At 67.7% G+C, this 55652-nt stretch carries 56 protein-coding genes and 1 tRNA gene (2 of these 57 cut by a window edge); 25 read left to right on the plus strand and 32 right to left on the minus strand.

What is annotated here, in order from left to right; genetic code table 11:
- Positions 1-454 carry the end of a metallopeptidase gene (locus tag AB0M14_RS34785; protein ID WP_365003381.1) on the plus strand. Its footprint begins 986 nt before the window's first position, so 454 of the gene's 1440 nt are visible here — the last part of the coding sequence; its start codon lies off the left edge, out of view; its stop codon occupies positions 452-454.
- 6 nt (positions 455-460) lie between these two features.
- Here the strand turns inward: AB0M14_RS34785 and AB0M14_RS34790 are convergent, their stop codons facing one another.
- The 6 genes from AB0M14_RS34790 to AB0M14_RS34815 form a co-directional block, all read right to left on the minus strand.
- Positions 461-925 (minus strand): hypothetical protein, encoded by a 465-nt coding sequence (locus AB0M14_RS34790; protein ID WP_365003384.1) that lies wholly within the window; start codon positions 923-925, stop codon positions 461-463.
- The gene (locus AB0M14_RS34795) at positions 918-1373 is read right to left on the minus strand and encodes a 6,7-dimethyl-8-ribityllumazine synthase (protein ID WP_365003386.1); all 456 of its coding nucleotides are present in this window, start codon (positions 1371-1373) and stop codon (positions 918-920) included. The genes AB0M14_RS34790 and AB0M14_RS34795 overlap by 8 nt, the downstream gene beginning before the upstream one ends.
- A 9-nt stretch (positions 1374-1382) precedes the next feature.
- Positions 1383-2228, minus strand: coding sequence for a lysophospholipase (locus AB0M14_RS34800; RefSeq protein ID WP_365003389.1), 846 nt, complete (start codon positions 2226-2228; stop codon positions 1383-1385).
- Between the two features lie 200 nt (positions 2229-2428).
- Positions 2429-3967: a M20/M25/M40 family metallo-hydrolase gene (locus AB0M14_RS34805; protein WP_365003392.1), complete on the minus strand. Its 1539-nt coding sequence runs from the start codon at positions 3965-3967 to the stop codon at positions 2429-2431.
- Positions 3968-4125: 158 nt separating this feature from the next.
- Positions 4126-5772: a CocE/NonD family hydrolase gene (locus AB0M14_RS34810; protein WP_365003871.1), complete on the minus strand. Its 1647-nt coding sequence runs from the start codon at positions 5770-5772 to the stop codon at positions 4126-4128.
- Between the two features lie 205 nt (positions 5773-5977).
- Positions 5978-6508, minus strand: a complete 531-nt coding sequence (locus tag AB0M14_RS34815; RefSeq protein ID WP_365003395.1) for a DUF6886 family protein — start codon at positions 6506-6508, stop codon at positions 5978-5980.
- A gap of 148 nt (positions 6509-6656) precedes the next feature.
- Here AB0M14_RS34815 and AB0M14_RS34820 point away from each other — a divergent pair, with 148 nt between their 5' ends.
- Both AB0M14_RS34820 and AB0M14_RS34825 read left to right on the plus strand, forming a co-directional pair.
- Positions 6657-7094 carry a hypothetical protein gene (locus AB0M14_RS34820; protein ID WP_365003397.1) on the plus strand — a complete coding sequence of 146 codons (438 nt, stop codon included), beginning with the start codon at positions 6657-6659 and terminating at the stop codon, positions 7092-7094.
- Positions 7095-7150: 56 nt separating this feature from the next.
- Complete coding sequence (locus tag AB0M14_RS34825; protein ID WP_365003399.1) at positions 7151-9931, plus strand: protein kinase; 2781 nt, start codon at positions 7151-7153, stop codon at positions 9929-9931.
- Positions 9932-9994: 63 nt separating this feature from the next.
- Here the strand turns inward: AB0M14_RS34825 and AB0M14_RS34830 are convergent, their stop codons facing one another.
- Together AB0M14_RS34830 and glnA are read right to left on the minus strand one after the other, a co-directional pair.
- Positions 9995-10873 (minus strand): tyrosine-protein phosphatase, encoded by an 879-nt coding sequence (locus AB0M14_RS34830; protein WP_365003402.1) that lies wholly within the window; start codon positions 10871-10873, stop codon positions 9995-9997.
- 699 nt (positions 10874-11572) lie between these two features.
- The gene (glnA, locus tag AB0M14_RS34835; protein ID WP_365003405.1) at positions 11573-13009 is read right to left on the minus strand and encodes a type I glutamate--ammonia ligase; all 1437 of its coding nucleotides are present in this window, start codon (positions 13007-13009) and stop codon (positions 11573-11575) included.
- 231 nt (positions 13010-13240) lie between these two features.
- Here glnA and AB0M14_RS34840 point away from each other — a divergent pair, with 231 nt between their 5' ends.
- Positions 13241-13771, plus strand: coding sequence for an RDD family protein (locus AB0M14_RS34840; protein ID WP_365003408.1), 531 nt, complete (start codon positions 13241-13243; stop codon positions 13769-13771).
- A 75-nt stretch (positions 13772-13846) separates the two neighbouring features.
- Here AB0M14_RS34840 and AB0M14_RS34845 read toward each other — a convergent pair whose 3' ends face one another.
- The 3 genes from AB0M14_RS34845 to AB0M14_RS34855 all read right to left on the minus strand — a co-directional run bounded on the left by AB0M14_RS34845 (position 13847) and on the right by AB0M14_RS34855 (position 18010).
- A complete protein-coding gene (locus AB0M14_RS34845) occupies positions 13847-14590 on the minus strand; it encodes a DUF4191 domain-containing protein (protein WP_365003411.1) in 744 nt (247 codons plus the stop codon).
- A 56-nt stretch (positions 14591-14646) separates the two neighbouring features.
- Entirely contained in the window at positions 14647-16848 is a 2202-nt protein-coding gene (locus AB0M14_RS34850; protein ID WP_365003413.1) for an elongation factor G-like protein EF-G2, read from the minus strand.
- Positions 16849-16942: 94 nt separating this feature from the next.
- The gene (locus AB0M14_RS34855) at positions 16943-18010 is read right to left on the minus strand and encodes an alpha/beta hydrolase (RefSeq protein WP_365003416.1); all 1068 of its coding nucleotides are present in this window, start codon (positions 18008-18010) and stop codon (positions 16943-16945) included.
- Positions 18011-18380: 370 nt separating this feature from the next.
- Between AB0M14_RS34855 and AB0M14_RS34860 the strand changes: the two genes are divergently transcribed.
- Positions 18381-18530 (plus strand): hypothetical protein, encoded by a 150-nt coding sequence (locus AB0M14_RS34860; protein WP_365003419.1) that lies wholly within the window; start codon positions 18381-18383, stop codon positions 18528-18530.
- Here AB0M14_RS34860 and AB0M14_RS34865 read toward each other — a convergent pair.
- On the minus strand, positions 18506-18880 hold the full coding sequence (locus tag AB0M14_RS34865; protein ID WP_365003422.1) for a hypothetical protein: 375 nt from the start codon (positions 18878-18880) through the stop codon (positions 18506-18508). The genes AB0M14_RS34860 and AB0M14_RS34865 overlap by 25 nt on opposite strands.
- 6 nt (positions 18881-18886) lie before the next feature.
- Here AB0M14_RS34865 and AB0M14_RS34870 point away from each other — a divergent pair, with 6 nt between their 5' ends.
- The 8 genes from AB0M14_RS34870 to AB0M14_RS34905 all read left to right on the plus strand — a co-directional run bounded on the left by AB0M14_RS34870 (position 18887) and on the right by AB0M14_RS34905 (position 24744).
- Positions 18887-19294 (plus strand): potassium channel family protein, encoded by a 408-nt coding sequence (locus AB0M14_RS34870; RefSeq protein WP_365003425.1) that lies wholly within the window; start codon positions 18887-18889, stop codon positions 19292-19294.
- A gap of 131 nt (positions 19295-19425) precedes the next feature.
- On the plus strand, positions 19426-19674 hold the full coding sequence (locus AB0M14_RS34875) for a hypothetical protein (RefSeq protein ID WP_365003427.1): 249 nt from the start codon (positions 19426-19428) through the stop codon (positions 19672-19674).
- A 153-nt stretch (positions 19675-19827) separates the two neighbouring features.
- Positions 19828-20373 (plus strand): RNA polymerase sigma factor, encoded by a 546-nt coding sequence (locus tag AB0M14_RS34880; RefSeq protein ID WP_365003430.1) that lies wholly within the window; start codon positions 19828-19830, stop codon positions 20371-20373.
- Entirely contained in the window at positions 20367-20642 is a 276-nt protein-coding gene (locus tag AB0M14_RS34885) for a hypothetical protein (protein ID WP_365003433.1), read from the plus strand. The genes AB0M14_RS34880 and AB0M14_RS34885 overlap by 7 nt, the downstream gene beginning before the upstream one ends.
- A 386-nt stretch (positions 20643-21028) precedes the next feature.
- Positions 21029-21979: a GlxA family transcriptional regulator gene (locus tag AB0M14_RS34890; RefSeq protein WP_365003436.1), complete on the plus strand. Its 951-nt coding sequence runs from the start codon at positions 21029-21031 to the stop codon at positions 21977-21979.
- A gap of 15 nt (positions 21980-21994) precedes the next feature.
- On the plus strand, positions 21995-22729 hold the full coding sequence (locus AB0M14_RS34895; RefSeq protein ID WP_365003439.1) for a DJ-1/PfpI family protein: 735 nt from the start codon (positions 21995-21997) through the stop codon (positions 22727-22729).
- 110 nt (positions 22730-22839) lie between these two features.
- A tRNA-Ser gene (locus AB0M14_RS34900) sits at positions 22840-22904 on the plus strand.
- 244 nt (positions 22905-23148) lie between these two features.
- Entirely contained in the window at positions 23149-24744 is a 1596-nt protein-coding gene (locus AB0M14_RS34905) for a TROVE domain-containing protein (protein WP_365003442.1), read from the plus strand.
- 49 nt (positions 24745-24793) lie between these two features.
- Here the strand turns inward: AB0M14_RS34905 and AB0M14_RS34910 are convergent, their stop codons facing one another.
- The 5 genes from AB0M14_RS34910 to AB0M14_RS34930 all read right to left on the minus strand — a co-directional run bounded on the left by AB0M14_RS34910 (position 24794) and on the right by AB0M14_RS34930 (position 28136).
- Positions 24794-25117, minus strand: coding sequence for a hypothetical protein (locus AB0M14_RS34910; protein ID WP_365003445.1), 324 nt, complete (start codon positions 25115-25117; stop codon positions 24794-24796).
- A 127-nt stretch (positions 25118-25244) separates the two neighbouring features.
- A complete protein-coding gene (locus AB0M14_RS34915; RefSeq protein WP_365003447.1) occupies positions 25245-25580 on the minus strand; it encodes a hypothetical protein in 336 nt (111 codons plus the stop codon).
- Between the two features lie 49 nt (positions 25581-25629).
- Positions 25630-26646, minus strand: a complete 1017-nt coding sequence (lipA, locus tag AB0M14_RS34920) for a lipoyl synthase (RefSeq protein WP_365003450.1) — start codon at positions 26644-26646, stop codon at positions 25630-25632.
- Between the two features lie 10 nt (positions 26647-26656).
- Complete coding sequence (lipB, locus tag AB0M14_RS34925; RefSeq protein ID WP_365003453.1) at positions 26657-27412, minus strand: lipoyl(octanoyl) transferase LipB; 756 nt, start codon at positions 27410-27412, stop codon at positions 26657-26659.
- Between the two features lie 190 nt (positions 27413-27602).
- Complete coding sequence (locus AB0M14_RS34930) at positions 27603-28136, minus strand: N-acetyltransferase family protein (protein WP_365003457.1); 534 nt, start codon at positions 28134-28136, stop codon at positions 27603-27605.
- Positions 28137-28325: 189 nt separating this feature from the next.
- On the opposite strand from AB0M14_RS34930, the gene AB0M14_RS34935 reads away from it, so the two are divergent.
- A complete protein-coding gene (locus tag AB0M14_RS34935) occupies positions 28326-28760 on the plus strand; it encodes a VOC family protein (RefSeq protein WP_365003460.1) in 435 nt (144 codons plus the stop codon).
- A 160-nt stretch (positions 28761-28920) separates the two neighbouring features.
- Here the strand turns inward: AB0M14_RS34935 and AB0M14_RS34940 are convergent, their stop codons facing one another.
- A complete protein-coding gene (locus AB0M14_RS34940) occupies positions 28921-29829 on the minus strand; it encodes a TIGR01777 family oxidoreductase (RefSeq protein WP_365003463.1) in 909 nt (302 codons plus the stop codon).
- Positions 29830-29836: 7 nt separating this feature from the next.
- Positions 29837-31594, minus strand: a complete 1758-nt coding sequence (gene sucB, locus AB0M14_RS34945) for a 2-oxoglutarate dehydrogenase, E2 component, dihydrolipoamide succinyltransferase (protein ID WP_365003466.1) — start codon at positions 31592-31594, stop codon at positions 29837-29839.
- A 260-nt stretch (positions 31595-31854) separates the two neighbouring features.
- On the opposite strand from sucB, the gene AB0M14_RS34950 reads away from it, so the two are divergent.
- Entirely contained in the window at positions 31855-32217 is a 363-nt protein-coding gene (locus AB0M14_RS34950) for an oxidoreductase (RefSeq protein ID WP_365003469.1), read from the plus strand.
- Between the two features lie 101 nt (positions 32218-32318).
- Here the strand turns inward: AB0M14_RS34950 and AB0M14_RS34955 are convergent, their stop codons facing one another.
- Together AB0M14_RS34955 and AB0M14_RS34960 are read right to left on the minus strand one after the other, a co-directional pair.
- The gene (locus tag AB0M14_RS34955; RefSeq protein WP_365003471.1) at positions 32319-33395 is read right to left on the minus strand and encodes a hypothetical protein; all 1077 of its coding nucleotides are present in this window, start codon (positions 33393-33395) and stop codon (positions 32319-32321) included.
- 145 nt (positions 33396-33540) lie between these two features.
- On the minus strand, positions 33541-34179 hold the full coding sequence (locus AB0M14_RS34960) for a peroxiredoxin-like family protein (RefSeq protein ID WP_365003473.1): 639 nt from the start codon (positions 34177-34179) through the stop codon (positions 33541-33543).
- 83 nt (positions 34180-34262) lie between these two features.
- Between AB0M14_RS34960 and AB0M14_RS34965 the strand changes: the two genes are divergently transcribed.
- Positions 34263-35189: an AraC family transcriptional regulator gene (locus tag AB0M14_RS34965; RefSeq protein WP_365003476.1), complete on the plus strand. Its 927-nt coding sequence runs from the start codon at positions 34263-34265 to the stop codon at positions 35187-35189.
- Between the two features lie 134 nt (positions 35190-35323).
- Here the strand turns inward: AB0M14_RS34965 and AB0M14_RS34970 are convergent, their stop codons facing one another.
- Positions 35324-36838 (minus strand): leucyl aminopeptidase, encoded by a 1515-nt coding sequence (locus AB0M14_RS34970; RefSeq protein ID WP_365003479.1) that lies wholly within the window; start codon positions 36836-36838, stop codon positions 35324-35326.
- Between the two features lie 157 nt (positions 36839-36995).
- Here AB0M14_RS34970 and gcvT point away from each other — a divergent pair, with 157 nt between their 5' ends.
- The 3 genes from gcvT to AB0M14_RS34985 all read left to right on the plus strand — a co-directional run bounded on the left by gcvT (position 36996) and on the right by AB0M14_RS34985 (position 40844).
- On the plus strand, positions 36996-38096 hold the full coding sequence (gene gcvT / locus AB0M14_RS34975) for a glycine cleavage system aminomethyltransferase GcvT (protein WP_365003482.1): 1101 nt from the start codon (positions 36996-36998) through the stop codon (positions 38094-38096).
- Positions 38097-38270: 174 nt separating this feature from the next.
- Positions 38271-39371: a branched-chain amino acid aminotransferase gene (locus tag AB0M14_RS34980; RefSeq protein ID WP_365003485.1), complete on the plus strand. Its 1101-nt coding sequence runs from the start codon at positions 38271-38273 to the stop codon at positions 39369-39371.
- Positions 39372-39707: 336 nt separating this feature from the next.
- The gene (locus AB0M14_RS34985; RefSeq protein ID WP_365003487.1) at positions 39708-40844 is read left to right on the plus strand and encodes a PQQ-binding-like beta-propeller repeat protein; all 1137 of its coding nucleotides are present in this window, start codon (positions 39708-39710) and stop codon (positions 40842-40844) included.
- Between the two features lie 2 nt (positions 40845-40846).
- On the opposite strand, the gene AB0M14_RS34990 is transcribed toward AB0M14_RS34985, so the two are convergent.
- The 5 genes from AB0M14_RS34990 to AB0M14_RS35010 form a co-directional block, all read right to left on the minus strand.
- Positions 40847-41560 carry an MBL fold metallo-hydrolase gene (locus AB0M14_RS34990; RefSeq protein WP_365003490.1) on the minus strand — a complete coding sequence of 238 codons (714 nt, stop codon included), beginning with the start codon at positions 41558-41560 and terminating at the stop codon, positions 40847-40849.
- 217 nt (positions 41561-41777) lie between these two features.
- Positions 41778-42527 (minus strand): adenosylcobinamide-GDP ribazoletransferase, encoded by a 750-nt coding sequence (locus tag AB0M14_RS34995; protein WP_365003492.1) that lies wholly within the window; start codon positions 42525-42527, stop codon positions 41778-41780.
- A gap of 169 nt (positions 42528-42696) precedes the next feature.
- Positions 42697-43788, minus strand: a complete 1092-nt coding sequence (gene cobT / locus AB0M14_RS35000) for a nicotinate-nucleotide--dimethylbenzimidazole phosphoribosyltransferase (RefSeq protein WP_365003494.1) — start codon at positions 43786-43788, stop codon at positions 42697-42699.
- Between the two features lie 70 nt (positions 43789-43858).
- Positions 43859-44407 (minus strand): bifunctional adenosylcobinamide kinase/adenosylcobinamide-phosphate guanylyltransferase, encoded by a 549-nt coding sequence (locus AB0M14_RS35005; RefSeq protein ID WP_365003497.1) that lies wholly within the window; start codon positions 44405-44407, stop codon positions 43859-43861.
- A gap of 177 nt (positions 44408-44584) precedes the next feature.
- Positions 44585-45559 carry a helix-turn-helix domain-containing protein gene (locus AB0M14_RS35010; RefSeq protein WP_365003500.1) on the minus strand — a complete coding sequence of 325 codons (975 nt, stop codon included), beginning with the start codon at positions 45557-45559 and terminating at the stop codon, positions 44585-44587.
- 86 nt (positions 45560-45645) lie between these two features.
- Between AB0M14_RS35010 and AB0M14_RS35015 the strand changes: the two genes are divergently transcribed.
- Both AB0M14_RS35015 and AB0M14_RS35020 read left to right on the plus strand, forming a co-directional pair.
- A complete protein-coding gene (locus AB0M14_RS35015) occupies positions 45646-45807 on the plus strand; it encodes a hypothetical protein (RefSeq protein WP_365003503.1) in 162 nt (53 codons plus the stop codon).
- The gene (locus AB0M14_RS35020) at positions 45804-45965 is read left to right on the plus strand and encodes a hypothetical protein (RefSeq protein WP_365003506.1); all 162 of its coding nucleotides are present in this window, start codon (positions 45804-45806) and stop codon (positions 45963-45965) included. Before AB0M14_RS35015 ends, AB0M14_RS35020 begins: the two co-directional genes overlap by 4 nt.
- An 81-nt stretch (positions 45966-46046) precedes the next feature.
- Here AB0M14_RS35020 and AB0M14_RS35025 read toward each other — a convergent pair whose 3' ends face one another.
- A complete protein-coding gene (locus tag AB0M14_RS35025; protein WP_365003510.1) occupies positions 46047-46715 on the minus strand; it encodes a DUF3043 domain-containing protein in 669 nt (222 codons plus the stop codon).
- A gap of 185 nt (positions 46716-46900) precedes the next feature.
- Between AB0M14_RS35025 and AB0M14_RS35030 the strand changes: the two genes are divergently transcribed.
- The gene (locus AB0M14_RS35030) at positions 46901-47251 is read left to right on the plus strand and encodes an iron-sulfur cluster assembly accessory protein (RefSeq protein WP_209897018.1); all 351 of its coding nucleotides are present in this window, start codon (positions 46901-46903) and stop codon (positions 47249-47251) included.
- 83 nt (positions 47252-47334) lie between these two features.
- The gene (locus AB0M14_RS35035) at positions 47335-48303 is read left to right on the plus strand and encodes a carbohydrate kinase family protein (protein WP_365003513.1); all 969 of its coding nucleotides are present in this window, start codon (positions 47335-47337) and stop codon (positions 48301-48303) included.
- Positions 48304-48359: 56 nt separating this feature from the next.
- On the opposite strand, the gene asnB is transcribed toward AB0M14_RS35035, so the two are convergent.
- Positions 48360-50303 carry an asparagine synthase (glutamine-hydrolyzing) gene (gene asnB / locus AB0M14_RS35040; protein WP_365003516.1) on the minus strand — a complete coding sequence of 648 codons (1944 nt, stop codon included), beginning with the start codon at positions 50301-50303 and terminating at the stop codon, positions 48360-48362.
- A gap of 458 nt (positions 50304-50761) precedes the next feature.
- Between asnB and AB0M14_RS35045 the strand changes: the two genes are divergently transcribed.
- Entirely contained in the window at positions 50762-51811 is a 1050-nt protein-coding gene (locus AB0M14_RS35045; RefSeq protein ID WP_365003873.1) for a cytochrome c oxidase subunit II, read from the plus strand.
- A gap of 13 nt (positions 51812-51824) precedes the next feature.
- Positions 51825-52241 (plus strand): cytochrome c oxidase subunit 4, encoded by a 417-nt coding sequence (locus tag AB0M14_RS35050; RefSeq protein WP_365003519.1) that lies wholly within the window; start codon positions 51825-51827, stop codon positions 52239-52241.
- Position 52242: 1 nt separating this feature from the next.
- On the opposite strand, the gene AB0M14_RS35055 is transcribed toward AB0M14_RS35050, so the two are convergent.
- The 3 genes from AB0M14_RS35055 to AB0M14_RS35065 all read right to left on the minus strand — a co-directional run.
- Positions 52243-53034 carry an SDR family NAD(P)-dependent oxidoreductase gene (locus tag AB0M14_RS35055; protein WP_365003523.1) on the minus strand — a complete coding sequence of 264 codons (792 nt, stop codon included), beginning with the start codon at positions 53032-53034 and terminating at the stop codon, positions 52243-52245.
- Between the two features lie 135 nt (positions 53035-53169).
- On the minus strand, positions 53170-54447 hold the full coding sequence (locus tag AB0M14_RS35060) for an FAD-binding oxidoreductase (RefSeq protein WP_365003526.1): 1278 nt from the start codon (positions 54445-54447) through the stop codon (positions 53170-53172).
- Between the two features lie 112 nt (positions 54448-54559).
- Positions 54560-55652, minus strand: partial view of an AarF/UbiB family protein gene (locus AB0M14_RS35065; RefSeq protein ID WP_365003529.1) — the 3' portion only. The gene runs 308 nt beyond the window's last position; the window shows 1093 of its 1401 coding nt (coding positions 309-1401); its start codon lies off the right edge, out of view — the gene reads right to left on this strand; it ends in the stop codon at positions 54560-54562.

Raw genomic sequence — 55652 nt, forward strand, 5'->3', positions numbered from 1 at the left:
GAATGTGACCGCCACGGAACCGGTTTCGTACTGCCCGAGTTCGAACAAGATCGGCACGAATGTCACCGCGCTGGCCGAACGCGGTGAGAAGGCGAACGAGGAGGACGTGCTGTCGGCCGACGTGGACGGCGACTACAACGCCTTCATCGTCTTCATCTCGCGCTACATGCTGGCGGTGCAACAGGATCGGAAGCTCAGCCTGACCGGTGCGGAGACCGCCGGGCTGCGAACGGTGTGCCTGAGCGGGGCGTTTACCACGAAACTCAGTGCGCCGTCCAGTGATCCGCGGTTGTCGGCCAAGGATCTCGACGAAGCGGTGTCGGGCTTGCTGGCCGATGGGATCGCGGCCGCCGATGTGGACGGCAAGATCGTCAAGAGCGGCTATCAGCGGCTGGAGGCGTTCCGGCACGGTGTGCTCGACGGTGAGCAGGCCTGCCTGACGAAGTTCAAATAGGTTCCGCTATCGGTTGTTTCGTACCGAGTGCAGCAGGATGCGCAGCAGGTGTACTACGGCCAGGACCGACACCAGACCCAAGCCGCCGCCGATGAGCAGGAACATCAGGCCGACAGCCCATAGTCCGGTGGAGTCCGTCGAAGCCTGAGTTGCCCATGGAATGGCGAAACCGACCACCGCGACCGCCGCCACCACAGGAATGGTGGAGGGGCGTCGCAGGTAGAGGAATACCACGATGCTGGCGACGACAATGCAAGCGCCGCAACCGATTACCTGTTCCGGCCGGTACGGGCCCTGGGTCACGCCGTCGACTTCGTAGTATTCCTGGTCCCAGCCGAGCCAGGCGGCCCAGCAGCCCGCGCTGAACAGTGCCAGCGCTGCCAGGGCCGCGATCCGGCGCCAGCCGGTATCGGGCGGCGCCGAACCCCAACGCCCGGGATGCGGGCGCTGTTCGGGCGTGGGGTCAGTCAACCGCGGCCGGCAGGCTACGCAGCGAGTTCAGGGTGGTCGCGAGCGCGCGGGCCGCCTCGGCGCCCTTCGTCACGAAGTGCTCGGTGTAGTACTTCACGTGTTCGCTGTGCTCGTGGAAGTGGTGCGGGGTGAGCACCACCGAGAACACCGGCACGTCGGAATCCAGCTGCACCCGCATCAGACCGTCGATCACCGCGGACGCGACGAAATCGTGCCGGTAGATGCCGCCGTCCACGACCAGTGCCGACGCGACGATCGCCGAGTACCGGCCGGACCGCGCCAGCCGCTTGGCGTGCAGGGGGATCTCGAAGGCCCCCGGCACCTCGAACACGTCGATGGTGGCCGGGTCGAAGCCGAGATCGCGGTACTCGGCAGTGAAGCCTTCGAGGGCTTTGCCGACGATGGAGCTGTGCCAGGTGGCGCGGATAAAGGCGACCTTGTTGTTCATGACCGAAGTCTACTGCTGAGTAACATGAGCTTGCAGCCACTCCACGACATCGCCGATCACCTTGTCCTGCTCCGGCTCGTTGAACACCTCGTGGTAGAGGCCGTCGTAGCGCAGCACTGTCAGGTCCTTGCTGGCGGCGCCGCGCTCGATCAGATCCGAGCTGGACGGCGCGGCCAGCGCGTCCGCGGTGCCGTGCAGCACCAGCGTCGGCACGGTCAGCTTGTCCAGGCGCGCCTTGACGGTCTCGCTGGCCTGCAGAATCTCCGTCGCGGTGCGGGCCGGAAGCTTGCCGCGATACACCAGCGGATCGGCGTCATAGGTAGCGACAACCGCGGGATCGCGACTGATCATCGACGAATCCAGCTCCAGCACACCAAGGTTCGGCGTGAGCCTGCTCAGCACCGGTGCCAGCAACTTCTGCACCGGATTCCCGACCGGGATATCCAGCGGCGGCGCGGAAATCACGATCCCGTCCACCTTCAGCGGCGCCCGAGTGGCCAGATATAAGACGATCAAGCTGCCCATCGAATGCCCGAGCAGGAACCGCGGGACGCCCGGCTGTTCGCGCCCCGCGACCTCGAGCATCCCCTCTACGTTGTCGGCCGATCCCGCCATCGACCCGATATTCGCTTTACCCCCCTCTGACTTCCCATGCCCCACATGATCGAGCGCATACACGGCGAACCCCGCATCCGCCAGCCGCGCCCCCACATGCCCGTACCGCCCCGAATGCTCCGCAACCCCGTGCACCAGCACTACCGCCGCCCGCGTCTCCCCATCGGGAAGCCAAGCACGCCAGGCAATCCGACTACCGACGCCCTCGAAACTGCCCTCTGCGCTGCGGCTCACATCCACTCCTTATTCGACGTCCTCGACAGGTACCGGCCCTGCGCCCATCATCAAACTAGCGGCTCTCCCCACCCCTCGACGAAGAACCGACCCGCAACACGAGAATCAACCGCCCCGATTCATCAGCCGAACAAGATCATCCGGACCTGATGGCGGCATCGGTCGAGAAGGTGCCGCGGCCAGTTCCGGATGATCTTGGTTGGTTCTTACGGCGTGGACTCGAGGGCGGCGAGTTCGGTGACGAGGAGGCGGTTGAACTCGATGAGTCGGGCGTAGTTCAGGCGGGAGAGGCGCTCGTCGGTGCCGTGGATGGATTCGATGTCTGTCTGAGTGAGGACGATGGGGGCGAAGTTGCAGCGGGTGGTGGCGAGGTCGTCGTAGTGGCGGGAGTCGGTGGCGCCGGGGACGAGGCCGGTGGTTACCGCGATGCCTGGGACTACGGCTCGGGCGAGGCGGGCGATGAGGTCGAAGGTGGGGCCGACGTGCGGGTCGGGGGAGGGTTCGGAGGCGGTGCCGATGATCTCGATGTGAACACCCTTGTCGCGCACCACCTTTCGGCAATGGTCTAGGACGCTCGCGACCGAATCGCCGGGGAGGATGCGGAAATTCACCAGGGCCTCGGCCCGTTGCGGCAGGACGTTGGCTTTGACGCCGCCGTGGATGACGGTGGGTGCGGTGGTGGTGCGCACCAGTGCTTCGGTGGTGGGTCCGGCCGCCATGATGCGGGTGATCAGCGGGGCGACAACACTGTTGCCGGCCAGTTTGAGCAGGCTGCGGCGAGGTTCGGTCATGGTGTGGCGCAATCGATCCAGCATGTCGGCGATCACCGGGATCAGGCGCGTCGGCATCGGATTGTCCTGCAACCGGGCGACCGCGCGGGCCAAGCGGCCGACGGCGGTCTGGCGTCCAGGCATCGAGGAATGCCCGCCCACCTCCTGTACCGACAGTCGGACGGTGGCATAGCCCTTCTCGCCCACCATGATGGTGGCCACCGGGACATCGACGCCGTCGGCTACACCCTGGGTGATGACGCCGCCCTCGTCGAGCAGCAAGTCGGCGCGAACATTCCGATCACGCAGGTGCTGCGCCATCAACACCGCGCCGCGGTCACCGAACACTTCCTCGTCGTGCCCGAAAGCCAAATAGATGGTGTGCGTCGGCCGGACTCCCGCAGCCAGCGCGGCTTCCACACCCTCCAGAATCGCGAGCACGCGGCTCTTGTCATCGATCGCCCCGCGGCCCCAGATGAACTCGTCATCCACGACACCCGCGAACGGCGGATGAGTCCACCGCTCCGTATCGTCCACCGGCACCACATCCTGATGCGCCAGCAGTATCGCGGCAACCTTCTCGGGTTCCGCGCCCGCCCACCGGTACAGCCGGCTACGACCGAAAGTCTCGAGCTCCAACTCGGCGTGCACCCGTGGAAACGAACGCTTCAGGTGCTCGGCGAGCTTCCCGAATTCGGTGTCGGTCGATGCGGTGTCGGCAACGTCCTCGCCTGAACCATTCGATCCGATAGTGACGTCGGGGCCGGATTCGGTGCCCGTATCACCAGGTGTGGTGGGGCCGTTGCCTTCGATACCGCCCGAGACTGGACTGATGTGGCCGGTGGGATCGGGGTCGATGCTGTCGCTGGAAATGGTGACGCAGCGGATCGCGACCGCGAGCCGCTCGGCGACTATGTCATCGACCGGGCCCACGGGTTGCCCCGAGGCGGTACCGGCCTCCCCCCGCCCGATCATCGCGCACCCACTGCAAACTGCATCACAGACATCTCCCCATCCTTCAGCATCCGGTCCTCGTCGCGCCGCATCCGCTCCGGGCGAACCAATCCCCGTAGTGAAATTGCTGCGGTACGTGGCGTGTCGACAGCATTTTCACTACCGGGTTCAGCGGCGGCTCAGCGGGCGGGGGTTTCGTTCGGCAGGTTCATGGGGATGGTGGCTTGGGAAAGGTGGGCGGGGGTGAGGGTGATGGCCTTTTCGTTGCGCCATTTGGCGTGGGCTTCGCTGCCGCCGCCGGTGAGGTCCGGCTGGCGAGGCTGGGTCAGGAGCGGCAGGTCGAGGCGGGCCGCGGTCACTGTGACCGGGGCGTTGGCGGGGGCATGGGACCACACGTCGTCCACTACGTCGGTGATCCGGACACCGAGGCGGTGTCCGGCGGCCAGCGGCCAATCCTGGCCGAGCAGACGGACGTCGGTGGTCTCGGTGACGGGGGCGATTCCACGGGTGATGACGGTGGCGCGATTGTCGGGCGCGATGTCGTAGAGCTCGACGGCGACGGTAGCCGAGGCGGGGCCGGTCAGGCGCAGCGATGCGGTGGTGACCCCGGACAGGTGTGTCGTCTGGGTGAAAGGCTGGGAGATGGACCAGATTTCACGATCGGCGCCGGGGAGGAATCCGCGATCGGTGTAGGTGCCGGTGCGCAGATTCACCGCGAACTTGCGGGAATCGACCGGCGGCCAAGCAGTTTCGGACCGCCAGGCGCCGTCGAACTGCCCGACCGTCACCCGTGGACCAGGGATCTGTACATCCCGCCCGGCCACATGCTTGTCGAAGAACGCCATCATCTCCGCGTCGAATTGCGCTGTCCCGCATTTGGTACGGCAGTCGCTGTGCCCCCACTGCCCGAACCAGGCGCGGTGATCGCCGGGCCCGAGCCCGTTCCACAGGTCGAAGACGCGATCGGCGCGAGTGTTGTAGTCGAGGAAGCCTTGCCCGAGGAACAGCGGAATAGTGTTGCCCCGGACGCCTTCCACGAGATCGCGAGCCCGCCATTGCGGGTTGGCCGCATTGTGGTCACCGGTCAACGCCAGGTACTGCTCGCTGCACGGCACCGTCATCGCGAGGGCGTTGGCTTGATACTCGGGGGAGTCGTCCGGTCGGCCCGGGGTGGAGGCGATCAGCAGATGCTCCTCGCCGACCTGATCGGCCGGTCGAATCCCGTTCTCGGTCACCGGTTTTCCGGAGAACTTCCACGACACACCCTGCATGTACAGATAGGAGTACGGGTCCACCACCGGCGCGAACGCCAGCACCGCCGCCAGCCCCTTCGGCTTCGCGGTCAACCCGAGCAGCCCGGTCCACGCCTCATACGACACCCCGGCCATCCCGACCTTGCCGGTCGACCACGGCTGACTCGCCGCCCACTCGACCGCCGTCACCACGTCCGAGCGTTCTCCCGGACCGCCGTAATCCGGACATCCGTTCGACCCGCCGAATCCCCGCAGATCGACGATCACATACGTGTACCCCGCTCGCAGCGCCAACTCCACCGGCAAGTTATCGGTGGACGGCCCGCCTTCCAACCGCGGCGCACTGATGAACGCGGTATGCGACCGATACGGACTGACCGTCAAGATGACCGGCGTCCGGACATCCTCCGCGACCCCCTCGGGCCGCAAAATATCCGCATGCAGCCGGGTCCCATCCGGCGCATCGATATAGGTCTGCCGCCACTGATACCCGACCCCCAACGGCTCGGCGACCGTCACCGGGGCAAACACCCCCAACACCAACGCCACTCCGGCCAAAACCCGAACCACCATGCTCACCCCAGGACTATCGCCTGTACACCCCCACCTGGTACAGCCCCCGGAACCAGGGGACACCAAGATCACGCAGCTCCGGTGGTCCACGCCACACCCGACACCGATTCTCGGCGCTACGTGCGGCAGTGGTTGTCGTACCGGTGGCTCGCATCACACCGGGCCCCGGTTGCTCACCCCGCTCATGGCGTGACGTTCCGCGTGGTCACGGGCGGGGCTTTGCTTCGCGCAGGCGGATGCCGCTGAAGCCGAGGGAGCTGGTGCTGACGGCGTCCCAGAATGGCCAGAGGTTGGGGAGGACCCTTACCTGGATGCCTGCGCGTTCGTGGAAATGGAGGAGATCGCCGACGGGCTCGGCTGGGCCGAGTGGGTCGACGGTTTCGGGGGAGATCATGGCGTACGGTTCGGGTTCGCCGATCGGCCGGAAATGCCGGGCCGGAAGGCGGTACGCGAACAATGCCACTGCTTGGAGGGCGACCAGTCCGGAGTATTCGATCGCGTGCACCCGGTCTCCGCCACCCGGCCCCAGGATTCGCTCGCGATCGATCGGAGTGGTGGCGGGTGTGGTCCAGGCCATCGCACGCGGGCAGTCGCGCGGAAACCAGTAGCTCGGCGCGTTTCGCACGTCGACCGCCCAGACGAACGGACCCGGCCTGCCCGCGATTTCGCGCGGTTCGAACCGTTCGATCGTCGGGTCCTCCGAGAAATGCAGCACCTCACCTGGCTTCGGATACATGCCTTCCATGGTCGCCTACAGGAGTGATTGCCGATCGGCATAACCGTCCCGAACGGACCGGTCTCCCAACAAGATTGGACTGGTGTCTGAGGCACGGCGGCGTATGATCGGGCCAGTGCGGATACCCGGGGGAAGAATGAGCGAGCCGGTGACCACGGATTGGGAGGGATTCGTGCAGGCATTGGCACAGTGCCTCTCCGAGCTGCCGTCCCGAGCCACCTTGATCATCGCCGCCCCCGGCAACCGGTATGTCCAGTTCGTGCAATACGACATCAAGCTTTCCGCCGAGCTGGCGGGCAATCAGTTTCTGGCGCAGCCTATTTCGCTGGACGCCGCGGAGACTTTGCGCGATATGGGCTGGCAGGAACCCATTGTGCGGCGCGAAATCGATAATTGGCATCGCATTCTGTTCTGGCCGCTGTCGTGGAACGGGCTGGTCGAGTTCGCTCGCTCGGTCGCTTTCGGTCTGCACGAGGCGCTCGGTGTCGGTACCCCGGAAGAACTGCGCGCCATGGGCTGGACCGAAGCCTCGGGTGATCTGGATCTCACCGTCCTGGGTCCCATGGTCCGTCGCAACAGCAACTGAACCGGCCCGTACCCCCGCCGACGTAGCTATCATTCGGCAGACGATCGGGAGGTCTGATGCTGGACAGGGGAGATGTCTTCGCCGGCTACCGGATCGAAGGCACGCTCGGGCGCGGCGGCATGGGTGCCGTCTACCTCGCCCGACGCTCGGGCATGCCCCGGCCCGTCGCCCTCAAGCTGCTCAATTCCGATGTCTCCGCCGACCCGGAAATCCGTACCCGTTTCGAAGATGAGGCGGAAGTTGTTGCGCACCTGCATCATCCGGGAATCGTCGCGGTCTACGACAGCGGCATCGACGACGACCGGCTCTGGATGGCGATGCAATACGTCGACGGCCGCGACGCCACCGTCGTCTCCCCGCGTAGCCTGCCCCCGGACCGCGTCCTCGCCCTCATCGACACCACCGCCGACGCCCTCGACTACGCCCACAACGCCGGCGTCCTGCACCGCGACGTGAAACCCGCAAACATCCTCCTGGCCCGCCCCACCCGCGCCCGCCGCGAAGCCGCCCTGCTCACCGACTTCGGCATCGCCCGCCTGCGTGAGGAACCCGGCCAGCCGACCCACAGCGGAACCATCCTCGCCACCCTCGCCTACGCCGCGCCCGAACAACTCCGCGGCCTGCCCCTGGACCACCGCTCCGACCAATACTCCCTGGCCTGCACCCTCTTCCGCATGCTCACCGGCGCCCTCCCGCACGCCGCAAACAACCCGGCCGCCATGATCAAAGGCCACCTCCACGACCCACCCCAACCCGTCGCCACCGTCCGCCCCGAACTCCCGAACACCTTGGACAAGGTCATGATCCGCGCCTTGGCCAAACACCCCACCGACCGCTACCCCACCTGCACCGAATTCGTCGACGCCGTCCGCCAAGCCTTCACCGGCCCGACCACTGCGGTATTCCCCTCGCGCACAACCCATCCCACCCGCGAGCGCATTCCGTACCCCGCACCCGACCAGCCGCTTTCATACGAACCCGCACCGCATATACGCCCAGGCAACCCGCGAGCCGCAGAAGATGCCGATTCAGTCGAACCCGCGTCGTATCCGCGCCTGGACGACCCGCGAGCGGCAGAAGATGCCGGTTCAGTCGAACCCGCGTCGTATCCGCGCCTGGACGACCCGCGAGCGGCAGAAGATGCCGGTTCAGTGCAAGATCCGCAATCCAGTGACGAGCCGCCGACCGCCAGATTCCCAGTTCTCGCCGCATATTCAACTCGCCCAGCGAAATCCCCGTCCCTCGACGAACAGCACACGCCGGAGGAGCCGTCCTCGCCGCACGAGCAAACGTCGATCGATGGATGCTTTCCAGCAGGACCAACCCCGGTCGAGGACTTCCTTTTCGACGACGAGTCACCCACCACAAGGATCTCGATCGCCGTCGAACTGCCCGCATTCGCAATGCTTTCAGAGCCTGATGTGGAGCAGCCGAACATCGGTGCACCGCCTCCGAATAGCACGGACTCGCCGCCGCCAGATGCCGATAGCGGTGATACCGACACCGGTGACCCCGCACCCCGCGCGGACATTTCGTGCCGTAGCAACGACTTGGAGCCGACGGATTTCCTCGCGCCTGATGCGTCGCGGAGTGCCCCGCACCCAGGGGAGATGTCCGCCGCGACGGCCGCGGATCTGGAGTCGACGGGTTTCCTGGCACCCGATGCGTCGCGGAGTGCCCCACGCCCAGCGGAGTTGCCCGCCGCGACGGCCGCGGATCTGGCACCGGATGGGTCGCGGCATGCCCCGCACCCAGGGGAGATGTCCGCCGCGACGGCCGCGGATCTGGAGTCGACGGGTTTCCTGGCACCCGATGCGTCGCGGAGTGCCCCACGCCCAGCGGAGTTGCCCGCCGCGACGGCCGCGGATCTGGCACCGGATGGGTCGCGGCATGCCCCACGCCCAGGGGAGATGGCTGCCGCGACGGCCGCGGGCCCGGAGTCCGGCGAGGACGAGGAGTCCAGCGGCCACTTCCCTTCCGTCAGTCTGACGGATGGGAAGTGGGCGCTCGACGACACAGACTCGGCAGCGCAGCCTCAGTTCGGCGTGTCAGCCCATGTGGAAGAGTCCGACCCAGTGGCGGATTCGCGATCTTGGGACGAATCGTCCACGACAGGGTTCTCCTCCGAGCATCAAGCGCCTGCGATCGTTCGGGTCCCGCCCGAACGGCAGGCCCCGAGGGAGCAAGCAGCAGCGCCATTTCCGATGGTGGAGTCGCACTCGGACGAGTCGCTGGCCGAGATCCGCGCCCGCGCCGGGGGCGTGGCCCGCTCCGTCGAGGCACACCTTCCTGAGGAACGTCCGGCGACGATGGAACCGAACCAGTTGGCTGAGCTGTCGCCGGACGAGCGAACTCCAGCAGGGGAGGAGTGGAGTGCGGCAGCGGATCGGGGTGCGCCGGAGGAGGCGGACCGGGACGCCGACGAAGTGGTCACCCCATTGATCGCGCCGCCGAGTTTGGCTACGGACGTCTCCTGCGAGGTGGAAGAGCCGATCCCAGTAGATGATTCGGGTTTCGGCCACGAATTGGTGCCGACACCGATCGCTGCCGCAGCCTGTTCGGGGTCCGCCGACGAATCAGCTGGATCCGAAGCAGCCTCGGTTCCCGAGGGGGTCGGCGGTCTGCGGGTTGCCACACTTCCGGAAGAGCGGAAACCCGTAGGGGTGCGAGCCACGTGTATGGAGATAGCGCCGAATGTGTTTCTCGCCGAGGAGATTCCGCCTCGCACCCCACGCCCGGCGCACCGCCGTCCGATGACGGCGGACAAGGCGCGGTTGGGGTACATCCTGATGATGCTCGCCGCATTGCTGATCGTCGTGGTCGCGATCTTCGGGTGATCCCGACGCAGAACTCGGCCCCTCCCGAGGGGTTGGAGGGGCCGAGTTGGGTTGCGGGGGCGGTCAGCTGACGAGGTTGCGGCGGAGTTTGAGGATGGTGCCGGGGTCGAGCCCGAGGCCCTGGGTGAGGAATTTGCCGAGATCGCCGTACTTGTTCTCCATTTCGCGGACGGCGGTGTCGAGGTAGGCGTCGCGGACCTCCTGCAGGGGGATGAGCAGGTCCGGGTTCTGCATGAGGCCGGCTTGTTTGACCTGCTCCCGGAGCTTGGCGTCGGCGGCGGCACGGTACTGGTTGGACAGCAGGTAGTCCTGGCGGGCGGTGCGTTCGGGGACGCCGACCGCGCGGAGCAGGACGTAGGTGAGCCAGCCGGTGCGGTCCTTGCCCGCGGTGCAGTGGTACAGCGTCGGGCGGTCGGTATTGGCGAGGTCACGGATGGTCTGGCCGAACGCGGTGCGGGAGGCATCGGTGAGGAAGCTCTTGTATACCCCGGCCATGATCTGCTCGGCCTTGCCGCCGCCGAGCATCTCCTCCTGTTTCACCGGGTCCCGCAACTGGATGACCTCCAGCAACTTGGTGAACAGTCCGGTGTCATCGATCGGCCGCGCCACCAGCGGGACCCCGCTCGGCAACTTGTCCGGTCCGCTGAACTGGATCTCGGCCTGGGTCCGCAGATCGATGGCCTGCTTCAGGTTGTATCCCTGTAGCACCGAGATATCGGAAGCTGTCAGCTTCTCCAGCGAATCGGCTCGAATCGCCTTCTTGGTCTTCACTTTCGCGCCGTCGTAGGTGCGATACCCGCCGATGTCACGAACATTGACCGCGCCTTGCAGTTCGATCTTTGCGAGCGCCGCCACTTCCTCATCGGCGGTAGCGGTCGGCGCGGAGAAAAGCGCTAGCGCGGTAAGCGGAGCGGCGAGCAGAGAAATTAGCGAAATCTTCATGGCGGGGGACGTTAAGAGCCGGTTCCCCCTCGTGCCAGGGGTTCCCGCTATTACGCCGCCGCAGCCCCGCTCACCGGAACCGACCAGCCGGTCACCGAGATATCGTTGCCGCTCAACGGGATTCGCGTGTTTCGGGCCCTGAACAACAACGCGATCGCAATCCCACCCTATCCGAAATATGCCGGATCGGCAGTTGTTGTCCAGGATCAAGTCGTGGCTCGTCCCGCGCAGCTCGCATCGAATCCGCACCCCACCCAACGGGTTTCGCGCGAGCCGTGAGCGAATCTTTAGCTACGAAACTGATCATTCGTGTCGGCTATCAAAGGTAGGGTGATGGCACCTCCAGTCGAGGGGCGGTGGACTTGGTCCACACACTGCGCCCAGATTGGAGGTGGTGAGTATGGCGAAACATCGCCGGAGAAAGCGAGAATCCCCGGTCGACTACGGCCTACTGCTCCTGGTAGCCGCCGTAGCCGCCGGGGCTCTCGTAGCGGTCCGCCGAGTGCGGGCTAGCTGAGCTCACCAGGTAGGGATCGTCTATGGAGGGCGGTCCCTACCGCTCGGCATCACCGAAGTGACGGCTCCAATGATACTTGACAGTGAACGAGTTCGGCAGAGCTACGCCTCAGCATGCCCGAAATGGGCGAAGCCCCAGCTGCTGGCAGCTGGGGCTTCACGAGTAGCGGTCGCTACAACGACTTACACGTCGAAGTAGAGCTCGAACTCGTACGGGTGCGGACGCAGGTTGACCGGGGCGATCTCCTGGGTGCGCTTGATGTCGATCCAGGTCTCGATCAGGTCCTCGGTGAACACGCCACCCTCGGTGAGGTAGTCGTGGTCTTCCTCGAGCTTGTCGATGACCGACGCCAGCGAGGTGGGGGCCTGCGGGATGTTCTTGGCCTCCTCCGGCGGGAGCTCGTAGAGGTCCTTGTCGACCGGAGCCAGCGGCTCGATCTTCTTCTTGATGCCGTCGATGCCGGCCATCATCATGGCGGCGAAGGCCAGGTACGGGTTGCCCGAGGAGTCCGGCGCGCGGAACTCGATGCGCTTGGCCTTCGGGTTGGAGCCCGTGATCGGGATACGCACGGCAGCCGAACGGTTGCGCTGCGAGTACACCAGGTTGATGGGGGCTTCGTAGCCCGGCACCAGACGGTGGTAGGAGTTGATGGTCGGGTTGGTGAACGCCAGCAGCGACGGGGCGTGGTGCAGGATGCCGCCGATGTAGTGACGCGCCAGATCCGACAGGCCCGCGTAGCCGGACTCGTCGTGGAACAGCGGCTTGCCGTCCTTCCACAGCGACATGTGGGCGTGCATGCCCGAGCCGTTGTCGCCGAAGAGCGGCTTCGGCATGAAGGTGACAGTCTTGCCTTCCTGCCACGCGGTGTTCTTCACGATGTACTTGAACAGCTGCAGGTCGTCAGCGGCGCCCAGCAGGGTGTTGAAGCGGTAGTTGATCTCGGCCTGACCGGCGGTGCCGACCTCGTGGTGGCCGCGCTCCAGCTCGAAGCCCGCGTTCTGCAGGTTGGTCGAGATCTTGTCGCGCAGGTCGACGTAGTGGTCGTACGGGGCGACCGGGAAGTAACCGCCCTTGTTGCGCACCTTGTAGCCGCGGTTCGGGGTGCCGTCCGGGTTGAACTCCGCACCGGTGTTCCAGGAGCCCGAGACCGACTCGATCTCGTAGAAGGCGCCGTTCATGCCCGAGTCGTAGCGGATCGAGTCGAAGATGTAGAACTCCGCCTCGGCACCGATGTAGCAGGTGTCGGCGATGCCGGTCGAGCGCAGGTACTCCTCCGCCTTACGCGCGATGTTGCGCGGGTCGCGGGAGTAGGCCTCACGGGTGAACGGATCGTGCACGAAGAAGTTCAGGTTCAGCGTCTTGGCGGCGCGGAACGGGTCGATGCGCGCGGTGCTGAAGTCGGGGAGCAGCAGCATGTCCGACTCGTCGATGGACTGGAAGCCACGGACGGAGGAACCGTCGAACGCGAGCCCTTCCTCGGCGAGATCGGCGGTGAACGCCTTGGCCGGGATGGAGAAGTGCTGCTGCACACCGGGAAGATCGGTGAAGCGGATGTCGACGTACTCGACTTCCTCTTCCTTGATGTGCTTGATGACCTCGTCGGCCGTGCTGAACGTCACTTGTTCTCCTTACGGATCGGTTCCCAGCCCGTGTCGATTGCATGGGTTCGTCGCGACCAGACGCTATGGACGCGAAGTTTCCCGGCAGTCAAGGCTGTGTTTCGCCAGTGTTACACGTGCGGCTGAACGGGTGAGGATCACCACCCGGGCTATACCAGCAGGCCAATCTTGCCATCCGCCCAGTTGGCTCCGGCGTCGGAGGGGGCTTGACCGCCCCTTATTGTGGTGGGCATGGCACGCATGACCGGCTCTTGGCTGTCCGGACCGTCTCCTGAACCTGGCGACCCGGCAACCCCGGAGTATCCGGGCGAGCATCTCGGTCTGCCTAAGACGGGCGTCGGGTCGCTGGTCGGGATGGGGCGGCGGATCGCGGCACTGTTCGTCGACTGGATTCTGTCGATCGGTATCGCCGCGTTGATCGTGCGGCCGAACGGCGCGCAGCTCGTGTCGGACATGAATGTTCCGGCCGGTAAGACGCCGCCGTCGGAGTTCGAAGCGGTGATCAACGCGCTGAGCACCCCGACCTGGGGCGTGTGGTTCGTAGTCGGAGTGCTCGCGGTGACGCTGTTCGGGTTCACGCCGGGTCAGTACTTCTTGAAGATCCGGGTGATCCGGGTGGACGCGCCCGTGGCGGTCGGATTCCTGCGGGCGCTGTTCCGTCAGGTGCTGCTGGTGTTCGTGGTTCCGGCGCTGTTCACCGACGGCGATGGCCGCGGTATGCACGACCGGGCGACCGGGACCGGGCTCGCACGAGCCCGCTGACAAGCTCGCACGAGCCCGTTGACAACAAGGGCCCGCATCCCAATCAATGGGATGCGGGCCCTTGTTCGTCGAGGATCAGCGGCGGCGGATCGTGCGCTGCACGCCGCGCATCTTGGCGCCGGCGGGCATCGGGCCCTTCGGCAGCGCCGGGCCGGTGCGCGCGCTCAACGCGGCCAGGCGGCCCTCGATGTTCTCCATCCGCTTGGCGTCGATATTGCGGGGCAGCTTGGTGAGCCAGCGCTGCAGATCCTTCAGCGCGATCTGGCCCTCGTCGTTGCCGATGGTGACGTCATAGATCGGGGTATCGCCGATGAGGCGGGCGGTGCGCTTCTTCTCCTGCGCGATCAGGCTCTTCAACCGCTGCGGGTTGCCCTCACCGACCAGGATGACGCCCGGCAGGCCGATCACCCGGTGCACCGCGTCCAGCTGGGTGGTGGCGGCGACACCCTGCTTGACCCGCCACTTGCCCTGCAAGTTGTCCAGCACCCAGGCGCCCGCGCCGGCTTGGCCCTCGGCCTTGGCGAACACGTTCTTCTGCACCCGGCGGCCGAAGATGATGAACGCGGCCAGCACGCCGAGCAGGATGCCCAGCGGCAGCAGGAACCACTGCAGACCCGTGAGCAGGCCGATCACCAGGGCGATCGCGGTCAGGCCGAGCAGCGCGCCGATCATCAGCGGCAGCAGCCACTTGTCTTCCTTGCGCTGCATCTGGAACGCCTGCCACAGCTGCTGGCGACGCTCTTTCGAGGCCTGCTTGCGGGCCGCTTTCGCCGCGGCCTTCGCTTCCTTCGACGGCGTGCCGCCCTTACCTGGTGCCATGCGTCTCAGGATAGTGGCTGGGTAACTATGACTGGGCAGCGGATCAGATCCGTGTCTCAGTCCTTCGCCCGGGCCCGGACGGCGGCCGCGAGCTGGGCGGGCATGGGTTCGTGCCGGGTGTAGGTGCGGCTGAAGTCGCCGGTGCCGTGCGAGACCGAGCGCAGGTCGATGGCGTAGCGACTGAGTTCCAGTTCCGGGACCTCGGCGTGGACGCGGGTGCGGCCGGCGCCGTGCGGTTCGGTGCCCAGGACGCGCCCGCGGCGACTGGACAGATCGGACAGGACCGGGCCGACGTAGTCGTCGGTGACCACGACCCAGACATCGGCGATCGGTTCCAGGAGATCGATGCCCGCGGTGGCCGCGGCTTCGCGGAGGGCGAGCGCGCCGGCGGTCTGGAAGGCGGCGTCGGAGGAGTCGACCGAATGCGCCTTGCCGTCGAAGAGCGTCACCCGGATGTCGACCAGGGGGTAGCCCGCCGCGACGCCCTTCACCGATTGGGCGCGAACGCCCTTCTCGACGGAGGGAATGAACTGTCGCGGCACCACACCGCCGACCACCTTGTCGACGAACTCGATGCCGGAACCGCCGGGCAGCGGTTCCACCTCGATCTCGCAGACCGCGTACTGGCCGTGGCCGCCGGACTGCTTCACATGCCTGCCGCGCGCTTTCGCCTTGCCCGCGAAGGTCTCACGCAGGGCGACTTTGTGGTCGATCACGTCGACCTGCACGCCGAAGCGGGTGCGGAGTCGTTCCAGGGCGACGTCGCGGTGGGCTTCGCCCAGGCACCACAGCACCAGCTGGTGGGTCTGCGCGTTGTGCTCGACCCGGATGGCGGGGTCTTCGGCGGCCAGCCGGCTCAGGCCCTGGGAGAGCTTGTCCTCGTCCGCCTTGCTGTGCGCGCGAACCGCGATGGGCAGCAAGGGGTCCGGCATCGGCCACGGATCGATGATCAGCGGAGCGCCGGTGCCGGAGAGGGTGTCGCCGGTTTCGGCGTGACTGAGTTTGGTGACGTAAGCGATGTCGCCCGCGATGACTTGGCCTTGGGGGCGTTGCTGTTTGCCGAACGGGGCGGTCACGCCGCCGACTCGTTCGTCGGCGTCGTGATCCGGGCGGCCGCGGTCGGCCAGGCCGTGCCCGCAGACGTGGACTGTGTCGTCGGCGCGCAGCGTGCCGGAGAAGACGCGGACCAGTGAGACCCGGCCGACGTATGGATCGGAGGCGGTGCGGATGACCTCCGCGGCGAGCGCGGCATCCGGATCGCAGGGCAGCGGACGGGTTTTCGTCTCCGCGGACAGCGGTGCGGCCGTGACGATGTGTTCGGCCGGGGTGGGGAATCCGCCGGTGATCAGATCGAGCAGCTCCACGGTGCCCAGACCCTGCCGGGCGCCCTCGGGCGCGGGCGCGCCGAAGAGCACCGGATGGAAGCTGCCACGCGCCACCGCGCGCTCCAGATCGATTACCAGCGTGGATAGTTCGATGTCTTCGCCGCCGAGGTAGCGGTCCATGAGCGATTCGTCCTCGCTCTCGGCGATGATGCCCTCGATCAGCCGGTTGCGGGCTTCCTCCAGCAATTCCTGCTGCTCGGTGGAGGGTTCGGCTTTCACGCCCGCGCCGGAGGAGTAGTCGACCACGCAGTTCGGCAGGAGTTCCACCAGCCCGGTCACCGGGCGATGTCCGTCCGGACTCTTCGGTCCGTAGACCGGAAGATGTAGCGGCAGAATATTTTCCGAGGATCCGCCGCCGAGCACCTCCTGACAGGTCGCCACCATTTCGTCGAAATCGCCACGCGCGGTGTCCAAATGGGTGATCACGATGGCTCGCGGCATTCCGACCGCCGCGCATTCCTCCCACAGCGCGCGCGTCGTGCCGCTGACCCCCTCCGGACCTTCCGCGGCCGACACAACGAACAGGGCGGCATCCGCCGCCCTGAGTCCCGCCCGGAGTTCGCCGACGAAATCCGCGTAGCCGGGTGTGTCCACCAGGTTGACCTTCATATTTTCCCAGGCCATCGGCACCACCGACAACTGCACCGAGCGGTGCTGCCGGTGCTCGATCTCGTCGTAGTCCGACAGCGAGGTCCCGTCCTCCACCCGCCCCGCCCGGTTCACCGCCCCCGCGGTCAGCGCCATCGCCTCCACCAGGGTGGTCTTCCCGGACCCGCTGTGCCCGACCAGCACCACATTCCGGATCCGTTCCGGCCGGTCCACCGTGAATACTCTGCCGTTGCCCCCAGCCGAGCCACTCGCCTTGTCCGCCATAGGTCTTGATTCCTTGCGTCGACACGTTCCTTCGAGCTTCCCACCGTGACCTGGGTCACGTCCATGGTTCGTGCGAAACGGGGGCCGGTGGGCGTCAGACGCGGTGAATTTCCGGGTCGGGGGCGGAGTCTGGGGCCGGGAGACCGCGCAGGTGTTGATCGAGGAAAGCGGCCACATGCTTGCGGGTCAGTTCGACCGCTCGGGTGCCGTTCAGCGTCGTTTCCGGTATTTGAATGCCGAGGTGGTCGGCGATCGGGGCGAAGTCGGTGAACGACCCGTGTGATGCTCCCGTGACGGTCAGCCAGCTTTTCCAGCCGCCGAACGCGTCGTAGGCCGCGGCCCACTTCGGGCCGGCCGGGCCGGTGGGTGCGTGGGTGGGTGTGCCCATCATGAGGAACGGAAGATCGACGGCCCGGCCATACGGCGGAGCCGGGAAGGTGCCGTCGAGATTGAAGCCGGCCCGGAGGCGGGCGTCCTCCGCGAGCGCGAACGGTGCGGTGAACCCGCCCGCCGAGTGCCCGCCCATGGCGATGCGGGACTGGTCGACGGGCAGACGGGGGATCAGTTGATCGAGGACGAAGGACACATCCTCGGCGCGGTTGCGGGAAACCGCGACGCCGTCCAGACGGCCTTGGCAGGCAACGCATTCGGTGATCCGGCCGTCGGGGAAAGTGATCGCCGCCGCTTCGTAGGTGTGATCGATGCCCAGGACCAGGTAGCCGCGGCTGGCCAGATCCTCGGCGAGCGCGGTCAGGGAGAAACGGGGCATGGTGAAGCCGGGAGACAGGACGACGGTCGGCAGGGCGATGCCCAGCTGCGGCGCGTCGACGTAGGCGTGGGTCGCGATCTCGCTCAGCGCCTCGGGCGCGACTCCAGCGACCTTCTGCGAACCGAGGATCAGGGCCGACTCCGCCGCCGTCGCATACCGATCCGGTCGGCCGATCGGGGCGAGCGCGGGGTACCAGGCGGAGACCATCAACTCGCGGTTGCGCTCGGGGACCCACAGATCCGGGCGGTCATCGACCAGGTGGAACTCCTGGACGCCGATGGCGAACGGGCCGGACGGGGCGGGTAGTGGCGGCGGCCCGGCAGCGGCCGTCGTCCCCGTGGTGAGCGCGGCGAGGAGAACCGCTGCGGCAGCGAGGAATCGGAGGAGTCGCATGCCGTCGAGTCTGTTCGATCAAGGTGGACGGCCGCATCCGGGGGTTCCCTGAACTCTTGGGAGCGAATTCGAGGGAACCGATCGGATCTGGGACGCGTCCAATGGAGCCGGCGGCGCTGTCGGCCGAGATCATGTCGTGCATGCTGGAGGCCGCCACCTATCTAGGCAACTGCGACGACGGATTCGGCGCGATACCGCGGCCACAACGCCATCAACGCCCTCAGCAAACTCTCGCAAGATGTTTCGGCGCTGCCGGACAAGCTGAAAACCGTGGCGGAAACCTTCCACGAGAAGGACGCCGCGTTCAGTAGATCGCTGACCGAACTGCGCAGTCACCCTCGGCGCCGCCACACCGCACGTCGTCTCGGCGGTGCTGGCGCGGCTGGCCCGCGACGCCGTGAAGATCTCGGTGATTCTCACCAAAATGGCGCAGGCCTTCACCGATGTGCAGATGCTCACCGACGCGCTGAACGCGGTCATCGCGGCTATCACGAACTATGTCTCCGGCGAGGAAGAATAGCCGGCCACAGCGTAATCGGTTATCCCGCACAGTTTTTCACTATTCGGATAAGAGTCGATGTGAACAATCAGCAGAATCACTGGCGGTTGCTGCCGCCCCCGCCGCCGGACCCGCTGGAGGCCTACCGGCCGGTGCCTGGACCAACCGGAATCCAGGTGCGCGCCGAGCTTGCAGTACTTCCAGGGTGCGATAGGTGCGGCGCCGAAGCGCTGGCCGGCGCTCAACTGAATGCGTTTCAGCTGGATGATTGTGGCACCGCTCGCCGCGACGATTATCACGGCGATCGGCGTGAACCTGTTTGAATTGATCGTCGGCAATTGATCGCTTATCGAGCCCGTGCGAGTCACCATGTAGCGATGAAATTGTTGAAGCATGTCGTGCTGACGGCCACCAATTCACCCAAGGCGCTGCTATGCACCTATCTGACGCTGATCCTGGTCAGTGCCCTGCTGTTCTGGTCGTTCGAGGAGAACAAAACCTTCGGTGACGCGATCTGGTGGGCAGTGGTCACCGCGTCCACGGTCGGCTACGGCGACCTGTATCCGAACTCCGCGGCCGGCCGATTTCTGGCCGGAACCCTGATCTCGATCATGGTTCTGCTCGTCATCCCGCTGATCACCGCCCATTTCGCGAGCAAACTGATCGTGGACAACGATGCGTTCAAACATGAGGAGCAAGAGGAGATCAAATCTCAGCTGCGGGCGATTCGGGCGGCACTGGAGGAGCGATCGGCGGATGGGCAGCAAGACCCGGCGCCCAAGTGATCAGCGTGCCGCGAATTCCTGAAACCTCGGGACGCGACGGGGGAGCGAACAGCACCCCCAGGGTGGGTATCAGCTGCCCGGATTCACCGACATCATCGAAGACAACCCCTTCGAATTGTTCAGGAGAATCCATGCGCACCACCACGACCCGCATCCTCGCCGGCGCTTTCGCCGCCGCGGCCACCCTCACCCTCGCACTCCCCGCGGCCACCGCGGCCCCGGCGACCAACCAGAACCAGTCGCAGAGCTGCCTCGACCTGCGCCTCGCGCTCAACCGGGCCGAACGCGAACTGAGCCAGTCCAACAACACCAGCCAGCGGTCCGTTCTCGAAACCCGGATCACCAGACTGGAACGTCAGCTGCTCGCCAGCAACTGCTGAATCCTTTCGCCGAGCCGGACCCTCTAATCTGCGTACCGGCAACCACGCCGGTACGCGATCAGGAGGTTGTCATGGTTCTCGCTGCGATCGTCGTCGGCGCTGTGCTTGTCTGTACCTGCAGTGTTGTTGCTTTCCGCCGGTGGAGTGGTCGTCGTGGGTGAGTCGGTCTGGCCCGATGAGGCCGTAGTACTAGCGGCGCGGTCGGGCCACGTGGAGTCGGTTGCCGCCCTGATCTCCGGCTCCCACCCGCACGTCCGGCGCTTCGCGTACTCGCTGTGCGCGACGCCGGAGGACGCCGAGGACGCGGCTCAGGAAGCGCTGATCATCCTGTACCGGAAGATCGGCACCCTGCGCGCCTCCGGTGCGCTGGTGTCGTGGATGTTCCGGATCGTGCGCAACGAGTGCCTGCGTCAACTCCGTTTGCGGACAAGACAATTCGATCCACTGCCGGAACCGGACGCAGTCTCGGCCGAGGAGGAGCTGCTGCGCCGGCTCGAAGCCGAACGAGTCGCCGAAGCCATCGCGGCGCTCCCGCTCGAGCAACGTCAAGTGCTGATCATGCGCGATATCCAGGGCTACAGCGGCCGCATGGTCGCCGACCTGCTCGGGCTCAGCACCGCGGCGATGAAATCCCGCCTGCACCGGGCGCGGACCACTCTCCAAACTGCTCTCCGCGACCCCTCGGACCCGAAATGCTGACCGAGGAAAGCACTTTCGCCAGCGCATCCGTGCCCCGGCACCTCGCCAGAGGCGCACTCGGTTTCGGTGCGCTGATCGCGGCCTTGGCCCTGCTGCCGGTGACCGGCCCGCTGAGCCTCTTGCTGGCACCGGTGGGAGTAGTCGCACTGCGCGGCTGCCCCACCTGCTGGGCGATCGGTCTGGTCCAGACCATCTCGCGCGGGCGGCTACGCCGGACCTGCGTCGACGGGGTCTGCACGCTGGCTGCCGCGGACGATGGCGTGCGATAAGGGCTCGCTGCCGGACGCGTACGGGCGGTAATTCCGGTGCGCCGGTGTATTTGGTGCCGCCGAACCGTATCCCCGGGCGGCCAGTGCGATCCCGGCACGGTCGGAAGAGTTCCTGCCGTCGGTTCGGTGTATCGGATGGTTCCATGGTCCGGCGACGTCCCGTGCTGTCGGGGATTGGTGGCATTCCCGCCTGATCGTGGTGTGGTTCCAGGAGCCTGGCGAAGGTCTCGTCCACCCGGACGCCGCGCGAGCGATGCACGACCTGCCCTGGGACGACCTCGCCGAGGACCTGACCTTCGACGATATGTGAACCGCGACCCGGCGATGGCTGGATTTGCGGTAGTCGTGTCGTTGACGCCATAGGCGGGGTGGGTCAGGCTGGGCGTATGCGGACCGTGCTGATCGTGGTGTTCGACGGGTTTCAGCTGTTGGACCTGGCGGGGCCCGCGGATGTGTTCAGTTCGGCGGCGCTGTTGGGGGCACGGCCCGGGTATCGGGTCGAGATCGTGGCGGCGGCGAGTGGGGCGGTGCGGACGTCGGCGGGCGTCCAGGTGCTGGCCGGTGCGCTCGGGGGCTGGGCGGGGCCGGTGGATACGTTGCTGGTTGCCGGTGGCCTCACCGCGTTGGACACGAGCAACGATGACGCGCTGATCGCGGGGATTCGGGAGATCGCCGGGCGGGCCGAGCGGGTGGGGTCGATCTGTTCGGGGGCGTTCCTGCTGGCTCGGGCCGGGCTGTTGGATGGGCGGCGGGCGACGACGCATTGGGCCGGTGGGGAGTTGCTGGCCAGTGAGTTTCCCGCGGTGCTGACGGATCCGGATCGGATTTATGTGCGGGACGGGTCGGTGTGGACGTCGGCGGGGGTGACGGCGGGGATCGATCTGGCGTTGGCGATGGTCAGTGCTGATCATGGGTCCGAGCTGGCGCGGGAGGTGGCGCGGTGGCTGGTGGTCTATCTGCATCGGCCCGGTGGGCAGAGTCAGTTCAGCGCGCCGGTGGCCGCAGCTCCGCCGCAGCGGAATTCGCTTCGAACACTGCAGGTTTGGCTGGAAGAGAATCTTGCGGAGGACCTTTCGCTCGCCGCGCTGGCGGCACGATCGGGGATGAGTACCCGGCATTTTTCGCGTGTTTTCGCCGCGGAGATCGGGACCACTCCCGCACGTTACGTCGAGCGGGTTCGGGTGGGGGCGGCGCGGCGGCTACTGGAGACCACCGATCAGCCGATGGATCGGGTGGCTTCGACAGTAGGGCTCGGCAGCCCGGACACGCTGTATCGGATTTTCCATCGCCACTTGGGCATACCGCCGGGCGAGTATCGCGCCCGGTTCACTAATTGAAAGAAAGAGTGCGACATGGCATTTCAGATCGCGATCGTGCTGTATCCGGGCTTGACCGTGCTGGACGCGATCGGGCCCTACGAGGTGCTGCGCGGGCTGCCGGACAGCGAAATACGCTTCGTATCCAACGAAGTCGGGCCGATCGTGTCCGACAGTGGTGTGCTGGTGCTCGGGGCGACGCATACCTTCGCCGAGACGCCGTCGCCGGATCTGGTGCTGGTGCCCGGCTCGGAGGCCTCGACGCCCCGGGCGATGGCCGACAAGGAGCTGATCGAGTGGTTGCGGCAGGTGCATCAGACCACGCAATGGACCACCTCGGTGTGCAGTGGGGCGCTGGTGCTGGCGGCGGCGGATATCCTGCGCGGGCATCCGGCGACCACGCACTGGGCGGCGCAGCCGGCGCTGGCGGCGTTCGGGGCCGAGTCGCGGCCGCACGATCGGATGGTGCGGAGCGGCAAGATCGCTACCGCGGCAGGGGTTTCCGCGGGCATCGATCTCGGGCTGTGGCTGGTGGGCGAGATCGCCGGGGTGGAGACCGCGCAGATCGTGCAGCTGGGGATCGAGTACGATCCGCACCCGCCCTTCGACAGCGGACATCCGGATAAGGCGTCGGCGACGGTGCTGCGGAAGGCTCGGCTGGATATGACCAAACGTGCTGCGTCGCCGCGGGTTCCGATTGATGTCGCTACGGCGCTGTGGCGCCTGACGCTGAATCGGGTGCGGGAAAAGGCGGCCAAGCGGGCCTCGTGAACGGCCGGCTCGAACCCGGCCGGACGTGCCTGCCGCCGCAATTAATTCGGTGGCAGGCGCACGCCGGAACGATCTACTGTTTCTCCAGTACGGCACACCGAGGTGGGCGGGCCGAAGATCGATCGGTTATCCACTTCTAATGGACAGGTTGCGGGTTCGAGTCCCGCCGGCGGCGCAAGCTGTCGTAGCTCAATTGGCAGAGCGGTACAGTCGGTCGGCGCTACCATGCCCGCCCACCCCAGGTTTGCCGGGACGAGAAGGACGGGCCGGAGTTGACCGGTTATCTGGTATCTACAGGTTCGAGTCCTGCTTACACCGGTGAGAATCGGTGTTTGTCCGGTCGGCGCACCACGACCGTCCTTCTCGCCCAACTGTTTTGAGTGGGGGAGGCCGGAAAAGGCCCCGGAATCGAGGACGACATGGACGCACTGGCAGGCATCAACGCCCGCGCGACCGCGCAGGACATCCAGGCTGACCCGCGGCAGGTCCGCAACAACGCGGGCGGATTCACCTTCGAGGTGACGCCCGAGGTCCGGCTGCGCAGATTCCTGGTTCTCGGTGTCGACGGTGGCACCTATTACGTGCAGTCGCAAGAACTCGCGAAGGAAAACGCTGCTGTCGTAATGGATTTCGCGCGCAACCGCACCGCCGACCTGGTGCGTGAGGTGGTCGAGATCTCCACCTCCGGCCGCGCGCCGAAGCAGAACCCCGCGCTGTTCGCGCTCGCTGCCGCGGCGTCCCTGGGCGACGAGGACGGCCGGCGCACCGCGCTCGCGGCGCTGCCGCTGGTGGCCCGGACCGGCACCCACCTGTTCCTGTTCGCGCGCTACATCGAGCAGTTCCGGGGCTGGGGTCGCGGACTGCGGCGCGCGGTCGGCGCCTGGTACACCGCGAAGCCGGTCGAGGACCTGGCCTATCAGGTCGTGAAGTACCGGCAGCGGGAAGGCTGGACGCACCGCGACCTGCTGCGGCTGTCGCACCCGGCGACCGGTGAGGACGCGCGCGTCCGGCTGTTCGATTGGGTCTGTGGTCGTGGCGGATCGCTGGACGGGCTGCGGTTCGTCGAGGGATTCCAGCGTGCGCAGGCCGCGCCGGTCGCGCAGCTCCCGGCACTGGTGCGCGAGTACCGGCTGTCGTGGGAGATGCTGCCCGACGCCGCGCTGAACGAGGCGCAGGTGTGGGAAGCGTTGCTGGACAACGGACTTCCGCAGACCGCGCTGCTGCGCCAGCTGCCGCGCCTGACCCGGCTCGGGCTGCTGTCGCCGCTCGGCCCGCGAACCGCCGCCATCGCCCAGCAGCTCGCCGACCCGGCGCGGCTGCGCAAGGCACGGGTGCACCCGGTGTCGGTGCTGGTCGCGCTGCGCACCTACGCCTCCGGTCGTTCGGCCCGCGGTGAGAGCACCTGGGAGCCGTCGCGCCCGATCGTCGACGCGCTCGACGCGGCGTTCTACGCCGCGTTCGGCAGCGTCGAGCCGACCGGGAAGCGGCACCTGCTGGCGCTGGACGTCTCGGGTTCGATGACGGCGGGAATCTCCGGACTCCCGATCTCCGCGCGGGAAGCCTCCGCCGCCTTGGCCCTGGTGACCGCGAGCATCGAACCGGCACACGAGATCGTCGGCTTCACCGCGTCCTCGTCCGACAACTGGCGCGAGAGCGCGCTGATCCCCCTGGCGATCAGCCCGCGGCAGCGACTCGACAACGCGATCACCGCCGTCAGCAACCTGCCCTTCGGCGGCACCGACTGCTCGCTGCCGATGCGGTACGCGCTGGAGCGCAAGCTCGAGGTCGACGTGTTCACCGTGTTCACCGACAACGAGACCTGGGCGGGCGAGATCCACCCGCACCAGGCGCTGCGGCAGTATCGCGAGCGGATCAACCCGGAGGCGAAGCTCGTCGTGGTCGGCATGACCGCGACGAACTTCACCATCGCCGATCCGTCGGACGCCGGGATGCTGGATGTCGCGGGGTTCGACGCGGCGGTTCCGGCGCTGCTCGCGGACTTCGCACGCGGCTAGGGTGTGGGCCGGCCTCATGGCGAGGTCGGCCCACAGCCCGGACGACGTCTCAGCAATCCGGGACGTTCGACGCGGTCAGCTCGGTGCCGCCCGGGCCGGCGATGGACGTGTCATCGCTGACGTACCCTTTCTTCTTCTTGCTGCCGTCGGTGAACGAGATCTTGAAGTAGCCACTCGCGGTGTGGCATTCGACAGTGACTTTGGAGTACACGTTCAGCGTTGCGACTTGCTCGCTCTCGTAGTCGGCACGGGCATAGACGGGAGTTTCGTCGTAGCTGCCGACCATGCCTTCCAGGCCCTTCGAGCACGAGATCGGCAGCAACGCCGGTGCGATGGCGGCAAGGGTGGCGGCGGCTTTCATCCATCGATTCATGGGTGTAGTCGACGCCGGGGAAGGGTGCCGGAACCATCCCGATTCCGCTCCGCCGAGATAAAACGCCAGTTCAGTGCGCTGAGTAATGATTCCGGGCCGGAACCTGAGGCGCGGGCTGCCGAATGGGCTAGCTGGAGGTTTTGATCAGGACTGCTTTGATCGACAGTTCCGCTACCGGACGGGATCGCTCGAGGATCGTCCACTGCGCGCCGGGGTAGAGGTGGGGGTCGGCCAGCGTGGGGACGACGAACCCGATCTGCACCAGTTCGCCCTCGTCGGAGAGCTGGCCGGTGCGTTCGATCAGGATGGTGAGCAGCACATCGTGCAGGCGGATATTGCCGCCCAGGCCGGGCAGGGCGGTCGGCGTGTAGACCGGGGCGGTCGGCAGGCCGAAGGGGTGCGCGCCGGGAATCCATTGCAGGCGACCGGTCGCGACCGGGTTGTCGACTCTGATTTTGCTCATCGGGATGACCGGGGAACCCCGCACGCCACCGTGCGGGGTTCCGCGAAACCTAGCTGCCGAACCGCGCCAGGACCGCGCTGGCTTCCTGGGAGGCAGTGCCTTCCTGGGCCAAATGCGCCATGGTGGACGGGATTTCGCGGCCGTGGTGCGCCATCGCCTGGGCGTAGAGGCGGCCGGCGCGGTAGGACGAGCGGACCAGCGGACCGGCCATGACCCCGGCGAAACCGATCTCCTCGGCCATCTTGGAGTGCTCCACGAACTCCTCCGGCTTCACCCAGCGATCCACCGGGTGGTGGCGGGGCGAGGGGCGCAGGTACTGGGTGATGGTGAGGATGTCGCAACCCGCCTCGTGCAGGTCGCGCATCGCCTGGGTGACCTCTTCCGGGGTCTCGCCCATGCCGAGGATCAGGTTGGACTTGGTGACCAGGCCCGCTTCGCGCGCGGCGGTCAATACCGCGAGCGAACGCTCGTACCGGAAGGCCGGGCGGATCCGCTTGAAGATGCGCGGCACCGTCTCCAGGTTGTGGGCGAGGACCTCGGGGCGGGAGGAGAAGACCTCGGCGAGCTGATCCGGCTCGGCGTTGAAGTCGGGGATGAGCAGTTCGACGCCGGTCGACGGGTTCAGGGCCTTGATGGCGCGCACCGTTTCGGCGTAGAGCCAGGCGCCGCCGTCCTCCAGGTCGTCGCGGGCGACGCCGGTGATGGTGGAGTAGCGCAGGCCCATCGCCTGGACGCTCTCGGCGACGCGGCGGGGCTCGTCGCGGTCGAGTGCGGCGGGTTTGCCGGTGTCGATCTGGCAGAAGTCGCAGCGGCGGGTGCACTGCTCGCCACCGATCAGGAAGGTGGCTTCGCGGTCTTCCCAGCATTCGAAGATGTTGGGACAGCCGGCTTCTTCACAGACGGTGTGCAGGCCTTCGCGTTTGACCAGGCCCTTGAGTTCGGAGTACTCGGGGCCCATGGTGGCGCGGGTACGAATCCACTTGGGCTTGCGCTCGATCGGGGTCTCCGAGTTGCGCGCTTCGATCCGCAGCAGTTTGCGTCCTGCCGGGGCTTGAGCTGAGGTCACGTGATCGACCTTACGCCTGGGCTGATTTCGCGGAACGGGCTGTGTCGGCGGCTGTGGCATTTCCGACACGGGGAATATCGTGACCGGTAACTGGCAACTCGCCGTCCAGCGCGCGCACGATCGCGGCGGACACCAGCGGCTTCACCTCGGCGACGGTGACTTCCCGGCCCAGCTCGCGGGTCAGGGTGGTGACGCCGGCATCGCGGATACCGCACGGGATGATGGCCTGGAAGCCGTCCATGGCGGAGTTGCAGTTCAGCGAGATGCCGTGCAGCGCAACACCGCGCTGCACGCGCACGCCGATGGCGGCGATCTTGCGTTCGGCGAACAGGTCGGTGGCGGGTAGCCACACGCCGGAGCGGCCTTCGATGCGGCCGCAGGGCACGCCCAGGCCGGAGATGACCGAGATCAGGGCTTCCTCGAGGCGGCGCACGTAGTGCACGACGTCCACCGGCTCGGCCAGCCGCACGATCGGGTAACCGACCAGCTGCCCGGGACCGTGCCAGGTGATCTTGCCGCCGCGATCCACCTGCACCACCGGGCTGCCGTCGATGGGCAGGTCCTCGGCTTCGGTGCGTCTGCCCGCGGTGTACACCGACGGGTGTTCCAGCAGCAGCAGGCGATCGGATCCGGTGCCTTCGGCCCGCTCCGCGGCGATGGTGCGCTGCAGGTCCCACGCACTGTGGTAGTCGATGAGCCCGAGATCCTCGACCACGATCGGGGTCGTATCGAATCTGGCGGACCAAGTGGTACGCGTGTCGTTCACCTTGGTGACGCTACGCCCAGATCGGGCAGCGGGTACAGGGGGCCGGTGTGCTTCGAGCCACTGGAATTGCCGTCGGTGCGGGGCCGGTGCTGCCTACCTGTGGCATCAGGCGAACAACACACTGCCGCAGGTGAGCTCACACGTGCGATTGCACATGCGCGGTGGCTGACCCGGTCTGTGCGAACCCCGGTTACCGCTGACCGACCGGGAGTGTCAGCTGCATCAGGGTCAGGTCCATCCAGCGGCCGAACTTGTGGCCGACCTCGGGCAGCTGACCGACGGTGACGAAGCCGAACCGCTCGTGCAGGGCGACGGAGGCGGCGTTGGAGGACTCGATGGCGGCGATCATGGCGTGCACGCGGCCGGAGGTGCGGGCGCGCGCGATCAGCTCGGTGAGCAGGGCGGTGGCGAGGCCGCGGCGGTGGAAGCGCTCGGCGATGTAGACCGAGTTCTCCACCGAGAAGCGGTACCCCGACTTCGGCCGCCACTGGCCATAACTGGCGTATCCGGCGAGTTCCCCGTCGATCTCGGCGACCAGGATCGGCATGCCCGCCGCGGTCCGATCCCGGAACCACGCCTGCCGGTCGTCCAAGCCCACGAGATCGGTGTCCCAGATGGCGGTGGACGCGGCGATGTTCGCGTTGTGGATATCCAGGATCGCCAGCAGATCGTCTTCCCGTGCATCGCGGATGACGGTGGCAGGACGTAACTCGGTGTCGGTCATCGATCGCCTTGTCGTGGTCGCCGGTGGTCGAATCGCCCCGCCGGATCTGGACTGGACCCTCGATTGTCGCCGATGCGGGTGCGCCCGACGCGTTCGGCCAGGCGCAGGCGCTCCCCTTTGCCCAGGTCGCGGCCTCGGCGAGTGCGCAAATTCACCAGCCGGGCGCCGAACTCGGCGTACCGTGACCGGATGGAGCAGCGCATCACGTTGGTCACGCTGGGGGTTTCCGATCTCGCTCGCGCCAAGCGCTTCTATGCGGCGCTGGGGTGGCAGGGACAAGAGGTCGAGGAGACGGTCTTCTTCCAAGCCGGAGGTCTGGGCGTGGTGCTGTGGGACCGCGGCAAGCTGGCCGAGGACTGTGGTCTGGAGGCCGGGCCCACGGCCGGGTTCGGCGGGATTGCCTTGGCGCACAACGTCCGGTCCGAGGCAGAGGTCGACGGCATCCTCGCGGCGGTCGCCGACGCCGGGGGCACCATCACCAAACCCGCTGCCATCAACGCCATCGGCTTCTACTCCAGCGCGTTCGTCGACCCAGACGGCCATGCCTGGGAGGTCGCGCACAACCCTGGGTTCCCCCTCGCAGCGGACGGATCGGTGACCCTTCCCGACTTCGGCAGCCACTAGCCGCCCGGTGCCGAAGCACGACCGCTGTGTGGTGACGGCCAGGCCTGTGTGGCCACAGACCGGCGCCCGCACTCGCTATCGACACAGCACATGGCCACCCGGCGTCGAGGGGCCGGTACCCGGCGGACGGTGGTCTCGGGTGACCGTGCGTGATTCCGCGCTAGCGGTCGTCGCTGTCGCGGCCGATAGTGGTGGCCAGGGCGGCGCCGATGGTGGGGTGGCGGAAGTGGTAGCCCGCGTTTTCCAGCGCGGTGGGGATCGCGCGGGGGCCGTGCAGGATGGCCTCGTCCGCGAATTCGCCGACCATGGCGCGCAGGGCGAAGGCGGGGACCACGAAGGGGGCGGGGCGGTGCAGGGCCTTGCCCAGGGCGCGGTTGAATTCGGCGTTGGTCACCGGGGCGGGGCCGACGGCGTTGATCGGGCCGGAGACGGTGTCGTGGGTGAGCGCGAAGAGGATCGCGCCGATCTCGTCCTCCTCCGAGATCCACGGGGTGTACTGCCGGCCGTTGCCGAGGCGGCCACCCAAACCCAGCGAATACAGCGGTTTCAGCGGGCCGAGGAGGCCGCCGTGCCGGGTGAGCACCGGCGCGCTGCGGAGCAGGACGGTGCGGGCACCGGCCGCGGTCGCCGGGCGGGTCGCGGCTTCCCAGTCCCGGCACAGCGTGGCCAGGAAACCGGTTCCGGCGGGGGCGGATTCGTCGACCACGCGGTCACCGGTCGCGCCGCCGTAGTAGTGCACACCGCTGGCGTTGACCAGCACCGGCACCCCTTCGGCGGCGACCGCGGAAGCCAGCACATCGGTCGGCGTGAGACGGCTGTCGCGCAGCTCCTGTTTGTAGCTGCCGTTCCAGCGCCGCCCGCCGATCGAAGCGCCACAGAGGTTGACGACCGCGTCCGCGCCGCGCAGGGCGCGAGCGTCCAGTTCGGCGCGGACTGGGTCCCAGGTGAATTCGTCGGGGGCACCGGCGGCCCGGCGTACCAGCCGGGCCACCTCGTGCCCGTCGCGGCGCAGGGCCGCGACGAGCGCTGTCCCGATCAACCCGGAGGACCCGGCGATCACAACCTTCATCGCGTACTTACAGACCGAGATCGGCCTCGAACGCCGCTTCCTCGAGCCGGTGCCGGATCGTGGTCAGGAAGCGACCCGCGTCGGCGCCGTCGATGAGACGGTGATCGTAGGTGAGCGGCAGGTAGCACATCGAGCGAACGCCGATGGACTCGTTGCCGGTCTCGTCGGTCACCACCACCGGGCGCTTGACGATCGCGCCGGTGCCCAGCATGCCCGCCTGCGGCGTCACCAGGATCGGGGTGTCGAAGAGCGCGCCCTGCGAACCGATATTGGTGATGGTGAAGGTGCCGCCGGACAGCTCGTCCGGCTTGAGGCCACCGTTGCGGGCCCGGTTGGCGATATCGGCGATGGCGCGAGCCAGGCCGGCCAGCGACAGATCGCTGGCGTTGTGGATGACCGGAGACAGCAGACCCTTATCGGTATCCACGGCGACGCCCAGGTGGACGGCCGCGTGGTAGGTGACCTCCTTGGTCGACTCGTCGTAGGACGCGTTGACGTTCGGGTGCACACCCAGGGCCTCGACGACCGCCTTGGCGAAGAACGGCAGGAACGTCAGGTTGACGCCTTCGCGCTCCTTGAACGACGCCTTGGCCTGGGCCCGCAGGGCCGCGATCTTGGTGACGTCGGCCTCGTGCACCTGGGTCAGCTGCGCGGTGGTCTGCAGCGATTCCCGGGTCTTGGTGGCCGTGATCTGGCGGATCCGGTTGGCCTTCTGCGTGGTGCCACGCAGATGCGCCAGCTGCGGGGCAGCGGCCGCGGGAGCGGACGGCGCCTTGGCGGCGGGAGCGGCGGCGGTCGCGGTAGCGGCAGCCGGCGCCTTCTTGGCCTCGGCCGCGGCGAGCACATCCTGCTTGCGGATGCGGCCGCCGACACCGGAACCGGTGAGCGAGGACAGATCGACGCCGTTCTCGTCGGCCAGCTTGCGGACCAGCGGAGTGACGTACGGGGTCGCGCCGTTACCCGAGGACGACGACGAGGCGGCCGGGGCCTGCGCCGGCGGCTGCGGGGCCGGAGCCTTCGGGGCGGGAGCGGGAGCGGGCGCCGGGGCCTTCGCCGCGGGGGCGGGCTCGGGCTTCGGTTCCGGCTTCGGCTCGGGCTTGGGTTCCGGCTTGGGTTCCGGCGCCTTGGCGGCGGGCTGACCACTGCCGATCACACCCAGCTGACCGCCGACGGCGACGACGTCGTCCTCCTGCGCGGTGATCTCCAGCAGGGTGCCCGCGACGGGCGACGGGATCTCGGTGTCGACCTTGTCGGTGGACACCTCGAGCAGCGGCTCGTCGACGGCGATCTCGTCACCGACGGCCTTGAGCCAGCGGGTGACGGTGCCCTCGGTGACGGATTCGCCCAGCTCGGGCATCTTCACGGGGGTGCCGGAGCCGCCGTTGCCGTTGCCGGAAGCCGCGGGGGCTTGCTGGGCGGTGGGCTGGGGCTCGGGTTCGGGTTCGGGCTGCGGCTCGGGGGCGGCCTGCGGCTCGGGCGCGGGGGCGGCTTCGGGGGCAGGAGCCGGGGCGGATGCGGAGGCTTCGCCAGCATCGCTGATCACGCCGAGCTCACCGCCGACCTCGACTACATCGTCCTCATTGGCGACGATCTTCGACAGCACACCCGCCACGGGGGACGGGATCTCGGTGTCGACCTTGTCGGTGGAGACCTCGAGCAGTGGCTCGTCGACCTCGACCGTGTCTCCTTCCTGCTTCAGCCACCTGGTCACCGTTCCCTCGGTGACGCTCTCACCAAGAGCCGGCATCTGGACGGAGAAGGCCATGTCCGTTGACTCCTCTGACTGCTCGACGGATTTTGCAACAGTTGATCTTCGGCAGGCCGCCGCCGCAGGTCGCGACGAATGCCCGAAAGCCACCGATGGTTCTGGTGGCACCGAGGATCTGGGTGGTTCCTTGTACCGCGATCCATCCTTGCACTCGTCCGCGTGGCGTGTAGCACAGGGCAGCTAACAAACCCGGGAAATCTTAACGAGCTGGCAAGATGGGTGTTGGCGTCTCCGGGGTAGTTAGGAGGTCGGCGCTGATGGGTTTACTTGATCGGTTCAAGGGCACCGGTAGGGGCGGGGGTACCGCGCCACGTGCGGGGACCTCGGCCAGGGAGGACCTGCGCTACATGCGCGAATGGGTCCGCACGCATGTCGGCGTGGAGGGTTACGTGGAGCCCAAAACCACAGTGACCGATGTCACAGTAGTGTTGATCGCCGCGGACGGGGAATGGACCCGCCGGATCGTCGGCGAGCGGGGCGCGGCCCGGCTTGCCGGAGATTTGCACATTCCCGTGTACGACGTCGGCAAGACGGGCTACCCGCAACGCATGCGCGACTACGACGCCCGCAAGAAGATCGAGCGGCAGCGCGCGTTCGAACAGGAACTCCGGGACCTATGAGCCGGACGACGATCCGGAGATGAGCACCGAGACGATCCAGGTGTAGATGTGGGTGAAGGTGGTCGCCCACCCGCCCATGTTGAACGAACCCATGCGGACTCCTAGCTGGGGCGGATCTCGTCGCCGCGCGCGGTGAGCGCACAAGACTGGTCGTCGCTGACATTGCCGCCGGTGGAAACGATCTGTGCGAAAACGGAATCGCAGTTCTGGATGCCCGGGCCGACGCGATTGCCGACGATTCGGGAATTGGTCAGGATGAGAATTCCCGCGCCCCCGTCCAGGACGTTGTTGATCGGCTCGGGGATGGTGTCGAGGTAGGCCGGGGCGATATTGATGCCACCGCCGCTGTCGCTGGCGCTGTTGCCTTCGACCACTGAGTCGATCAGCAGCACCGGGCCGAAGCCGCGGATGTCGAGGCCGCCGCCACGGCCGGCGAAACCGCCCGGCCGATACCATTTCTGGGCGTTCACCACACGGTTGCCGATGATCTGGGAGTTGGTGAAGGTGCAGGTGTTGTCGCAGCGCACCCCACCCGCCTCCTCGGCGTAATTGCCGGTGATGAGGCTGTCGGTCATCTTCATGTCGGCCTGCGGGACGTTGAAGATGCCGCCGCCGTAATGCGCGGCGTTTCCGGAGACGGTGACCCGATCGAGGACGAGGTTGCCGCCGTTGGCGATGCCACCGCCGCCGGTGTCGTAGAACGGAATCTCGCGCTGCGCGGTCGCCCCGCCGGTGATGGTCAGGTCCGTGAGGGTGACGTTGGCGGCGGTGAGCAGGACCCGATCGATCCGGTTCGCGTCGATGACGGTTTCCTCCCGGCCCGCGCCCCGGACGATGGTGTGCGCGGTGATGTCGAGGTCGCCGGTGGTCGGGTCGATGAACGGTGCGTTGATGTGCAGGGGGTTCGGCGGGACGGTCAGCACGTAGCGCCCGGCGGGCAGCACGATGGTGCTGCCCGGCCGCGCGTTCGCCGCCTGGGTTGCCGCGCGCAGCGTGCATTCGCCTGCGGCGGTACGGCATTCACCGCTCAGCGGGCGGGCGGCGGCTGCGTCGGCAGTGGTGGTCACCGTGAACGTCCGCGGGGCCATCAGTCCCGCGGAACCGGTGTCGGCTAGCCCGGGAGTCGTTGCGGCGCAGGCAAACAGGATGATGGCCGAGGTGATGATGGAGGTCCTCATCGGCGGGCTCCGGGGCGTGAGATGGTTGGCCGCGCCGGTGTGACGCGAATGCACCCGGTTTATCAGAAAGATTCCTTGTTGCGAACTCGAATTAGTGTTGGCAACAAGGAACTGTCTCAAAATGTCAGTGGCCTGACCCGAGGGTTCAGGCCGACACGGTGGATAGCGCGTGAAGGATGTCGGCGATCTCGGCGCGCACGCGGAAGTCGCCGTTGACGTGGGCGAAGTGGATCAGGCCGTCGGCGCCGATGACGTAGGTCGCCGAGATGGGCAGTCGCCAGCCAGTGGCGCCGAGGTCGGTTCCGGTGGCGCGGAAGGCATCCCGGATTCCTTCCTCGACAACGTATTCCAGCCCGTACGCGCGGGCCGTCGCGAGGTCGGGATCGGACAGGACGTCGAATTCCAGCGCGTGCTTCTCGGCGGTGGTGAGCGAGTCGTCCGGGGATTCCGGTGAGATGGCCACCAATCGCCCACCGTGCGAGCGGAATTGCGGGAGGGCCGCCTGCAAGAGGTGGAGCTGCAGATTGCAGAACGGGCACCAGCCGCCGCGATAGAAGGTGAGCACGACGGGGCCGTCGGCGAGTGCGGTGGCGAGTGCGAACTTCCGCCCGGTGGCGTCGAGGAGGGTGAAGTCGGGTGCCCGGGTGCCGTTGGCGGCGGCAGCACCGCCGAGTTGAGTGAGCGCTTCGGCGTGCGCGTCGAAGCGGGACAGCAGCTCGGCGGGCGCTTGTGCCGCAAGCTGCTGCGTGAGTGAGATGCGCTGTTCGGCATAGCTTTTCGTCATGCGTTCACGGTATTCCGGGAGGTTCGCCGGGCCCATGACTCGAAAGCGCTGATACATAGCCGAAAGTCTCATATGGTGAGTGTGTGGATGTGCTGGCCGATGTGCTCGCGGCGACCAAGCTCGGCGGCGTGGTCACCGCGCATCTGACCGCGGCCGCGCCGTGGGGGATCAAGATGGACGACATGCCGAAGGCGACGTTCCACGCGATCCTCGCGGGCGCCTGCTGGCTGGTCCGGCCCGGCGCCGAACCTGTGCAGCTCGCCGCGGGCGACTTCACGCTGCTGCCAACGGGAGTCGGGCACGCACTGTGCAGTGCGCCGGAGGTAGACCTCGTCCCGGCTCAGCAGACCGAGGCCGGGACCGGGCGGCAGCGAATACACCTTCGCGGGCCGGGCCGGGAGACGACGATCGTCTGCGGCGCGTACCGATACGACGCCTTCCCCAACCATCCGCTGCTGCGGGTGCTGCCGCCGCTGGTGCACATCCCGGCGGGCCAGACCCCCGCGCATCGCGAGATGGCGGCCACCGTCACCATGCTGGCCGCCGAACTCGCCGCGGAACGCCCTGGCGCACAGACGGTCACCGACCGTCTGGTCGACATCCTGTTTGTCCAGATGCTGCGGGTGTGGGCCGAGCTGCGCGCCGAGGACGGAGCGTCTTGGCTCGCGGGACTGCGTGATCCGGAAATCTCCGGTGCGATGTCGGTGATGCACGAGCACCCGGCGCACCCGTGGACCATCGAGGAAATCGCCGGCAAGGTCGGTGTCTCGCGCGCCACCTTGGCCCGCCGTTTCACCACTCTGGTCGGCGAACCACCGCTGTCCTACTTGACCCGCTGGCGCCTGGAACTGGCCGCCCGCCGGCTGCGCGACACTCCGGATTCCATTGCCGCCGTGGGTAAGAACGTGGGCTACGCCTCGGAGTTCGCCTTCTCCCGCGCCTTCAAGCGTGCGCACGGGGAATCTCCTGCCGCGTACCGGCTCTCGCACCGTGCCCCACCGTGCTCGTGACGACACGTCAGGCATCCCGATTGTCAGCGGAGCACCCAGAATTCGGGCAATCGACCGTCAGTAGGTGTGCTCATCCCGGTGCCGGAATGGGAACGCCCCGAACGGAATCCGTTCGGGGCGTGCGGTCGCAACGGTTACTCCGCGGCGGCGATGTCCTCGATGACCGCGATCAGCGTGCGCACCGGCACACCTGTGCCGCCCTTGCCGATGTAGCCGAACGGGCCGCCGGTGTTGTAGGCCGGGCCCGCGACGTCGAGGTGGGCCCACTGGACGCCTTCGGGGACGAACTCCTTGAGGAACAACCCGGCCGAGAGCATGCCGCCCCAGCGATGCGGTGCGACGTTGGCCAGGTCGGCGATCTTGGAGTTCAGGTCGGCGCGCAGTTCGGTGGGAAGGGGCATGGCCCAGCCGTTTTCGCCGATCGCGCGGGAGATGAAGGCGACGCGGTCGCGGAATTCTTCGGTGCCCATGACGCCCGGGGTGCGGGTGCCCAGGGCGACCATCTGCGCGCCGGTGAGGGTGGCGACGTCGATGAGGTAGTCGGGATCGTCCTCGCAGGCCCGGACCATCGCGTCGGCCAGGATGAGGCGGCCCTCGGCGTCGGTGTTGAGCACCTCGACGGTGGTGCCGCCGTACTGCGTGAGGACGTCGCCGGGGCGCTGGGCGGTGGAGGACGGCATGTTCTCGGCCATCGGCACGGTCGCGGTGACCGTGATCGGCACGCCCAGGCGCGCGGCGAGCAGCGTGGTGGCCACGACCGCGGCGGCGCCGGCCATGTCCGAGGTCATGTTCTCCATGTTCTGCGCGGGCTTGATGGAGATGCCGCCGGTGTCGAAGGTGATGCCCTTACCGACCAGCGCGACCTTCTTCGGGCCGCCCGCGTAGGTCAGCCGGACCAGGCGCGGCGGGCGCGAGGAGCCCTTGCCGACGCCGAGGATGCCGCCGAAACCGCCTGCGGCCAAAGCGTGTTCGTCCAGAATCTCGACCTCGAGGCCGGCCGCCTCCGCGAGCTGCTTGGCCCGGTCGGCGAACTCGGCGGGGTAGAGGTGACTGGGCGGAGTGTTCACGAAATCCCGTGCGGTGGCGACCGCTTCGGCGGTCAGCTGGGCGCGCAGCAGCGCGTTCTCGCCGAAATCCGGTTCGGGGACCAGGAATTCGACGCGGGCCACCGGCTGTTCGTCCGGCTTCGGCGCGGACTTCGTCGACTTGAACGGGGTGAAGGTGTAGGCGCCGAGGTAGAAACCTTCCGCGGCGGCGCCGAGGTCGACGCCGCCGAGCGTGGTCGCGACCAGTTCGGTGCCCGACAGCGAGCGCGCGGCCACACCGGCCGACTTGCGCACCTGCTCCTCGTCGATCTTGTCGGCCGCGCCCAGGCCGACGGCCAGCACGCTGGTGACGTCGTCGAGACCGGCGGGCGCGGGGACCCGGGTGAGTTCCTCGGCCTTGCCCTTCGCGCCGACCGCGCCGAGCTGATCCAGCAGTTCCGCGCGGATGTCCTCGGACAGCACATCGCCGAACAAGTCCGCGGGGACGATGGACGGACCGTTCTCCGACGACGTCAACCCGATCACCAGGACATCGGTGTCGGGGTTGATGGTCTGGATGCGTGCCAGTTCCGGTCCTAGCGAGCGATCTGCAACAGCGGTCATGCGGCTCAGGTTATCGTCCGCCGCGATCTTGTTCGCGGCGAGCCGGAGGAGACACGCGGTGCGGAGGAGCGTCGTCGGCCAGCGCCTACGGCAGCTCGAACCGGTGGCTCAGCCCGTACCTGCTATGCCGCCGCCTGGACATGGTTAAGCTCGCCGGGTGACCGATACGAAGCTGCTGCAGGGCCCCATCCACGCTGTCCACGTCGAGCTCGGAGCCACCTTCGCGCCGTTCGGTGGGTGGGAGATGCCGGTCTCGTACGCGGGCACGGTCGCCGAGCATCAGGCGGTGCGCGGCACCGTCGGGCTGTTCGATGTCAGCCATCTCGGTAAGGCGACTGTGCGCGGTGCGGGTGCGAAGGATTTCGTGAACTCGGCGCTCACCAACGATCTGGAGCGGATCCGTCCGGGCAAGGCGCAGTACACGCTGTGCTGCCAGGCCGACGGTGGCGTCATCGACGATCTGATCGCCTACTACGTCAGCGATGACGAGATCTTCCTCGTGCCGAACGCCGCGAATACCGCGGCCGTGGTGGCCGAGCTGCAGAAGGTGGCGCCTGCGGGCATCACCGTGACCGATGAGCACCGCGAGTACGCGGTCTTCGCGGTGCAGGGGCCGAAGTCGGCCGAGGTGCTGACCGCGCTGGGTCTGCCGACCGAGCTGGAGTACATGGCCTACGCCGACGCCGAATGGGACGGGCGTCCTGTTCGGGTGTGCCGCACCGGCTACACCGGCGAGCACGGCTACGAACTGCTGCCGCGCTGGGCCGATGGCGCCGATCTGTTCCGGGCGCTCACCGAGCAGGTGCAGGCCGCCGGCGGCCAGCCCGCCGGGCTCGGCGCCCGCGACACCTTGCGCACCGAAATGGGCTACCCGCTGCACGGACACGAACTGTCGCTGGAGATTTCGCCGGTGCAGGCCCGTGCGGGCTGGGCAGTCGGCTGGAAGAAGCCGGAATTCTGGGGCCGGGAAGCGCTGGCCAAGGAGAAGGCCGAGGGGCCGCGCCGGTTGCTGATGGGACTCAAGGCGCTGGATCGAGGGGTCCTCCGGCAGGGCCAGCCGGTGCTGCGCGACGGCGAGCCCGTCGGGGAGACCACCTCCGGCACCTTCTCCCCGTCGTTGAAGGTCGGCATCGCCCTGGCTCTGCTCGACACCGACGCCGGCCTCACCCCCGGCGACGAGGTCGAGGTCGATGTCCGGGGCCGCCGCCTGCGCTGTGAGGTCGTCAAGCCGCCGTTCGTGCAGGCGCGGACGGCCTAAGCCCGCGCTGGGCTATCTGCTCAGTTGGGCCTCGGCTGGGCCGGGTGTTGCTGGCCGAGTTGCCAGGAGCGGAGTGGCGAGTTGCGGGAGTCACACCGGGTAGGCCAACCTCTGCTCGAGCGGACGGCCAAACAGGCGCACCGTGGGAAATCGGACAGAGTTAGGATCAGCGTCATGACCGTTGCCGCACAGTTCACCCGTATTCCTCATCCCGCGCCCGCCCCGGCGCAGCGGGTACAGGAAGTACTGGCGGCGCCCGGCTTCGGCCGGTACTTCACCGACCACATGGTGTCGATCGACTACACCGACGGTCAGTGGGGCGCCGCGCGGGTCGAGCCGTACGGTTCGCTCTCGATGGATCCGGCCACCATGGTGTTCCACTACGGCCAGGCCATCTTCGAGGGCCTGAAGGCCTACCGGCAGGGTGACGGCAGCCTGTCCTGTTTCCGCATCGACGCCAACGCCGCCCGTTTCCAGCGTTCCGCCCGCCGCATGGCGATGGCCGAACTACCGGAGGAGCTGTTCGTCGAATCGGTGCGCCAGCTGCTCGCCGTGGACGAGCGCTGGGTGCCCGCGGCCGGCGGCGAGGATTCGCTCTACCTGCGGCCGTTCATGTTCGCGACCGAGATCGGCGTGGGTGTGAAGCCCGCCGACTCCTACAAGTACCTGCTGCTCGGTTCGCCGGCGGGCGCGTACTTCAAGGGCGGGGTCAAGCCGGTCCGGGTGTGGCTGTCCAACGAGTTCGTGCGGGCGGCTCCGGGCGGCACCGGCGAGGCGAAGGTCGCGGGTAACTACGCGGCGTCGCTGCTCGCCCAGGCGCAGGCCTCGGAGAAGGGCTGTGACCAGGTGGTCTGGCTGGACGCGTGCGAGCGCCGCTACGTCGAGGAGATGGGCACCAACAACCTGTTCTTCGTGTACGGGTCCGGTTCGCAGGCGCGGCTGGTGACTCCGGAACTGTCCGGGTCGCTGCTGCCCGGCATCACCCGCGATTCGCTGCTCACCCTGGCCGCGGACTCCGGGTTCAAGGTCGAAGAGCGGTTGGTGTCGGTGGACGAATGGCGCAAGGGCGCCGAATCCGGTGAGATCACCGAGGTTTTCGGTTGCGGTACCGCCGCTGTCATCACCCCGGTCGGTTCGGTGCACTCCGCGGAGGGCGACTTCACCATCGGCGGCGGACAGCCCGGTGAGGTCACCATGGCGCTGCGCGACACGCTGACCGGAATCCAGCGCGGCACGTTCGCCGATATCCACGGGTGGATGAACCCGATGAGCTGAGCTCACGAAAAACGGGCCAGGCGCGGAAAGCGCCTGGCCCGTTTTGGTTGTGCCGGTCGGTCACCTATCGTTGCCTCGACTCGGTCGTGCTGGGATAGCGTGGCGCGCAGGATATCGGGGGCTGAAATGCGCGGGTTCGTCGTTGTCGGGGTTGTCGTTGCGGTGCTGGGGATTTCGGCGTGCGGCGGTGCCGTGGAAAGGTCCGGGGGCCCGGCTCCCACCACCGCCACGACCGCACCGCCGAGCAGCACGTCAGTGAAAAGTGCTGCTACTTGGACTATTTCGGACTACGACAGCGCTGTGATGCAAACGGCTGAGGCCGCTGACATTGCGATAGTGCCGCAGGCGAAAGCGTTGATCGCGGTCGACCGGATGACTGGCCAGGAACGGTGGCGACGGGATGCCGGATACGGTTACCAGGTCAGTGGCGACCTGGTCGTGCTCAGCAAGGGCATCGACGAAACGCCGGATTCCCGGACTTTCGAGGTGGTCGAAGCCGCGACCGGGCGGACGACCTGGCAAGCATCCGCCCTGAAGGTCGTCATCTTCGACAAAGCTGTGTATACCGTCGAATGCGCCGGTCCCAAGCTGGACACCAGGCACTGCGCGACGATGCGCCGCGATATCCGAGACGGCAGCGCGCTGTGGCCGGAGCCGGTCAGCGGGATAGTCGGTGACGACATCATCGGCGGGTGGGGTAGGCAGGCCCCGGCCGAACCGGCCCGTCTCGGTTTCGCCCCGGGCAATCCGGGCGCCGCGACGCCGTTGGCCGCGCGCCCCCAGGCCCTGATCGACACCGCCTCCGGTGCGGTGCTACCGGTGCGGTCCACCTATGGGGCGTGGTACTCGCTCGGCGCTGGTGACCAGCTGATACTCACCGACCATGACGCGAAGGGTTCCGGCCCGTGCCCGATCGCGATCAAGGCTGTGAACGCCGAGAGCGGGATCAGCAGTTGGACCGCGACGGTGCAGGCGGGGCAGCGCAAGGACGGCGATTGTCAGCGGCTCACGGCGCCCGGCACCTCCGCGTATATCGGCAGCGGCTCGCGTATTGCCGTCACTACCGCGACAGGCGCACCTCAGCTGTTCGATCTCGCCACGGGCGCGGCGGTCTGGACGGCCGCCGAGCGGGCAACTCCGATCGACGGCGATGACCGCTCTCTGCTCGTGAGTGAGTTCGCCGACCAGGGTGCGCTGGCTCTGCTCGATATTCAGACGGGCGAACGTCAGTGGACCGCCCCCGATCCGGGGATCGACGGGTATAACGTCCCCATTCGCAGTGTCGTCACCGGGGCGCAGGTCGTGGTGAGCGGATGGGACACCGCCGGGCCCCTGACGATCGTCTACGACCGGGAGACCGGCCGCGAAAAGAACAGGTACCGGGGCTGGCTCGGCGGCGCCGGGCCCGATTGGGTGGCTGTCGTTGCCAGAGCGGGCAATGCCGCCCGGTTCGAGTTCTATCTCCAGCGCTGACCTCAGCCCGGCATCAGCATCTGCCACTGCTCCAGGGTCTGTGGGCGCATGACGTAGTTGTTGTCCTTGATGTGGGACAGGTTCGCGCTCGGTTCCTGCGAGTACCAGTGGCCGGGGTAGACGACCGGGTCGCTCTTCAGGCCCGCGAGGTAGCGCAGGCTGCGGAACATCTCGTCGGAGTCGCCGCCGGGGAAGTCGGTGCGGCCGCAGCCGTCGACGAAGAGGGTGTCACCGGCGATGAGGCGGTTGTCGAACAGGAAGCACTGGCTGCCGGGAGTGTGGCCGGGGGTGTGCAGCAGTTCGATGTCGAAGGCGCCGACCGTGAGCTTGTCGCCGTGCTCGTGCCCGGTCAGCTCGCTCTCGGCGATGCCGGTGACGTTGGCCACCCAGCCCAGCTCCTGTTTGTTGACATGCACTGGGACGCTGGTCTTTTCGAGTAACTCCTTGACCCCGCGCAGGGTGAACCCGAGCATGCTTCCGCCGACGTGATCCGGATGATGATGGGTAGCAAGCACACCGGTCAACCGCAGCCCGTCGCCCTCGGCGATATCGGCCAGATCCGCTGCGGCGTAAGCCGGATCGACGACCACACAGTCGCCGGTCTCCCGGTCGCCGATCAGATAGGCGAAATTGCGCATCTGTGTCGCGATCGGATCACCCACGGCGTAATCCCGCCCGGACAGCAGCTGTCGAAAATAGAGGCGCTCGGAAGACATGGTCACCACCTTAAGTCCCGGCCCAGACGGTCAGCGCGGCAGCGGCGGAAATCACTGGCAAACCCGGCTTGTTCGTTCCTCGGATGGTCCCGCGCGCACCTTCTTGCGGCGCGCCGGAGGATCACCTGATTTCTGCCGGGCCGGTCGCTGTGCGAGCTGGCGGCCCGGTCGCTGTGCGAGCTGGCGAGCCAAGTCGCTGCGCGAGGCTGCTGAAGCTCTAAACGCTGAGTGACAACCCGGCCGCGGTGACGGCGACGGCTATCTCTGTAGCCGCGCCGAGTACGTCTCCGGACAATCCCTCGAACCGCCGCACGGTATGTCGCACCAACAGCACAGACAATCCCACCGCGCACAACACCGCCACCGGTCCCAGCCACGGCCTGCCCGGCACAGCAACCGCCGCCGCCAGTACCGCGAGCCCGGTCCACGCGACCCCCGTCCACAGCGCTTGCGTCGACGCGACCAACGCCCCGAACCCGGTATCCGGCGCAGCCGCAACTCCGCGCCGGCAGGCAAGCACTACAACCACCCGTCCGACCGCCACCGCGACCACCACCGCAACCCAGCGCTCGCCCTCAGCCAACGCCGCGAACGAAACCGCCTGCACCGCAATGGCAAACACCATCGCCGCCACCCCGAACGGCCCCGCCCCACCACTTTTCATGATCTGTCTGGCCCGCTCCGGAGGCCCATAACTCCCGAGCCCGTCGAACGTATCGGCCAGCCCATCCAGGTGCATCCCCCGCGTAACCAACGCCAGCCCCGCGACAACAACGAACCCGGCCAGCACCGAATTCGCCCCGGCGACCCCCAACACCCACAGCAACCCAGCCGCGCCCGCACCGAGCACGACACCGACCACCGGCGCCAACGCGATAGCCGGCCCCGCCGCCCCGCGATCAACCTGCTCCGGCCCCCGCACCGGCAACACGGTCAACCACGAAAACGCCAACCGCACCCCCGTCACGCCACACCACCCCGGACGCCGGTCGGAAGAGGTTGCGGTGGGACTGCTTTCGGTACCCGGGTTCGGAAGGGGCGTGCCCGCCGTTCGCCTCCGCCGGCATGTGCGGCCGATGGCACGACATCGAGGGGGTGCTCGGCCAGGGGCCGGCCGGAGGAGAGGCGGGTGGGGGTCACTTCTGGAGGTTCGGCTTTTCGTCGGGGAGCGTGGCCGGAGGTTCGGGGTCGGCGGTGCTGACGCCGGCGTCGGCGAAGGTGGACATTTCGGTGAGGGTGGCGACGGCGGCGCGGAGGAGGGGGAGGGCGGTGAGTGCGCCGGAGCCTTCGCCCAGGCGCATGTCAAGGTCGAGGAGGGGGGTGAGGCGGAGGTGGGCGAGGGCGAGGGTGTGGGCGGGTTCGGTGGAGCGGTGGCCCGCGAGCCACCAGGCGGAGGCGCCCGCGGCGAGGTCCTCGGCGACCAGGGCCGCGGCGGTGACCACGACGCCGTCGAGGATGACGGGGGTGCGGCGGGCGGCGGCTTGGGCGAGGAAGCCGGTCATGGCGGCGAAGTCGGCGCCGGCGGCGACCCGGAGCAGGTCGACGGGGTCTTTGGCGACGGGGCGGGCGCGCCGCATGCCGTCGCGGATGGCGGCGACCTTGCGGGCCCAGCCGTCGTCGTCGACGCCGGTGCCGCGGCCGACGGCGGCCACCGGCTCCTTGTCGGTGAGGGTGGCGATGAGGACGGTGGCGGGGGTGGTGTTGCCGATGCCCATGTCGCCGGCGACGAGAAGGTCTGCGCCCGCGTCGATTTCCTCGTCGGCGATGGCCTTGCCCGCGGCCAGCGCGGCGGTGACCTCGTCGAGGGTGAGGGCGTCTTCGCGATCGATGGATCCGCTGGCGCGGCGCACCTTGTGCTTGCTGATCGCGGGATCGGTATCGGCGTCGACGGAGATGTCGGCGACCCGCACCGTCGCCCCGGCGACCGCCGCGAGCGCGTTGACCGCCGCGCCGCCGCCGAGGAAGTTGGCGACCATCTGCGCGGTCACCTCGCTCGGGTACGCGGACACCCCGTGCCGCGCCACCCCGTGGTCCCCGGCGAACACCACGACCCGGGCCCGCTCGAACTGCTTCGGCGGGCACACGCCCTGACAGGCCGCGACCCAGTTGCCGAGTTCCTCGAGCCGGCCCAGCGCCCCACCGGGTTTCGTCAGCTGCGTCTGCCGCTGTTCGGCCGCCGCGCGAATCTGCGCGTCCGGGGGCGCAACCGGTCCGAATCCGTGTGTCACTGTCGAGCCTCTCGGGTCGGGACGCGCGGCCCTCGCCGCACTGACTTCGCCGCCCAATCTTGCCTGCTGACTATTTGAGCCGGAGGGGGAGGCCCGCGACGACGAGGAACGCTTCGTCACACACCGCCGCGAGCCGCTGATTGAGCGTGCCGATCTCGTCCCGGAACAAGCGCCCGGACCGAGTCGCCGGAATAACGCCCATCCCGACCTCGGGACTCACGATCACCAACCGCTGTGGGTAGGCCGCGACCGCCTCGACCAGCGCGTCAGCGTCCGGAGTGACGGTGCCCCGCGGCGCCTCCCACGCCTGCCGCGCATCGATGCGCGCGGTCAACCAGGTGCCGATGTCATCGACCAGCGTCGCCCCCGCGAACGGCTCGCTGAGAACTGTTGCCGCGTCAGCACTCTCGACGACAGCCCACGCCGCGGGCCGCCGCTCCCGGTGCCCCGCGATCCGCTCCGCGAAATCGAGGTCGCCGGGATCGGGCACCGAAGTCGCCAGATACCGCACCGCTGCCGCGTCCGCCGCCAACCCCTCCGCGAACGCCGACTTCCCCGACCGCGCCCCACCCAGCACCAGTGTGCGCAACGGACGAGCGACTTCGGTGGGATTCGACACGCCTGCACGCTACCAACGAGCCGCCCCGCCCCGATGCACGAATTCGCCGGACGCTCCACGCCCCCGCCAGACGTCGCCACCGGTCGGCGCGGGCCGTCCGAGCGTTTGCCGGATAAGTGGGACGTCAGCGAGGCGCGTACTCGGCGTTTGGCTCCGTCATGTCCCGGCTTGGCCGGGTTACTCCGGGACGGAGGTGACGGGGCCGAAGCGGCGGCGGTATTCGGTGGGGGCGATGCCGACCAGGCGCTGGAAGTGGTGGCGGAGGAGGGCGCCGGAGCCGAAACCGGCTCGGGTGGCGATGTATTCGAGGCTGTGGTCGGTTTCTTCGAGAAGGTGCTTGGCGTAGAGGACGCGCTGGTTGGTGAGCCACTTCACGGGGGTGGTGCCGGTTTCGGCGGCGAAGCGGCGGGCGAAGGTGCGGGTGGACATCATCGAGCGGGCGGCGAGGTCGTCGATGGTGTGCGGGTGGTCGAGGTTCTCGTTGAGCCATTGCAGGGTGCTGCGGAGGCTGTCGGTGGTGCAGGCGGGGACGGGGCGTTCGATGAACTGGCGCTGGCCGCCGTCGCGCTGCGGGGGGACCACCATGCGGCGGGCGATGGAGTTGGCCGCGGCGCTGCCGATTTCCCGGCGCACCAGGTGCAGGCAGGCGTCGATGCCGGCGGCGGTGCCGGCGCTGGTGATGAGGTTGCCGGCGTCGACGAACAGCACGTCGGGGTCGACGGTGGCTTCCGGGAATCGTTCGGCGAGCTCGTCGACATAGCGCCAGTGCGTGGTGCATTTGCGGCCGTCGAGCAGTCCGGCGGCGCCGGCCAGGAAGGCGCCGGAGCAGACGGTGAGGATGGTCGCGCCCGCGGCGTCGGCGGCGCGGATCGCGTCGAGGATGGCCGGATCGATGTTGTCGATAGCGGAAGCTGGGAAAGCCGGGAGGGCGACGAGGTCGGCTTTCGCGACTTCTTCGAGGCCGTAGGCCGGGGTGATGGTGACGCCCGGGGTGGAGGAGGGCAGGCCGACGCCGGGTTCCACGCCGCACACCTTGAAGTCGAAGGCGGGGATGCCGTCCGCGGTGCGGTCGAGACCGAAAACCTCGCAGATGACACCGAACTCGAACATGGCGACCCGCGTGGCGAGCACCACGGCGACCTTCGACAACATGCGTTCAGACTACCTGGCTGAATCTTTGCGCACAATGACAGAACAGCCACTTTCGGCGGTAATTCATCGAGCGCAAAATTACTGCCATGCTTACTTTCCTGCTTATCGCCACCGTCATCGTCGCCCTCGGGGTCGTCATCGCCGGCCGGGAGCGCACCGGTTCCTCGGTCGCCGACCGTGACGCACAGCGTGTCCAGAACGAACTGTCCGCGATCCGCGCCTATTCCGGAGGAGCCCTGCTGTCATGACCGCGCTGATCCTGACCCTGCTGGTGATCGCGGCCTTCGCGATCATCGCGCTCCGCGGCCGCGGGCTGGCCGGTTCGTCGAACGTGGTGGACCGTGACGCCCAGCGCACGCGCTGCGAACTGAATGCGATCTTCGGTCGTGCGGCGGATCATCACTGAGCCGCCGTCCGGCCCCGACAAGCCCGCTAAACGAAAACAGGCCCTTCCGGATTCGGAAGGGCCTGTTCGCTGTTCGGACGTCTAGATCGATTCGCCGGGGCTGACGCGCGGCTTCGGTGCGCGCATCTTGCGGATCTGCGAGGCCCGCACGAACGCGTACCAGCCGAGCTTGACACCGCCGTCAGTGGTCTCGGGGAAGCGCTCCCGCACCCGGTTGTTCACCAGGCGGCCGAGAATGACGCCCTCGATCATCATCAGGAACATCATGCCCAGCATGATCAAGGTCACATAGGCCTGGTAGCGGGCGAACACGAAGGTGGTCAGGATCAGCACCAGCGCCATCGGCATGAACAGTCCGACCAGGTTGCGCCGGGCGTCGACGATGTCACGCACGAAGGCGCGGACCGGGCCCTGATCGCGCGGCAGCAGGTACTTGTCCTCGCCGGCGAGCATGCGCGCGCGCCGGTCCTGCGCGGCCAGCCGGCGCTCGGCCGAGGCCGCTTTCCGGTCCGCCTTGGTGCCGCGGGTGGCCTTGCGCCGGGCCCGCGCCTCCTTGGAGGTGAGCGGTGCGGGCGCGACCGGGCCGCGCCGCTTCCCTTGTGCGTCACGACGTTTCGGCGTCGGACGCCCTTTGCCGAGGGTGACCGTGGATGAGCTGCGGGTGTCGGAGGCCACGCCACCGTTCGCGTCCGCCGTGGTGTCGGCGGTCGCGTCGGTGGTGCTGGACTCGCCGCGACGGAACAATTTCACAGCGACCAGGCTATTCGATGCCCGGCGCAGTCGGAAACGCGCGGGTCCCGGAAAGTCCAGGAGTGGATGTCCGGTCTGAGTACGGTGGTGGCAAGATGGGGAATAGCAGCCCGCTGAGTGGTGTTGACGACCACGAGCCGTGCGCTGTTCACGGGTTGACCACAGCTGTCCCTTTAGGAGAGTTCATGACTGTGCAGAACGAGACCGAAACTCACGGCGCCATCCTGACCGAGGCCGCCGCCCTCAAGGCGAAGGCGCTGCTGGACCAGGAGGGTCGTGACGACCTGGCGCTGCGTATCGCCGTGCAGCCCGGTGGCTGTGCCGGCCTGCGCTACCAGCTCTTCTTCGACGACCGCTCGCTCGACGGTGACCTGGTCGCCGACTTCAACGGCGTCAAGCTGGCGATCGACCGGATGAGCGCCCCCTACGTGCAGGGTGCCTCGATCGACTTCGTCGACACCATCGAGAAGCAGGGCTTCACGATCGACAACCCGAACGCCACAGGATCGTGCGCCTGCGGCGACTCCTTCAACTGAGCTGAGATTGATACCGTGAGGACGGGGACTTCCCCCCGTCCTCACTTTCTGCCGTCCACCCACCGTTCGAAGGGCCTCAGCTCGTGTCTATCGCCGTGTCCGCGTCCATCGCGACCGACCATCTCATGCGTTTTCCCGGGCGGTTCGCCGACGCACTGCTGGCCGACCAGCTCGACCACGTCTCCCTGAGCTTCCTCGTCGACGACCTGCAGCTGCGCCGCGGTGGCGTGGCGGGCAACATCGCCTACGCCATGGGCCTGCTGAATCAGCGCCCGCTACTGGTCGGTGCGGTCGGCGCGGACTTCGCCGAATACCGGGCCTGGCTGGAGGGCAACGGCGTCGACTGCTCGACGGTGCTCGTCTCGGAGAAGGCGCACACCGCCCGTTTCGTCTGCACCACCGACGAGGACATGGCGCAGATCGCCTCCTTCTACCCGGGTGCGATGAGCGAGGCCCGCGACATCTCCATCACCGAGCTGTCCGAGAGCCACGCGCTGGATCTGGTGCTGGTCGGCGCCAACGATCCCGAGGCGATGCTCAAGCACACCGCCGAGGCCCGCGAGGCGGAGATCCTGTTCGCGGCCGACCCGTCGCAGCAGCTGGCCCGCCTCGACGGTGATCAGGCGGTGCAGCTGATCGAAGGCGCCGCATACCTTTTCACCAACAAGTACGAGTGGGCGCTGCTGCTGCAGAAGACCGGGCTGAGCGAGGACGAGGTCGCCGCGAAGGTCGGCATCCGGGTGACCACCCTGGGCGCCGAGGGCGTGAAGATCGTGGACCGCGACGGCACCGAGGTGCATGTCGGTGTGGTGCCGGACCGCGGCCGGGTCGACCCGACCGGCGTCGGTGACGCCTTCCGCGCCGGCTTCCTGACCGCGCACACCGCCGGCCTGAGCCTGGAGCGCGCGGCGCAGCTGGGCTCGCTGATCGCGGTGCTGGTGCTGGAGACCATGGGCACCCAGGAGTGGACCCTGAACAAGGAAGACGCGCTGCAGCGCCTGACCGAGGCCTACGGCGCCGAAGCGGCGGACGAGATCAAGCCGCTGCTCTGAGCTGAAACGACAACGGCCGCACCGAGTTATCGGTGCGGCCGTTGTCGTTGCTGGGGTTACAGCGAGACCGGGTAGACCGGTTCCTGAATGTCCGGCTTGATCCGGTCCTCGACGAAGATGCCGTGCCACACCATGAACACCAGCAGCGTCCACAGACGGCGGCTGTGGTCCGAACGCCCGGCGCGATGGTCGTCGAGCATGCCCTTGATCGCGGCCTTGTCCAGCAGGTGGTCGGTCTGGGAATCGGCGATGGTCTGCTGGGCCCAGTCGTAGAGTTCGGTGCCGCGCAGCCAGTGCCGCATCGGGACCGGGAATCCGAGTTTGGCGCGGTGCAGCACGTGACCGGGGACGATGCCCTCGAGTGCCTGGCGCAGCGCGTATTTGGTGGTGTCCTTGGTGATCTTCTGCTCGAACGGCAGCCGCTCGGCGACCTGGAAGACCTCGGAGTCCAGGAACGGCACGCGCAGCTCGAGGGAGTTCGCCATGGTCATCTTGTCGGCCTTGACCAGGATGTCGCCGCGCAGCCAGGTGAACAGGTCCAGGTGCTGCATCCGCACCACCGGGTCCCAGCCGCGCGACTGCGCGTAGATCGGGGCGGTGACGTCCTGGTGGGTCCATTCCGGCCGGAATTCGCGCAGCACGGCGCGCAGCTGAGCGTCGTTGAAGCTGCGCGCGTTGCCGTAGTAGCGCTCCTCCAGCGTGAGCGAGCCGCGGTGCAGCAGGCTCTTGCCGCGGGTGCCGTCCGGGATCCGCTCGGACAACCGGCCCGCGAGCTTGCGCACGCCGCGCGGCAGGTATTCGAAGGGCTTGAGCGACAACGGCTCCCGGTAGATGGTGTAGCCGCCGAACAGCTCGTCGGCGCCCTCGCCGGAGAGCACCACCTTGACGTGCTTGCGGGCCTCCTTGGCCACGAAGTACAGCGGCACCAGCGCCGGGTCGGCGACCGGATCGTCGAGGTACCAGACGATCTCGGGGATGGCGGCGGCGAATTCGGCGGGGGAGACGGTGCGCACGATGTGCCGGGCGCCGATCGCCTCGGCGCTCTCGGCGGCGACGTCGGCCTCGGAGTAGCCCTCGCGCTCGAACGCCGCGGTGAAAGTGATGAGCTTCGGGTTGTGCCGGATGGCCAGCGCCGCGATCGCGGTGGAGTCGATGCCGCCGGACAGGAACGAGCCGACGGTGACATCCGCGCGCATGTGCTTGGCGACGGAATCCTCCAGCGCCTGCGCGATTTCGCGGTACCGGGCCTGCTCGGACCCGGCCGCGAACGGGCGGATCTTGAAGCCGGGGTGGAAGTACCGGCTGACCTTCGGCTCCTGACCGGGCCGGATGGTGGCGTAGCTGCCCGAATCCAGCCGCCGAATGTCCTTGTGCAGCGTCTCCGGCTCCGGCACGTACTGCAGCACCGTGTAGTGCTCCAGCGCCCGCGGGTCCAGCGCGTCGCCGAGCCCGAGCGCGGGCAGCAGTTGCAGCAGGCTCTTCTTCTCGCTGCCGAAGGCGGTGCCGCCGGGGCCGGTCGCCAGGAACAGCGGCTTGATGCCGAACGGGTCGCGGGCGACGAACAGATCCTGGGTCTCGGTGTCCCAGATCGCGAACGCGAACATGCCGCGCAGCTTGCGGACCGCCTCTGGGCCCCAGTAGTGGAACGCCGCGGCGATGGTCTCGCTGTCGCCCTCGGTCAGGAACATCTGACCGTCGGGGAACTCCGCGCCGTGCGCCTTGGTGAGTTCCGCGCGCAGCTCGATGTAGTTGTAGATCTCGCCGTTGAAGGTGAGCGCGTAGCGCTGCCGGTTCTCCGGCGGGCCCCAGCGCAGCGGCTGGTGCGAGTGCTCGATGTCGATGATCGAGAGCCGGTTGAACCCGAAGATGATGTGGTCGTCGTGCCAGGTGCCGCGTTCGTCCGGACCACGATGGCGGACGCAATGCAGGGCGTCGTACACCTGCTGTACGACGTCATCGGTTGCCGCATCAGATGTCAGAAATCCGAGCAGTCCACACACGCCGCGGCAACCTCTTTCGTTCTTGGATGGCTGCGCCCGAAGCAAGCGGGCGCACCGGAGGGAATTCTTGGGTCCGAGTATGCCGCACCTACGCGTCGCGCGGCGTTCACGACCCCGGCGCGGGTGCATCGAAATGTCGTGGCGGACTGTGCCAAAGGGTGTTGTCCTGGGGTTTTGACCCGGCGCCCGGCCTCTGGCCGGTGCCGGTCCAGGATCGGCGGAGTGTCGAACGCGACCCGACGCAAAACTGTGCGCCGGTTTGGTCTACGCTGCGTAGTACTCAGGTCCTTCTCAGCTGGCGTGTGCTCACCAGTGCGTGCCCGCACGAAGGTCCTGAAACGTGCTTAGGAAGTGCCGCCGGGAGATCGCACCCCGTCGGCGCAGATGTCGGAATGTGTGGCGACCAGGAAGGCGTGAGCGTGGCGCACAAGGCGAGCGAAGAGATCGGGGCCGGACCCGTGAAGGGTCGGCGGGGCCGCGTCCTTCGGCGGGCCGGGCTGGCGGTGTCCCTCGGGATCACCGCGATGCTCGTCTCGGGCTGCTCGATCGACAATGTTTGGCTGCGGTTCGGCTGGCCCTCGGGTGTCACGCCGCAGGCCACCCGGATGCGGGAGCTGTGGACCTGGTCGGTCCTGGCCGCGCTCGCCATGGGTGTGCTGGTGTGGGGCCTGACCTTCTGGACGGTCGCCTTCCACCGCAAGAAGAAGGACTCCCCGGAGTTCCCGCGCCAGACCGGCTACAACGTGCCGCTGGAGCTGACCTACACCGCGATCCCGTTCGTCATCATCGCGGTCCTGTTCTACTTCACCGTCGTGGTGCAGAACTACGTGCACGAGAAGGTGGCCGATCCCGACGTCACCATCGACGTGACCGCCTTCCAGTGGAACTGGAAGTTCGGCTACCAAGAGGTCGACTTCAAGGACGGCTTCAAATACGACGGCCGCGACCCCGAGGCGGCGGCGCGGGCGCAGGAGCAGCTCGAGGTCTACAAGGAGCTCAAGAACGACAAGGGTCACCCGCAGCCGGGCCCGGTGCACGGCAAGCCGGCCAACGACATCCTGTCCTACCTGCACTACAACAAGATCGAGACGGTCGGCTCCAGCCAGGAGATCCCCGTTCTGGTGCTGCCGACCAATCGGGTCATCGAGTTCCAGCTCGCCGCCATGGACGTCATCCACGCCTTCTGGGTGCCGGAGTTCCTGTTCAAGCGCGACGTGATCCCGAACCCGAAGGAAAACCACTCGGACAACGTCTTCCAGATCTCCAAGATCGAGAAGGAAGGCGCGTTCGTCGGCCGGTGCGCCGAAATGTGCGGCACCTTCCACTCGATGATGAACTTCGAGGTCCGCGCGGTCTCGCCGGAGAAGTTCGTCAAGTACGTGGAGGGCCGCCAGGCGGGCATGACCAATGCCCAGGCACTGGCATCGATCGGCGAGTCGCCGGTCGCGACGTCGACGCAGCCGTTCGAAACCGACCGCACGGTCAAGAGCGCGTCCGAAGCCAAGTGAGGATTGAGCTGACATGAAGATCGAAGCGCGCATTTTCGAACTGCTCACGATTTTCTTCGTGATCACCGGTGTGATCTACGGGTTCTTCACCGCGAAGTCCCGCACCGGTGTCGAGTGGGCGGGCACCACCGCCATCGTGCTGACCGCGGGCCTGTCGCTGATCATCGGCACCTATTTCCGGTTCGTCGCCCGTCGTCTGGACCTGCGTCCCGAGGACTACGAGGACGCCGAGATCGTGGACGGCGCGGGCGATCTGGGCTTCTTCTCGCCCGGTAGCTTCTGGCCCATCTCGCTGGCCGCCGCCGGTTCCCTCGCGGCGCTGGGCCTGGCGTTCTGGCAGTACTGGCTGATCGCGATCGGCGTGGTCGCCGTCCTGGTCGCCGCGGCGGGCCTGGTGTTCGAGTACTACGTCGGCCCGGAAAAGCACTGAGTCAGCGACTCTTCGCAGCACCCCATCGGAATTCCGGTGGGGTGCTTCGCTTTATCCGGCCGCGCAAGGTCCGCGCGACGCGGGGTTCGACGCGGTCCGGGTGGGCGCGGATGGCGGCCTCGATGGCGCGGGCCGCCGCGGGGGCCGGGCTCTCGACGGTGCTGACCTGGATGCCGTGCGGCGCGAGTTCGGTGTCGGTGCATTCGCCGAAGGTGGTCCAGGCGGCCTGGGCGGCCGCGTAGGAGGCCAGGTGCGGCGTGGCGTCGCTGCCGGGACCCACGTTGACGACCTGTCCAGAGCCGGACTGCAGCATGGCGGGTAACAGGCCGAGGGTCAGGCGCAGCGGGCCGAAGTAGTTGGCGGCCATCATGCGCTGATAGTCGCGGAAGCGATTGGTGGACTGGGCGAGCGGCCGGCGCGGTGGCCGGCCGGCATTGTTGACCAGCACGTCGATGGTGCCGAATTCGGTGAGCACCCACCGGACCAGCTGGTCGACGTCCCCGAGCGCGGACAGATCGCAGCGGTACCAGCGGGCGAACCCGCCGGTGCCGATGATCTGGTCGCACACCGACACCAGGTGATCGCCGCGCGGGGCGACCAGCACCAGGTGCGCGCCGTGGGCGGCGAGCCGGACCGCGGTGGCGCGCCCGGCCTCCGAGCACGCGTCGGTGATCAGGATCCGCAGGCCGCCCAGGGAATCGGCGGGACACTCCTGGTCGCGGTCGGACCTGCGGAGTAGCTCGACGCCGAGCTTCTTTCGGAACGGCACGGGCGCGGGGCGGAATTCGAGCATCGGAGCAGCAACCTTCGCATCAGGTGGAACGCTGATCTAACGCATCGACACCCCGCCGACAGTGCCGAAGTTTGCTCGCAATCGTCAGGGGCGGTGGAGCAACCCCTTGGCGACTAATCGCGGCGTGAGTGGAGTCTAATCCGCCGACTCGTATCGCAGGGCGTGTTCGGAGGTGCAGATCTCATCGATTCCGGAGACGATGTCGCGCAACAACTCCGAGGGCAGCGCCGAGGGACGCAACCGGCAGGTGAAGGTGATCAGCGCGTGGTCGTCGGCCGGCAGGTTCCGCGTCGCCGCCTGGGCCTGCAGGTATTTCGAGCGCACCCCGTAGGTCATGGCCGAGATGACGGTGAAGCAGCCGGTGCGTTCGCGATGCCCGGCGAACAGGTCGTGCAGCCGGTAGAACACCGAGGTGTAGTTGGCCAGCGGCGCGAAGACGCCGACGCGGTAGGCCGGTCCGCGCTCGGAGGAACTGATGACGGTGTCCGCCAGATACTCCGCGTCGCGCAGGGTCAGCACCTTCGGGGCGAACATCAGCGCGCCCGCCGCGGCATTGCGCACCGGCATACCGGCCTTGCCGCTGGCAGCGGAAGCGATGGCGCCCAACGACTTCCGGGTGCGGGTGCCGACCTCGCGGCGAGCGCGCAGCGACCGGGTCGGGGTGGTGGGGTAGAGGCTGGACCACTGGCCGAAACGCACCGTGCCCAGCTGCACCTGCCCGGTGCCGACCGGCCGCGAAACCTTCAGCGGCGCGGTGTCGACCCAGCGGCCCACCTGCAAGGCGGCGTTGCCGGGCTTGACGATCTCGGCGTAGGCGTGCTCGATGAAGGAGTCGAAATCCAGGAACCGGCCGGCGTCGGTGGTGAGCCAGGTGTGGTCCTTGTCGATGTCGACGGCGTCCAGGGTGAGCGCGGTGATGATGCCCGCCCGCCCGCCCGCGCCGAGGATCCGATGGAACCGCTCGGTGTGATGGCCGCGCCCGCAGGTGCCGATCCGCCCGTCCGGGTCGACGTACTCCAGATCCACGATCTGATCGATGAACAGGCCGTACTTGTGCGAGGCGCTGCTCACGCCGCCGACCGAGGCGAATCCGCCGGCGGTGATGTCGCGATGGTCGCCGACGATCGGCAGGCCAAGTCCGTGCGCGCCGAGCCGGCGATCGATATCGGACAGCTTGGCGCCGGCCTGGACGCGCACGGTGCGTCTACCCAGGTTGATATCGAGCACCGAGTTCATCCGCCGCAGCGAGACGACGGTTCTCTGGTCCGGTAACGACAGACCGTCGTCGAGTTGCTCGCCGCCGCGCACCATCAGCTGCTCGGCGCGATCCCGTGAATCCCGCACCGTGCGAACCACATCCGCGGTGTCGCGAGGTAGAAATTCGGCGGCGGAGACAGTACGCGGCGTGCTCATGGATCGAAAGCTAACCACAGCTGAGCCCGACGCGCGCACCCGAACACCACTGTGCGCCAAAGGCGCCAGCGCGACACCGTCTGACCAGCAACGATACCGGCGGACCAAAGGTTCAGGGGACTTCGAGGGTATCGACGATTTCGGGGAACCAGCGGGTGAATTCGGCGCGCAAGGGGAGTTCCGCGCGGAGTTGGCCGAGCACGCCGAGACCGGCCAGGGCGGTGCGGGCGACGGGGGTGTGCTGGGAGGGCATGGTGAGCTGCCGGATGACGTTGGTGACGCGCAGGTCGGTGACGGTGCGCAGGTGGGTGCGCAGCCAGTCGGGAGTCAGGGCGATGCTGGGTGCGACCACGGCGTCCCGGATCGGGGTGAGCCGGGCGACCACGGTTTCGATATCGAGGTCGCGATCGGGTGTGATGTAGCCGTGGCGGCGGATCGCGGCCTCCAATTCGGCCGGGGTGCAGGCCAGCAGGGCCGGGGCGAAGTCCTTGGCCATGTCCAGGTAGCCCGCCGGCCAGGGCGCGCAGGCGCCGAAGTCGACGACGCCCAGCCGGCCGTCGGGCAGGACGCGGAAATTGCCGGGGTGCGGATCGCCGTAGAGCAGTCCGGCGCGGGTGGGACCGGAGAGCAGGAAGCGCAGGATGAGCAGGCCGATACGGTTGCGTTCGTGCCGCAGCGGCCCGTCGGCCGCCGGGCCCTGGGCGATCAGGCGCGAGAGCGAGATGCCGTCGAGCCATTCGGTGATCAGGACGTCGCGGTATTGCGCGATCACCTGGGGGACAACGAAATCCGGGTCGTCGGCATAGGCGGCGGCGAAGGCCCGCTGATGGGTGGCTTCGAGCGAGTAGTCGAGTTCCTCGCGAATATAGGAGCACAGCGCTTCGATGACGGCTTTGGTGTCGGCGCCGGGGAGCAGCGCCGAGAACAGCGGGCCGATCCGGCGCAGCGCCTGCAGATCGTCGTAGATCGCTTGGCGGGCCCCGGGATACATGACCTTGACGGCGACCGGCCGGCCGTCGTGCCAGACCGCGCGATGCACCTGACCCACCGACGCCGCCGCGGGCCGCCGATCGTCGAACTCCTGGAACCGGGACCGCCAGTCCGGCCCGATATGCGTCGCCAGCACCCCGTGCACCGTCGCCGGAAGCATCGCCGGGGCGGAATCCTGTAGTCGTCCCAGCGCTTCCCGGTACGGCGCCGCCACC

Source organism: Nocardia sp. NPDC051832 (assembly GCF_040681285.1).
In the GTDB taxonomy this organism is placed as follows: Bacteria; Actinomycetota; Actinomycetes; order Mycobacteriales; family Mycobacteriaceae; genus Nocardia.

Excerpts from the sequence above, each read along its gene's own strand:
- AB0M14_RS35060 (WP_365003526.1), bottom strand. The coding sequence starts at position 54,447 with ATGAGCACGCCGCGTACTGTCTCCGCCGCCGAATTTCTACCTCGCGAC.
- AB0M14_RS34870 (WP_365003425.1), top strand. The coding sequence starts at position 18,887 with ATGAAATTGTTGAAGCATGTCGTGCTGACGGCCACCAATTCACCCAAG.
- AB0M14_RS34815 (WP_365003395.1), bottom strand. The coding sequence starts at position 6,508 with ATGTATCCGAAGCCAGGTGAGGTGCTGCATTTCTCGGAGGACCCGACG.
- AB0M14_RS34845 (WP_365003411.1), bottom strand. The coding sequence starts at position 14,590 with ATGGCACCAGGTAAGGGCGGCACGCCGTCGAAGGAAGCGAAGGCCGCG.
- AB0M14_RS34940 (WP_365003463.1), bottom strand. The coding sequence starts at position 29,829 with ATGAAGGTTGTGATCGCCGGGTCCTCCGGGTTGATCGGGACAGCGCTC.
- AB0M14_RS34885 (WP_365003433.1), top strand. The coding sequence starts at position 20,367 with ATGCTGACCGAGGAAAGCACTTTCGCCAGCGCATCCGTGCCCCGGCAC.
- AB0M14_RS35015 (WP_365003503.1), top strand. The coding sequence starts at position 45,646 with ATGCTTACTTTCCTGCTTATCGCCACCGTCATCGTCGCCCTCGGGGTC.
- AB0M14_RS35055 (WP_365003523.1), bottom strand. The coding sequence starts at position 53,034 with ATGCTCGAATTCCGCCCCGCGCCCGTGCCGTTCCGAAAGAAGCTCGGC.
- AB0M14_RS34955 (WP_365003471.1), bottom strand. The coding sequence starts at position 33,395 with ATGAGGACCTCCATCATCACCTCGGCCATCATCCTGTTTGCCTGCGCC.
- AB0M14_RS34980 (WP_365003485.1), top strand. The coding sequence starts at position 38,271 with ATGACCGTTGCCGCACAGTTCACCCGTATTCCTCATCCCGCGCCCGCC.
- AB0M14_RS34930 (WP_365003457.1), bottom strand. The coding sequence starts at position 28,136 with ATGACCGACACCGAGTTACGTCCTGCCACCGTCATCCGCGATGCACGG.
- AB0M14_RS34830 (WP_365003402.1), bottom strand. The coding sequence starts at position 10,873 with ATGAAGATTTCGCTAATTTCTCTGCTCGCCGCTCCGCTTACCGCGCTA.
- AB0M14_RS34890 (WP_365003436.1), top strand. The coding sequence starts at position 21,029 with ATGCGGACCGTGCTGATCGTGGTGTTCGACGGGTTTCAGCTGTTGGAC.
- AB0M14_RS34865 (WP_365003422.1), bottom strand. The coding sequence starts at position 18,880 with ATGGTGACTCGCACGGGCTCGATAAGCGATCAATTGCCGACGATCAAT.
- AB0M14_RS34850 (WP_365003413.1), bottom strand. The coding sequence starts at position 16,848 with ATGGCGGACAAGGCGAGTGGCTCGGCTGGGGGCAACGGCAGAGTATTC.
- AB0M14_RS34810 (WP_365003871.1), bottom strand. The coding sequence starts at position 5,772 with ATGGTGGTTCGGGTTTTGGCCGGAGTGGCGTTGGTGTTGGGGGTGTTT.
- AB0M14_RS34825 (WP_365003399.1), top strand. The coding sequence starts at position 7,151 with ATGCTGGACAGGGGAGATGTCTTCGCCGGCTACCGGATCGAAGGCACG.
- AB0M14_RS34875 (WP_365003427.1), top strand. The coding sequence starts at position 19,426 with ATGCGCACCACCACGACCCGCATCCTCGCCGGCGCTTTCGCCGCCGCG.
- AB0M14_RS34840 (WP_365003408.1), top strand. The coding sequence starts at position 13,241 with ATGGCACGCATGACCGGCTCTTGGCTGTCCGGACCGTCTCCTGAACCT.
- AB0M14_RS35010 (WP_365003500.1), bottom strand. The coding sequence starts at position 45,559 with ATGTTGTCGAAGGTCGCCGTGGTGCTCGCCACGCGGGTCGCCATGTTC.
- AB0M14_RS34950 (WP_365003469.1), top strand. The coding sequence starts at position 31,855 with ATGGGTTTACTTGATCGGTTCAAGGGCACCGGTAGGGGCGGGGGTACC.
- AB0M14_RS34960 (WP_365003473.1), bottom strand. The coding sequence starts at position 34,179 with ATGACGAAAAGCTATGCCGAACAGCGCATCTCACTCACGCAGCAGCTT.
- AB0M14_RS35020 (WP_365003506.1), top strand. The coding sequence starts at position 45,804 with ATGACCGCGCTGATCCTGACCCTGCTGGTGATCGCGGCCTTCGCGATC.
- AB0M14_RS34855 (WP_365003416.1), bottom strand. The coding sequence starts at position 18,010 with ATGCGACTCCTCCGATTCCTCGCTGCCGCAGCGGTTCTCCTCGCCGCG.
- sucB (WP_365003466.1), bottom strand. The coding sequence starts at position 31,594 with ATGGCCTTCTCCGTCCAGATGCCGGCTCTTGGTGAGAGCGTCACCGAG.
- AB0M14_RS34935 (WP_365003460.1), top strand. The coding sequence starts at position 28,326 with ATGGAGCAGCGCATCACGTTGGTCACGCTGGGGGTTTCCGATCTCGCT.
- AB0M14_RS34905 (WP_365003442.1), top strand. The coding sequence starts at position 23,149 with ATGGACGCACTGGCAGGCATCAACGCCCGCGCGACCGCGCAGGACATC.
- AB0M14_RS34910 (WP_365003445.1), bottom strand. The coding sequence starts at position 25,117 with ATGAATCGATGGATGAAAGCCGCCGCCACCCTTGCCGCCATCGCACCG.
- AB0M14_RS34915 (WP_365003447.1), bottom strand. The coding sequence starts at position 25,580 with ATGAGCAAAATCAGAGTCGACAACCCGGTCGCGACCGGTCGCCTGCAA.
- AB0M14_RS34795 (WP_365003386.1), bottom strand. The coding sequence starts at position 1,373 with ATGAACAACAAGGTCGCCTTTATCCGCGCCACCTGGCACAGCTCCATC.
- AB0M14_RS35050 (WP_365003519.1), top strand. The coding sequence starts at position 51,825 with ATGAAGATCGAAGCGCGCATTTTCGAACTGCTCACGATTTTCTTCGTG.
- AB0M14_RS34970 (WP_365003479.1), bottom strand. The coding sequence starts at position 36,838 with ATGACCGCTGTTGCAGATCGCTCGCTAGGACCGGAACTGGCACGCATC.
- AB0M14_RS34990 (WP_365003490.1), bottom strand. The coding sequence starts at position 41,560 with ATGTCTTCCGAGCGCCTCTATTTTCGACAGCTGCTGTCCGGGCGGGAT.
- AB0M14_RS34805 (WP_365003392.1), bottom strand. The coding sequence starts at position 3,967 with ATGATCGGGCGGGGGGAGGCCGGTACCGCCTCGGGGCAACCCGTGGGC.
- AB0M14_RS35030 (WP_209897018.1), top strand. The coding sequence starts at position 46,901 with ATGACTGTGCAGAACGAGACCGAAACTCACGGCGCCATCCTGACCGAG.
- AB0M14_RS34895 (WP_365003439.1), top strand. The coding sequence starts at position 21,995 with ATGGCATTTCAGATCGCGATCGTGCTGTATCCGGGCTTGACCGTGCTG.